Source organism: Sphingopyxis sp. H115, from assembly GCF_001468465.1.
In the GTDB taxonomy this organism is placed as follows: domain Bacteria; phylum Pseudomonadota; class Alphaproteobacteria; order Sphingomonadales; family Sphingomonadaceae; genus Sphingopyxis.
This window is the reverse complement of the sequence record NZ_LNSA01000019.1, coordinates 1-53538: the sequence shown is the minus strand read 5'-3', so window position 1 is coordinate 53538 and position 53538 is coordinate 1. Positions and strand designations below refer to the sequence as shown.

Sequence of the window (53538 nt, the reverse complement as noted above, 5' to 3'; positions counted from 1 at the left end):
CGGGCGCGGTCTATCCTGCCGCGGGTTTCGTGCGCGAGGCGCGGGCGTCGGGCGCGCGCACGCTCGAACTCAATATGGAGCCGAGCCAGGGTAGCCACTGGTTCGATGCAGCGCGCCACGGACCGGCGACGACGCTGGTACCGGCGTGGGTCGACGAGATTCTGGACAGCAACGGCGGATAGCGGCCGATTGCGGCCTGTCTTTCTCTCTTCCCGCAAGCGGGAGGGGAACCGGTTCACCCACCCCAAAGCGGGTTGCCGGCAGCAAGCCGGGACCATGATCGTGCCCGAATCATGACCCCGGCTTGGACGGACCCCGCAACTTGGGCCCGCCGGTCATTTGCGGATCGAGCTGACCCGGATTGGTTGGTCGCGCGTGGCGCTGGCGATCACGACGTCGGCCTGCGCCGAAGCAAGTGTCCGCGTGTCGCGGCGGCATTGTCGCACGTCATTCTTGCCTGCGAGGTCGAAATCGGGCGCGGTGCCGCACACTTCGACGACAGCGCGCCAGATGCGGCGGTCGAGCGCCTTTGTGCCGGCCTCGGTCCGAAGATCGAGGTCCTTGTGAGCCACGGCGACGCTCGGACTGGCGGGGGCAGTTCGCGCCGATGCGGGCTGGCCGATCGATACGGCAGCAAGGGCGGCGAGGATCAGAAGCTTTTGCATCTTGTTTCTCCATCGTCCGGCTGGGGAGGGGAGGAAGCCGGTGAAACAGAGATAAAAGTCCGGCTGGCGCAGCGCGAGCAACGATGTTGCGCGCTCATTCTGCAAAATTGCAGAATGAGCGTCCGGCCATTATGCCGCACAAGGCGTCATGTATGATTGGAACGACCTGAAGGCCTTTCTGGCCGTTGCCGAAACCGGCAGCACATTGTCGGCGGCGCAATCGATGCGCGTCAGCCAGACGACGGTCGCGCGGCGCATCGCCGCGCTCGAGGAGGCAACAGGGCTTAACCTGTTCGAACGCCGCCAGGCTGGCTATGCGCTGACCCCGGTGGGCGAGGCGATGCTGGCGAGCGCGCTCGCCGTGAAGGACGCCGCCGACCGCTTTGGCGAGGCGGCGGGCGCGCGCTCGCGCGATGCCGGCGGCACGGTCAGCCTGACGACGATGGAAATTTTTGCGGTCACCATCCTGCCGCCGATCCTGCGCGACCTGCGCGCCGCGCATCCCGGAATCCACATTCAGCTCGATACGTCGGACGAATCGCGCGACCTTGCGGCTGGCGCGGCGGACATCGCGATCCGCAGCAGCAAGCAGCCGAGCGGTGGCGGGCTTGTCGGGCGGCGCATCGCTGACAATCCGTGGACGGTTTATTGCAGCCGCGACTACGCCGACCTGCATGGCATCCCGCATGGCCGCGCGGAACTCGCCACGCATCCCTTCATCGGCGGCGGTGGCGGGGTCTGGGAACCTTATCGGGCGTGGCTGCGCCAGCACGGGCTCGAGGAGTCGGTGGTGATGCAATATGACACGGGGTCGGGGCTGCTCGCGGGGGTGCGCTCGGGCATGGGCCTCACCATCCTGCCTGGCTTCATCGCCGATCGCGAACCCGACCTGATCCGCTGTATTCCGCCCAAGACAGAGGATACGACCGGATTGTGGCTACTCACCCACGAACGGTTGCGCCATGTGCCGCGCGTGCGCCTCGTCCTTGATTTCCTCGCTTCCGAATTGACCAAGCTAGCGCGCGGTTAGGCGAGAGCATTTTCCACGGCGGCGTCAACATGCAGCGCGAGCGTGTCGAACAGCGGCACCGCGCTATCTGCTTCGCCGACCAGCAGCATGATTTCGGTGCAGCCGAGGACGATCGCCTCGGCGCCGCCCGCGATCAGTGCGGCGATGATCCGGCGATATTCGGCGCGCGACGCGTCGCGGATCACGCCCTGCACCAGCTCGTCATAGATGATGCTGTGGACAATCGCGCGATCGGCATCGCCGGGGATCATCGCCTCGATCCCCGCCGCCGCCATCCGCGCCGTATAGAAGGGCTTTTCCATCGTGAAGGCCGTGCCGAGCAGCCCGACGCGCGAGAAACCCGCCGCCCTGATCGCGGCGATGGTCGGGTCGGCGATGTGAAGCAGCGGCACCGGCGTCGCGGCCTCGACCGCCTCTGCGCAGAGGTGCATCGTGTTCGCGCAGATCAGCAACAGCTCGGCGCCGCCTGCGGTCAATGAACGGGCCGCGTCCGCCATCTGCGCGTCGAGTACGTCCCAGTCGCCGTTTGCCTGTAATTCGGCGATGGGCGCGAAATCGAGCGACAGCAGCAGGATGCGCGCCGAATGGAGCCCGCCGAGCCGCTTCCGCACGCCTTCGTTGAGCAGCCGGTAATATTGCGCGGAGCTTTCCCAGCTCAAACCGCCGATCAGGCCGATTGTTTTCATTGCATCCATCCGTTCCGAAAGCGCTGTCCTACATTATTGGCCCGGTCTAGCCTGCCCGGCGATGACACGCGACACAGCTTTCCTCCTGACCGCTGCAGAGGGCCTTCCGTGCTCTTCGATCCGCGCGACGGACTGCGATTTGCGAGTGAAGTTACGCAGTTTTCCGCCGTTTCGGAAAAGCGCTGTCTTTCCTTCTTCCGTCACCCCGGACTTGATCCGGGGTCCCGCTTATCCCGGCGCCTCGCATGGATCCCGGATCAAGTCCGGGATGACGGAGAGGAGGACGAAAATTTGCGAATCGCGAATGAAGTTACGCAGAAATCCGCCACTTCTCCCAAGCGCCTCAGCGCAGCTTGGCGCACCCCAGCGCCGCCGCGTCGATCGCGGTCGCGGCGCCGCGCAGCCGGTACGTATCGGCGATCGCGCCGCCCGTCGCGGTCCCGCTCTCGACGCTCATGCTCGGTGCCGACCGCATCGCGGCGACGATCGCCGCGTCCATGCGCGCGTCGCTCGCCCAGCCATGCGCGCCGTTGCCGGTCAGGATGAAGCGGCGGCTGCCGATCGTCAGGCGCAGGTCGCGGTCCGGCGCGCGCGCCTTCGACAGGCGGACATAGAATTGACCGCGGATACGCGACTTGGGCCAATAGCCGACGCTGGCATAGGCCTTCACTTGCGGCGTGCCGATCGTCGCGGACGGGGCGGCGAGGGCGTAGCAGCGCGGGGTCGCGGGATCGCGGAACGCGCCCCAGCCGTCAAAAATGCCGAGCGCGGTCGGGGCAGCCGCAAGCGTTGCGGCAGGCGCCGCCGCCAGCATGAGGAAAAGAGTGGCCCAGCGCCGCATCGCTCCTCGTTTGCGCGATTGGGGATGCTTTGCAAGCATGGCTTGCGCGATGCGGTGCGTGCGTTAAGGAAGGTGGACATTTTCAGGGGCCAGAATCGGGGCACGAATCGCCTCCGATGGTCTGTCCCTCAGGGACTTTTCCCGCGGCACATACTAGGGATGGCGGATACAGAATGAAAGCGACGATCGAACGCGCAGTGTTGTTGAAGAGCCTCGGCCACGTTCAGTCGGTGGTCGAACGGCGCAATACGATCCCGATCCTTTCCAACGTGCTGATCGAAGCCGATGCGTCGGGCCAGCTCAAATTGATGGCGACCGACCTCGACCTGCAGGTCGTCGAAACGATCGCGGCCAAGGTCGAAACGCCAGGCACGACGACGGTTTCGGCGCACACTTTGTTCGAAATCGCGCGCAAGCTGCCCGAAGGGTCGGAAGTCAGCCTTGCGGCCGCCGAAGGCAAGATGCAAGTCAAGGCCGGCCGCTCGAACTTCAACCTGCCGACGCTGCCGCGCGACGACTTCCCGGTGATCGCCGAAGGCGACCTGCCGACCAATTTCGAACTGCCCGTCGCCGAACTGATCCAGATCATCGACAAGACGCGCTTCGCCATCTCGACCGAGGAAACGCGCTACTACCTCAACGGCATCTTCCTGCATGTCGCCGAGGATGCCTCGGGCCCGGTGCTGAAAGCTGCGGCGACCGACGGCCATCGCCTTGCGCGCTACACCGTCACGCGCCCCGACGGCGCCGCGTCGATGCCCGACGTCATCGTGCCGCGCAAATGCGTCACCGAAATCCGCAAGCTGCTCGACGAGGCCGAAGGCAATGTCGAAATCAGCCTGTCGGCGAGCAAGGTCCGCTTCCAGCTCGGCAACGCGATCCTGACCTCGAAGCTGATCGACGGTACCTTCCCCGACTACAGCCGCGTCATTCCGACCGCGAACGACAAGCTGCTCAAGGTCGATCCGAAGAGCCTGTTCCAGGGCGTCGATCGCGTCTCGACCATCGCCAGCGAAAAGACGCGCGCGGTCAAGGTCGGTCTCGACAAGGACCGCATCACGCTGTCGGTGACCAGCCCCGAGAATGGCACCGCCGCCGAAGAACTCGCTGCCGGCTATGACAGCGATTCGATGGAGATCGGCTTCAACGCGCGCTATCTCAGCGACATCTTGGGGCAGGTCGACGGCGACAGCGTCGAACTGCACCTCGCCGACGCCAATGCGCCGACGCTGATCCGCGAAAGCGAAAAGAGCCCGGCGCTCTATGTGCTGATGCCGATGCGGGTCTGACGACCGCTACAGCGCCGAACGAAAAGGCCCTGCGATTGCAGGGCCTTTTCTTATCCGGCCTTCGCGACCCGCCAGATCACGCCGCCGGTGTCGTCGGCGACGAGCGCGCTGCCGTCCTTTGCAACCTTGACGTCGGCCGGGCGGCCGCGGGTCGTCTTGCCGTCCGCGGCAAGGAACTGGTCGAGCAGGGTGACGGGCAGGGCGTCGACGGGCTTGCCGTTCGCGCCGAACTTGACGAATACCACGCTGTATCCGGCCACAGGCTCGCGGTTCCATGACCCGTGCAGCGCGATCAGCGCGCCGTTCGCCCAGCGGTCGCCAAGGTCGAGCCCTTCCGTGAAGGTGAAGCCCAGCGGCGCGGTGTGGGCGCCGAGGCCATATTCGGGGCGCTTGACATATTGGCGTCGATCCTCGGCTTCGGGCTCGACGCGCGGGTCGATGTAGCCCCCCCAATAATACCAGGGCCAGCCGTAGAAATCGCCTTCGGTGACGTCGGTCAGATAGTCGGGGACAAGGTCGCTACCGAGCATGTCGCGTTCGTTGACGACGGTCCACAGCCGGTCGCTGCCGGGATAGAAGCCGAGGCCCACGGGGTTGCGGATGCCCGCGGCGAAGGTACGCATATATTTGTTCTCGGGCCGGACCTCGAGCACGCTGGCGCGGCGGAATTCGCGGTTCATGCCCTTTTCGCCGATATTGGAATCGGCGCCGACGCCGATATAGAGCCAGCCGTTCGGCGCGGCGGCAAGGCTCTTGGTCCAGTGCCGGTTGGTGCCCTTGGCGGGCAGGTCGACGATCTTGGCAGGCTTGCCGCTCATCTTCGTTTCGCCCGCGACATAGGGGAAGGCGAGCAGTGCGTCGGTGTTGGCGACGTAGAGCGTCGAGCCGACCAGCGCCATGCCATAGGGCGAGTTGAGACCCGTGATATAGGCCGTCCTGACCTCGGCCTTGCCATCGCCGTCGGCGTCGCGGAGCAGGGTGATCCGGTTCGCAGACGGGCGGCGGCCGGTGCCGCCCTTGCCCATCAGGCTGCTCATGATCTTGCCCTCGACTCCCGACGTGTCGCGCGGCGGGCTCTGTGATTCGGCAACGAGCACGTCGCCGTTCGGGAGCACCAATATGGTGCGCGGATGGTCGAGCCCTTCGGCGAAGCGCGCGACCGCCAGCCCCTGGGCGGCGCGCGGCGCCTGTCCGGCGGGCCAGCTTGTCGCCTCGGGCACGTTGATCGTCGGAAATGTCTCGGTCCGCTGCGACGCCATTACCGGCACCCGGCCGCTGAGTTCGGCGGTCGAAAAGCGCGCGACATCGGGCCGCGACATGACGTAAAATGTGATGCCGCCGGCGATCAGCAGCAGCAACAGGGCGAGGGCGGCATATTTCAGGATCTTGCGCATGACGACTGTCTACACGGGCACGGCGCGGCGTCAAAGGGGGTTGGGTGCGGCGGAACGGTTAACAGCCAGACCATCGCCATTAACCTTACCCGCTTGTTCATCACGGTTGGGAACGCGCCGGTGAGGCGGCGGCGCGTAGAAAAGGACACGCCCAACGGACCAGGAACCCGATGCACCTGCCAGCCCCATTTCTGACCGATCGCGCCGCGGTCGACGATGCCCGCGCGCTCATCGACCTTCATGGCGAAGAAGCGGGCTTTGCCGCTGCGGCACGTGCCGAACAATATCGCGTGCTCGGCAACCACATCCATTTCGCGCGCTGGCGCCAGATCGAGCGGCTGATCACTTATCTGTCGGTCGAGGATATCCTCGACACGGTGCATTAGCGTCTAAAGCCGCAGGCCCGCGGTTTCGGGCAAATCCGCCATGATGTTGAGATTCTGGACACAGGCGCCGCTCGCGCCCTTGCCCAGATTGTCGAGCCGCGCGACGAGGCGGAGCTGACGGCCGCTGGGGTCCGCGAAGACGGTCAGTTCCATCCGGTCCGTCGCCGCGTCCTTCTGGCTGAGAAGCAATTCGCCCTCATCGCCGCGCCGCACGCTGACCAGCGGCGACCCGCCGAAATGCGCAGCGAGCGCATCGAAGACCGCGTCGGCGGTCGGCGTATCGAAGCTGAGCGGCACCTCGACGAGCATCCCGCGATAGACGGGCACCACCGCCGGAGCGAATAGCGGCGGGTGGGCAAGGCCGGCGCCCCGCTGCATTTCGGGCACATGCTTGTGGTTCAGCGACAGGCCGTAGCTGCGAAAGCCGATGTCGGGCTCGGCTTCGAAGCGCGCGATCAGTTCCTTGCCGCCCCCAGAATAGCCCGACACCGCGTTGACGCTGAACCGCGTGTCCGCCGGGACGAGCCCTGCGGCGACCAGCGGCGCGACGAGCGCGAGGAAGCCGGTCGGATAGCAGCCCGGATTGCTGACACGCGTCGAGGCGGCAATTGCCTCGCGCTGCGCCATGCTCAGTTCGGGAAAGCCATAGGCCCAGTCTGGCGCAACGCGGTGGGCTGTCGATGCGTCGATCACCTTGGTGCGATCGTTGCGGATCATCGCGACTGCCTCGATCGCCGCGGCATCGGGCAGGCACAGGATGACGAAATCGGCGCCGTTCAGCGCTTCGGCGCGCCGCGCCGCATCCTTGCGTTCGGCATCCGGCAGGGCGATAAGTGCAAATTCGCTACGCCCGGCAAGCCGCTCGGCGATTTCGAGGCCCGTCGTCCCCGCCGCGCCGTCGATAAAAACCGTCTGTGTCATGATGTTATCGCAGTCTTTTATATCCGCTCACCGGCGGATCATGGTCCTTTGCGGCCGAACGGGCGATGACGTCGGCCAGCGGCTCAACCTTCACCGCCATCCATCGTCGGCTGGCATGGATGATATTCCGCTCGTCGGCCATGATGCCGACGTGGCCGGGAAAGAAGACGAGGTCGCCGCGCGCGAGGCTCGCTGGATCGACATCCTTGTCTGCGCCGAGCGCAGCGAATTGCAGGTCGCTGTCGCGCGGCAGCTGGACGCCGGCCGCACCCCAGGCAAGCTGGACGAGCCCCGAACAGTCGATGCCGGTCCTTGTCCGCCCGCCCCAAAGATAGGGCGCGTCGATCATCTGTTCGGCGACGCCGGCAGGGTCCGTGTCGGGCGTGCCAACCTCGGCCAGCGCCGCGAGCGGCAGATAGCCATGCGACGTTGCGAGCCATTCTCCCTCGGGCACGCCCATCACGAGCGCGCCCCGCGGCAGGACGGCCGGGCCGCCGCTCGCCGCGTCGGGTGCTCCGTGCAGAATTGCTTCGATTGCCGTGACGCGGTGGGTCGGCGCAATGGGTGCACCGAGTGCATCGGCCGCGAGATAGCCGACATAATGGTCGGCGAGGCAATATCCCCAAGCCCAGCCGCCCGTCAGGTCGAGCAGCGCAAAGCCTTCGCCGAACAGCAGTTCGCTCGTCAGGTCGGCGTCGATCGAGGGGGTGGCCCGCAGCGCCGCTGCCGGCAGCACGCCGCTGCGCATCATCGGCGCGGCATAATGCGGCGCGAAATGCGTCCCGGCGACGGCGATGTCGGCAAGGTCGGGACGGATCGCGACGACGCGCGGATCGAAAGCCTGCGACGTACCCGTTAGCCCGAAACGGTTGCGGCCCGCGCCGGCGGCACCGGGGCGCCCCATGCGTATGCGATTGGTCGCTGAACTCTCGCCGCTTTCTGCTGTCACTGGCTGTCCTGTTGAAACCACGGGCCCGCACGGTGCGGACAATCGCGCGCCATTAGACCAGCAGGGCCTGCTTGATCAAGAATGTTCGATTTTGCCGCGCCGGTCGTAGCGCGACTGGAGCATGGCCCAAGCGGCGCGCAGCCCCAGCGCCGCGCCACCCTTGGGGCGCCCAGGCTTCGCCGACGGGCGCCAGGCGAAGGTGTCGAGGTGCGCCCATGCGGTGCCTTCGGGGATAAAGCGTTTGAGGAACAGGGCGGCGGTGATCGATCCGGCAAAGGGCGAACTGCCGGCATTGCCGAGATCGGCGATGTCGGTTTCGAGCAGGTCGGCATAGCCGTCCCACAGCGGCATGCGCCACAGCGGGTCGTCGCGTTCGATCCCGCCCGCGAGCATGGCGTCGGCAAGCGCGTCGTCGTTGGCGAAGAGCGGCGGCAGGTCGGGGCCGAGCGCGACGCGTGCCGCACCGGTGAGCGTTGCGAAATCGACGATCAACTCGGGCTTTGCTTCGCCCGCCTTTGCCAGCGCATCGCCGAGCACCAGCCGGCCCTCGGCGTCGGTATTGCCGATCTCGACGGTCAAGCCCTTGCGGCTCTTGAGCACGTCGCCCGGGCGGAAGGCGTCGGCCGAGATGGCATTTTCGGCGGCGGCGACAAGGCAGTGCAGCCGTATCGGCAGGCCGCTCGCCATTATCAGTTCGGCAAGCGCCAGAACATGCGCGGCACCCCCCATGTCCTTCTTCATCAACCGCATTCCCGCCGCAGGCTTGATGTCGAGCCCGCCGCTGTCGAAGCTGATGCCCTTGCCGACCAGCGCGACGCGCGGGTGGTCGTCCTTGCCCCATGTGATTTCGATCAGGCGCGGGGCATGATGCTTGGCCGCGGCGCGGCCGACGGCATGGATCATCGGATAGCCCTGTTCGAGCGCTTCGCCCTTGGTGACCGTCAGTTTGCCGCCATGCGCCTTGGCAATGCGTTCGGCCGCCTTCTCGATCGCCGCGGGCCCCATGTCGGCGGCGGGCGTGTTGACGAGGTCGCGGACGAGCGCAACGGCGCGTACCTCGGCGACCATCGGCGCAATCGCGCCGACGTCGCCGGTCAACAGAACACGCGGGCCCTTGGTCGGCGGCTTCGATTTATAGGCGTCGAAGCGATATTGCGCGCTCATCCAGCCGAATAAGGCCTTGCCCGGCTGCCGGCCTTCGACGCGATAGCGGCCTTCGGGCAGGATTTGCCCCAGCTTCGCAAGGCACCAGGCCGACAGGCTCTCGACGTTAGCAACGGTCGTGACGACGGCCCATTTTTCGGGATCGTCGCCGGGCAAGATCGCATGGACGAATGTGTCGGGTTTGAAGCCGACGGCGGCAAGATGCGCGCGTTCGCGCGCACTTCGGCCGTTCAGCCACTCGTCATAGCTGTTTTTGTCGACCAGGTGGATCGCGTGGGCGTCCTGTCCCTTGTCGGGCTGGATCATGTCAGAATAGTCGATCATGGCCGTGGTGCTAGGCCGCCAGGGATATTTTGTCGATTCCTTGCGTTGTGCCGGCATGACGAACGAAAAGACCTGGCGAAACGCCATTGCGATCCTGGCCGCCACCATGCTGCTGGCGGGATGTTCCGAGGACAAGCCGACCACCCAGCAAAAGGTCGCCGCAGCATCGGTTCCCGGCGCGCCGCCCGACGGGCCGGCCGATATTGCCGCCAAAAACGCGCCGGCGTCGAAAGTGAACGAAACCAACGATCTGGTTGAGTTCGCCTACGCCTATCCGCGCGATGCGGCTGCCATCCCCGAGCTTGCGGCGTTCCTCGACAGCGACCGGGCGACGAAACGCGATGCGCTCGTCGCGGCGGCGAGGCGCGACAAGGCAGCGGCGGAAAAGGGCGGCTTTCCCTATCGTCGTCACAGCCATCTCCAGACGTGGCAGCGCGTTGCCAGCACCCCGCGCTTCCTCAGCCTTTCTGCCGAGATCGAAACCTATATGGGCGGCGCGCACGGCATGACGAATTTCGACACGCTGATCTGGGACCGCAACCATCGCAAGCAGCGCAAGCCGCTCGACCTGTTTGAGAGCGGCGAGGCGTTCGACGCCGCGATCCGCGATTCCTTCTGCGCGGGCGTCAAGCGCGCCAAGGCGGCCAAGGGCATCGTCGCCGACGAGGCGCCCGACAGCCCCTTCGCCAAATGCCCGCCCGCATCGGCTCAGACGGTGTGGCTGGGTTCGTCCGACGGCCGCTATATCGATCGCCTGACGATCGCGATCGCGCCCTATGAGGTCGGTCCGTTTGCCGAGGGCAGCTACAAGATCAACCTCCCGATCACCGGTGCGCTCGCCAAAGCCGTAAAGGACGAATTCGCGCGCGATTTCCTGCCCATCAATTGAATGGAGAATGGCCGTGGCGAAACAGCCCAAAGCCGGCAAGGTCGGCGAAAGCAGCAAGGAAAAGAAGGGCAAGCGCAGCGACGCGGAAAAGCTGCGCCGCGAGGTCGGCGACAGCAAGACGATTGCCGACCCGCCGCCCGACCGCGAAGCCGACTTGGCCCGCGCGCCCAAATGGCAACCGCGCTACCCCGGGTCGGGGCGGCTTGACGGAAAGGTGGCGATCGTCACCGGCGGCGACAGCGGGATCGGGCGGGCGGTATGTGCCTTATTCGCGCGCGAGGGCGCCGATGTTGCGATCGTCTACCTCGAGAACCGGGCCGATGCGGTCGCAACCGCCGCAATCGTCGAAGCCGAAGGGCGCCGCGCGATCGCGATCAAGGCCGATGTCGGAAAGCCCAAGGCGGGCGAAAGGATCGTCGCGCAGACGGTCGATAAGCTCGGCCGGCTCGATATCCTTGTCAACAATGCCGGCGAGCAGCATCCGGCAGCGGACATTCGCGATATCAGCCCCGACCAGCTGCAACAGACGTTCGCCACGAATATTTTCGGCATGTTCTATCTGGTGCAGGCGGCGCTGCCGCACCTCAAAAAAGGTTCGGCGATCGTCAATTGCACGAGCGTAACCATGTATCAGGGATCGAAAGGCCTGCTCGATTATAGCGCGACCAAGGGTGCGATTACCGCCTTTACCCGGTCGCTCAGCGAAAATCTGGTGGGACAGGGCATTCGTGTGAACGGCGTTGCGCCGGGGCCGATCTGGACCCCGCTCAATCCCCGTGGCGGCGCGCCGGCCGAAAAGGTGGCGACCTTCGGCGAAAGCACGCCGATGAAACGGCCAGGCGAACCAAACGAAGTCGCGCCCTGCTTCCTGTTCCTCGCTTGCGACGACAGCAGCTATATGTCGGGCCAGGTGCTGCATCCCAATGGTGGCACGATCGTTAACGGATAGCGGGGCGGCAAAGGAGAAATGCCATGCCAGCCAAATCGAAAGCCCAGCAGAAAGCCGCCGGCGCCGCATTGAGCGCCAAACGCGGCGATACACCCAAGTCGGAACTGAAAGGCGCGTCCAAAGAGATGGTCGACAGTATGACCAAGAAACAGCTGGAGGATTTCGCCAAGGGCTCGGCCAAGGGTAAACCCGAACACGTCGATCGATAACCGATACCGCCGGTTTTCAGGTCCTCGCCCCCGAGGCCGGGGGCGCAGCCGGCCTTGCGCAACCTAATCTAGCGTCCCCGCCGCTTCGCGCACGCGGTGGCTCTACTCCGCAGCTTCCAGCTCCGCGGGAGCGGCCGCCGCTTTTGGATTGGCGTTGCCAAATGTCAGCACGCCGTCGGCAATCGCACCGGTGCGCATGTCGATCCGGTCCTGCACATAATTCTGGCTGAGCCGCCAAGGCAGGGCGGCCGTGCTTTTCGGCATGATGTGCAGCGAGCGCTGGATATAGCCCGACGAGAAGTCGAAGACATTTTCCTCGACGAGGCTCGACGGATCGGCGAGCGCTGGCGTCGCGACAGTGGTGCCCGTGTCGCGCATATGATTGAGCACGCGGCAGACATATTCGGATACGATGTCGGCGCGGAGCGTCCAGCTTGCATTGAGATAACCGAACACGGCCGAAAAGTTCGGAACGTTCGAAAACATGCATGCCTTGTAATAGAAATGATCGTGCCAGTTGACCGGTACGCCATCGACACGGACCGGAATCTTGCCCGCGACCGCGAGCTTGAGCCCCGTCGCCGTGATGATGATGTCAGCATCGAGATGCTTGCCCGATTTGAGCTGGATGCCGGTCGCGTCGAATTTTTCGATATGATCGGTCACGACCGACGCCTTGTCGGCCTTCATCGCTTCGAAGAAATCGGCGTCGGGGACGAGGCACAGCCGCTGGTCCCACGGGTCGTAAGGCGGCGTGAACGCTTTCTCGTCATAGCGGTCGCCAAGCGCTGCCTTCAATTTCTTGGTCAGGAAATCCTTGACCTTTTGCGGCTGGGTTCGCGCGCGGCGGAAGCTGATGTCCTGCAACTTCACATTCTTGTAGCGGGTGATCTTGTAGGCGAGTTCCTCGGGCAGGATCTTGCGTAGGAAATTGGCAAATCCGTCCTTCGCCGGGCGGATGAAATACCACGTCGGCGTGCGCTGGAGCATGGTGACGTGCGCGGCTTCCTTCATCGAGGGAACGATCGTCACCGCGGTCGCGCCCGATCCGATCACCACGACCTTCTTGTCCTTGTAATCGAGATCTTTCGGCCAGAATTGCGGGTGGATGATCTGGCCCTTGAAATCCTCGCGGCCCGCGAACTGGGCATCGAAGGGTTCGTCATAGTCGTAATAGCCCGAGCCGAGATAAAGCCAGCGCGCCGTTGTCGTCGACGTCCGGCCCGTGCTGTCCTCTATCGTCACCGTCCAGCGCGCGGCGGCGCTGTCCCAGTCTGCCCCGACGACCTTGCTGTCGAAACGGATGCGCTCGCGGATATGGCGTTCGTCGACGATGCGGTTCAGATATTCGAGGATCGAGGGACCGTCGGCGATCGACTTTTCATGCTTCCAGGGTTCGAAGACGAAGCCCAATGTGTGCATGTCGCTGTCCGACCGGATTCCGGGATAACGAAACAGGTCCCAGGTACCGCCCAGCTGTTCGCGGCGTTCGACGAGGGAAAAGCTGCGATCGGGGCAGTTCATCTGGAGATGCACCGCCATGCCGATGCCCGAAATGCCGGCGCCGACGATCAGCACATCCTGATCGACTGGTGCAGCCTTCGCGTCCGCGGAGCGTTCCATCGTCGCCGTACTTGCCATTTCCTGTCTCCCGACCATGTTTTGGAGGCAGCTTACGCACCGCGTTGCATTTTGCAATCGAATTGACGTTTACGGAAACTGCGCCTAGCGAGCGCAACCCTGCCTTGTGACTGTCACAAAATCGTCATATAGGCGAAACCCTTTTGTAACCATCCGGCCGCTCAGCCGCCTTAAATCATGGAAAGGATTGAGCATATGCGACAGATCGCCGTCCTTCCCTATCGATTCGGGGGGCCGCAGCAGGACGGACCGACCGAAATCCTGCTTATTACCTCACGCGAGACGAAGCGCTGGGTGGTGCCCAAGGGCAATCCGCTGACCGGCATGACGCGCCACGCCGCCGCGGCGGTCGAGGCCGAGGAAGAGGCCGGCGTTATCGGCGCGGTGTGTCCGACGCCGATCGGCAGCTATGAATATCGCAAACGCCGCGCGAACGGCGCGTCGATAATGTATAATGTCGAGGTTTTTCCGCTCGCCGTGACCAACGAACTCGATGACTGGAAGGAAATGGACGAGCGCGACCGCAAATGGTTCGCGTTCGACGACGCCGCCTCGGCGGTCGACGAGCCCGATTTACAGGCATTGATCCGCTCCTTTGGCGACAGCGGCTTTCGCGCCGCGGCCCAGCCGCGCGGGGTGGTCGAAAATGTAGCAAACAAGACAGGGGTTGGCTGGATGTTCGCATGGTTTCAGCGTTTGCTGCCGCGACAGGGAAATTTCTTTGAATTGTTCGAAAGCCACGCCGCGACACTGGTCGCCGGGGCGAATGCCCTGTCGCGGATGCTGCAGGGTGGCGAGGGCATGGCCGACCATGTCCAGGAGATCATCGAGCGCGAGCATGACGCCGACGCAATCACGCGCGAGGTATTGCAGACCGTCCGCCGCACCTTCCTGACGCCGTTCGACCGCAGCGCGATCACCGACCTTATCGCCTCGATGGACGATGCGATCGACGAGATGCAGAAGACCGCGGGCGCCGTCGACCTCTACGACGTCACCGAGTTCGAGCCTGAAATGCGCGACATGGCCGGCATCATCGTCGATGCGGCGCGGCTGACTGCCGAGGCTCTCCCGCTGCTCCGCAATATTTCGGCCAATGGCCCGCGCCTCCACGAACTCACCGAGCGGCTCGTCCGGATGGAGGGCCATGCCGACGAAATCCATGCGGCGGGCCTCAAGCGCCTGTTCAAGGAGCATGGCGAAGCGAACCCGACGCGCTTCCTGATCGCGCGCGAACTCTTTCGCCACCTCGAACGCGTCACCGACAGTTTCGAGGATGTCGCGAACGAAATCGACGGCCTGGTCATCGACCACGCGTAAGCGGGGGCGTCCTCCATGCACGAACTCGCCTTTCCTCTTCTCGTCGGCCTTGTTATCCTGGCGCTGGCGTTCGACTTCCTGAACGGGCTGCACGATGCCGCGAACAGCATTGCAACGGTCGTCGCGACGCGGTTGCTGCGCCCGGTGCAGGCGGTGCTTTTCGCCGCCTTCTTCAACTTCGCCGCTTATTTCCTGTCGATCGTCTTCCCCGAACTGCACAAGGTTGCCGAAACGATCGGCAAGGGGATCATCGACAAGGATCTGGTGACCCCCGCGGTCGTGTTCGGCGCGCTTGTCGGCGCGATGTTCTGGAACGTCGTGACCTGGCTTAAAGGCATCCCCTCCTCGTCGAGCCACGCGCTCGTCGGCGGCATCGTCGGAGCGGGCGTCGCGCATGCCGGTTTCGAGGGGATCGAGTGGACCGGACTCAACAAGACGGTGATTGCGATCTTCCTGTCGCCGCTGCTCGGCATGCTGCTGGCCATGCTGGTGATGCTGGTCAGCAGTTGGGCGCTGCACCGCGCGACCGCCAAATTCGCGGAAAAGACGTTCCGCCACCTGCATCTTCTCTCGTCGGCCGCCTATTCGATCAGCCACGGGCTGAACGATGCGCAAAAGACGATGGGGATCATCACCGTGCTTCTCTATTCGACCGGCTATCTCGGCGGCGAATTCCACGTCCCGCATTGGGTCGCGTTCAGCTGTTACATTGCGATCGCGCTCGGCACGCTGTCGGGCGGGTGGAAGATCATCGAGACGATGGGCGGCCGGATTACCAAACTATCGCACCATCAGGGCTTCGCGGCGTCGACCGGCGGGTCGATCATGGTTTTCACCGCCAGCCTGCTCGGCATTCCGGTCTCGACGACGCACACGATCACCGGCAGCATCATCGGCGCGGGCGTCGCGCGCCGCGCGAGCGCGGTACGCTGGGGCGTCGCGGGCAATGTCGTCGCGGCATGGTTCATCACCATCCCCGCAAGCGCGATCGTCGCCGCGATCTTCTATGCGATCACACGCCTCTTCTGATCATTTCGACGGGCGGTAATCCACGCTCGCTCCGCCGACCATACGCACGGGCAGGTACAGGCCGTTGCCATAGGCCTTGATCGTGCCGATTTCGAACCCGTCGATGTCGGTGCGGATGACAAAGGCGCCTTCGCGCCGCTGGTCGACCGCGCGTTTGATCTTGCCCTGCAATTCGCCAAGGTCACGGGTGAAATTCTGGGTCAAGGCATTGGCGATCAGCGGTGCGAAGCCGGGGCTTTGACCCAGCGCCACCAGCAAATCGCCGCCCACACCATCAGTATCACCGTTGATGACCAGGTCGGTAAAGCGCACCTCGGCTGACCCAGCTGCGTTGACCGGCACCGCGGTCATCCAGATCCGGCCCCGCGTCGGTTCGCCGCTCCGACTGGCAAGCCGCATCGAGACATCGACGCCCAGCGCGACGCGGCCATCCGGCGCGCCATAGATTGTCGATGGTCCGAATTTGACCATCATCGACCCCAGTTCGGGCAGGTCGAACGGCCGCGCCGATCGTTTCAGCAGCGCGCGATCGACCACCGGTTGCAACTGCGCATAGTCGGCCAGCACCGGAACCCGCACGTCGAAATGCGGCGTCGGTTTTTCGCGAACCATGTTCGGCAATGGCGTGGGTGCGGGATCGGCAGGGCGGTCCGAAACAAAGGTCTCGGTAATCGCCTCCAGCCCCAGGTTGAGCCGCATCCGCTGGCCCTCCATCCGATACCCGCCATACAGAATGCGCTGGGGTGTCACGCGCACCCACACCGGCGGGTTTTCGCGATTAAGCTGGAGCGCGGTAAAGCTCTGCCGCCACACCTCCGACGCCTGTTTGCGGATGTTGACCCGCGCGATCTCTTGAGCAACCTCGCGCTCGACGTCGCGAACGACGGGTTTCAGCTTGGCATCGGCCTCGTCGGTAAAGGTGATACGCTTGCCCAGGAAATCGATCCCCGGCGCCTTGGTCCAGCCATAGCTGATCCGCGCCGAGCCGCGGGTGCGCCAGTCGGGGGTGACGTCGATCTTGACCCGGGCATGCGCCATCGCCGCGCCGGTCGCGGTCTCGCCCTTCAGCACCCCGCCGATGTCGCGCGCCGCGATCGTGGCGTTCAGCGGGACGTCAACGACAATCTCGTCGCCCTCGCCGCGCAGCCGCAGCGGACCGCGTGTGACGCGCCCGACGATGGTGCAGGGGATCGGCGGGGTGACCTTGACCTTCTTGCCAAACAGCTTGACCCGCTGCGGCGGCACGCACGCGCGTTCGCGCCGGTTGATCGTCCACAGCGTCCTTGGCACTGCGCGCTCCAGCGCCCGCTTTAATGCGGTGGTATCGGCATCGATCGGCACCGCGATCAGCGACTTTTGTGACGGCGACGGCGCCCGCTCGGTCGACCGGGGCGGTGCTTCGACCGCGACCTTGCGGTCGCATGCCGCCAGCAACGATGCCGCGACTATCGCAACGGCCAGTGATTTGATCGCTCGCATGTCTCGGCCCCCGATTGATGCCTTCGTGGTAACACCAATCGGTAAAGGTCGTTCCAACAAACTGGGGATTATCCGCGCACCGCTCCGAACAGATCGTGCTCGTCGGCATCCTCGATCGCGACATCGACGATATCGCCGGCCTTCATCGTCGCGGCGACGTCGCGGAGGTAGACATGGCCGTCGATCTCGGGCGCGTCGGCCTGTGACCGGCCCGTCGCGCCGATGCTGCCGTCCTCGTCGGCCTCGCCGACTTCGTCGATGATCACGGGCAGGGTGCGGCCGATCTTGGCTTCGAGTTTCGCGGCGCTGATCGCGGCGGTTTTCGCCATGATGCGCTGGAAGCGTTCTTCCTTGACCTCTTCGGGGACCGGATTGTCGAGCGCATTCGCCTGTGCGCCCGCGACGGGTTCGAAGCGGAAGGCGCCGACGCGGTCGAGCTGCGCTTCGTCGAGCCAGTCGAGGAGATACCGGAAATCCTCCTCGGTCTCGCCGGGGAAGCCGACGACGAAGCTCGAGCGGATCGAAATGTCGGGCGCGATCGCGCGCCAGTTCTTCAGCCGTTCGAGCACCTTCGCTTCGTTCGCGGGGCGCTTCATGCGCTTGAGGACCGCGGGGCTTGCATGCTGGAATGGGATATCGAGGTAGGGGGTCAGCAGACCCTCCGCCATCAGTGGGATCACCGCATCGACGTGCGGATAGGGATAGACATAGTGGAGGCGCACCCATGGCGCGCGGCCCTCGCTCGTGCGGAGCTGGCCGAGTTCGCGCGCGAGATCGGTCATGTGGGCGCGAACCTCGCGGCCGTGCCACTGACGCGGGTCGTGGCGGATGTCGACGCCGTACGCCGACGTATCCTGGCTGATGACGAGCAATTCCTTCGTGCCAGCAGCGACCAACTTTTCGGCCTCGCGCAGCACCGCATCGATGCGCCGCGAGACGAGTTTTCCGCGGAGATCGGGGATGATGCAGAAGGAGCAGCTATGGTTGCAGCCTTCGGATATCTTCAGGTAACTATAGTGCCGCGGCGTCAGTTTCAGCCCGCCCTCGGGCACCAGATCGATGAACGGTCCTTGGGTGGGCGGCGCGGCGTCGTGGACGGCGTCGACGACCTGTTCATACTGATGCGCGCCGGTGACCGCGAGGACGTTCGGGAAGCGCGCGCGGATCACCTCGGCCTCATTGCCCATGCAGCCCGTGACGATGACGCGGCCGTTTTCGGCCATCGCTTCGCCGATTGCCTCGAGGCTTTCTTCCTTCGCCGAATCGAGGAAGCCGCAGGTGTTGACGAGCACGACATCGGCGCCCGCATAATCGGGCGAGAGGCCATAGCCGTCGGCGCGCAGCTTGGTCAGAATCCGTTCGCTGTCGACGAGCGCCTTGGGGCAGCCGAGCGAAACCATGCCGACCTTCGGCTGGGTGGGGAGCGTTTTGACTGTCATGATTGGCGGCGCCCATAGTCGATTTTGCGGCGCTTGTCACGCGCGCCGCACGGGGGCATGGAGCAAGCGGTTCGGATGAAAGGGCAGAGTATATGGCAATCGGAGCGTTTGCGGCGATTTCGGCGGCGATGGCCGTCGCGGCGGGCGCGTTCGGCGCGCATGGCGCGTCGGGGCCGCAGGAGGCCGAATGGTTGCGCACCGGCGGGCTCTATCAGCTCGTCCACGCGGTCGCGGCGCTCGCGATCATGGCCTTCGCACGCGGTCCGGCGATCATGCTGCTCGCCGGCGCGGCGACCTTTTCGATCACCCTGTATGCGATGGCATTGGGTGCACCACGCTGGCTGGGCGCGGTGACGCCGATCGGCGGCGGCCTGCTGATCCTCGGCTGGCTTTGGGCGGGCTGGCTTTACTGGCGGATTTAACCGCCGGGAACGCTCGCTTCGCTATCTTCGCAGCGCACGACTTCGACGATCTGGTCGCCGGTCTCGAGTCGCTGAACCTCGGGCTCCCAGAATCCATAGGGTTTCCCAGCACGATAGACGCGCAGGCCGCGGCCGCCGCTCGATAGCTGATCGAGACCGCGGCCGATTTCGTCGATTTCGACCGGGCGTTCGCGCAGTTGGACGCGGCCGCCGATGCTGGCGAGGTCGGCCATATAATCGGCGACATGCGCGCCCTGCGCCGATCCCGCGAGCAGCAGGCCGGTGAAGCTGACCGGGTTGATGACATTGTTCGCGCCCGCCTGCCGCGCGAGTAGTTCGTTGTCCTGCGCGCGGATCACCACGCTGATCGGGACACGCGGGGCAAGGTGGCGGACGGTGAGCACGATCAGAATCGACGTGTCGTCGCGGCCCGCCGAGACGAGCACCGATTGTGCTTCATTGATCCGCACATCGACCAACGTGTCGTCGTTCGATGCATCGCCCTCGAGCACGTTGCAGCCTGCCGCTTCTGCGGCATTGATCCGGCCCGGCGACTGGTCGATCACGACGATGCATGAGGGGTCGGTCCCGCGCTTGATCAGTTCGTGCACCGCCTCGCCGCCGCTGACGCCATAGCCGAGGACGACGATATGGTTGGTGAGTTTGGACTGGATGCGGGCCATACGCCATTTTTCCCATGTGCGTTTGATGACGAAATTATAGGCAGTGCCCACGAAGATGAAGAGCACCGCGATGCGGATCGGCGTCACGATGACCGCTTCGATCAGTCGCGACCGGTCCGATATCGGGGCGATGTCGCCGAACCCGGTCGTCGTGACCGAGATCATCGTGAAATAGACGACATCGAGGAAGCTGATATGACCGTCATGATGGTCGATCAAGCCGTCGCGATCGATCCAGTGGACGAGTACGACCACCCCGATCAACAGGAAGGCGACGCCGAGCCGGGTGATCAGGTCAGCCCAGACCGGCCATTTGCTGGCACGTTTGAGCAGCTGAAACTGGTGCGGCAGCTTCAGCCTGTCGGACGGCTTGCGGCTCATCGGGGCGGCAACTGCTTCATCGGATCGACAGGTATGCGATTTTTGCGCAGCTGGAAATGGAGTTGCGACGTCTGGACCTGGCCCGTCGCACCGGCGCGGCCGATCACATCGCCCATCCGCACCGTCTGGCCGCGCTTCACGTCGATCCGTCCCGCATGACCATAGGCGCTGACCCAGCCGCTGCCATGGTTGATCAGGATCAGCCCGCCATACACGCCGATCTGGTCGCCCGCATAGGCGACGACACCGTTCGCCGTCGCGCGAATCGGGGTGCCGGCAGCTGCGGCGATATTGATCCCGTCGCTGACCTTGCCCGGCGCGATGGGGCCGAACCGCGCGAGGATCGGGCCGTGGAGCGGCCATTCGAAGCGTCCGGTGAAATAGGCGGGATTGGCTATCGCGGTGGTCACGGGCTTGCGCGGCGCGGCGGTCCCCGCGGCGGGCTTCCCGCTGGCGGCAAGCGCCGGCTGGCTGCCGGTCGCGATGTCGTCGATGTCGAGGCGGAAAGCCGCGGCGCGCGCGCCGACATCGACGGGGCCGCGCACCGGCCGCGCATCGGATGGCAGGCGCAGCCTCTGGCCGACACGCAAGATATAGGGTTCGCTGAGCGCGTTGACCGTGATGATCTCGCCCCAGTCGGCGGCATAGGCGGCGGCGATGCCGATGCCGGTCTCACCCGCCGCAACGCGATGATAGAGGCCGGCCGGAATGCGCAGTTCCTGCCCTGGACGCAGCATATACGGCGGGGCCAGGTCATTCTCGATCGCCAGTGCTTCGGACCCCGCGCCGGTCATTTCGCCGATCGCGCGCAGCGTGTCGCCGCGGCGGACGACATAGCTGCCCGCCGCCACTTGCACGGCGTTGGTCGTGACGGGTTTCAGGGTCCAGGTCGGTTTGGCGTCGCCGCCGACGACCTCGCCGCCGAAGATATCGTCGCGCACCGCCTCCTCGCGGCGCGGCGGCTCTTCGCGTGCGGGCCGCGAGGCCGGCGCCGGCGCGTCGACCGCGGGAATACAGCCGGCGAGCAAAAACGCCCCCGACAACAGCCAGATACGATGGTTGACGCCCCCCATGGCCGCTCTTTGCCAAAGCAGGGCGATGCTGGCTAGGCTTCTGTCCCGATATGGAACAGAAATTTCGATTTTTGGGCGCCGATCAGCCGCCGTAGGCGCCGCGCAGCGCCGCGAGCGACGCGTCGTGCGTCAGGTCGAGCTGGAGCGGGGTGACCGAAATATAGCGATCGTCGATCGCCTCCAGATCGCTGTCGTGCCCAAGGCTATGTTCGATGCCGTGCAGGCCGAACCAGTAATAGCGATAGCCGCGCGGGTCGGTGCCCTCGACGATCGAGCCGCGGCCATAATCGTGGAAACCCTGACGCGTGACGCGAATGCCCCGCACCTCGGCAGCCGGGAGGGCGGGGAAGTTGATGTTGATCAGCGTGCGCGGCGGCATGTCGTGATCCATCAGCGGACGCAGCACTTTGGCGCCCCACATTTCCGCCGCCTCGAACGGCACGCTGTCGCCCATGCCTTCCTTTGCATAAACCTGGCTGAGCGCGATCGAGCGGATCCCAGCAAGCGCGCCCTCGATCGCCGCCGATACGGTGCCCGAGTAAGTGATGTCGTCGCCAAGGTTCGCGCCGCGGTTGACGCCCGAGAGGATGAGGTCGGGCTTTTCGGGCATCAGCTTGCCAATCGCCATCATCACCGAATCGGTGGGGGTGCCGCTGCACGACCAGCGGCGTGGCCCATGTTCGCGGATGCGCACCGGGCGCGACAGGGTGAGCGAGTGGCCGGCGCCCGACTGTTCCTCGGCCGGGGCGCAAATCCAGATGTCGTCCGAAAGCTGGCGCGCGATCGCCTCCAGCACGGCCATGCCGGGGGCGTGATAACCGTCGTCGTTGGTGAGGAGGATGCGCACGTTTTGTTTCTCTCTTTCTTCGTCATCCCGGACTTGATCCGGGATCCGTTCGGCGCCGGCGTCGTGGACCCCGGATCAAGTCCGGGATGATGATGCCCTAGTTGGCCGGCGTCAGCCGGGTGACGCCGCCCATATACGGGAGCAATGCCTTTGGAATGTCGACGCTGCCGTCGGCCTGCTGATAGTTTTCGAGGATTGCCACCAGCGTCCGCCCGACGGCGAGGCCCGAGCCGTTGAGCGTATGGACGAACTCGTTGCCCTTGACCTCCTCGCGGCGGAAGCGCGTGTTCATACGGCGCGCCTGGAAGTCGCCGCAGTTCGAGCAGCTCGAAATCTCGCGGTAGCTGTTTTGGCCCGGCAACCAGACTTCGAGATCATAGGTCTTGCGCGCGGCAAAACCCATGTCGCCCGCGCACAGCAGCATCTTGCGGTATGGCAGCTCGAGCGCCTCGAGGATTTGCTCCGCCGCGCGCGTTTTGCGTTCGAGTTCGGCGTCGCTGTCTTCGGGGCGGGTGATCGAAACCAGCTCGACCTTCCAGAACTGGTGCTGGCGAATATAGCCGCGCGTGTCGCGGCCCGCTGACCCCGCTTCGGAGCGGAAGCAGGGGGTGAGCGCGGTCATGCGGATCGGCAGCTCGGTCTCGGGCAATATCTCTTCGCGCACCGCATTGGTCAGGCTCATTTCGGAGGTCGAGATGAGCCAGCGCCCGTCGGTGGTCTGGAACAGGTCCTCGCGGAATTTCGGAAGCTGCGTCGTCCCGAACGCCGCTTCGTCGCGGACCATCAGCGGGGTCGCGCATTCGGTGTAGCCCGCCTCATGGGTTTGCCGGTCGATCATGAGCTGGCCGATCGCGCGTTCGAGCCGCGCCATCTGGCCCTTCAGGAAGGCGAAGCGCGCACCCGACATCTTTGCCGCAGTCTCGAAATCGAGCCCGAGCGCAGGTGCGAAATCGGCATGTTCCTGCGGCGCGAAATCGAAGCTGCGCGGGGTGCCCCAGCGCGAAATTTCGACATTGCCCTCCTCATCCTCGCCATCGGGCACATCGTCGGCGGGGAGGTTGGGCAGCGCGGCGAGCCGGTCGTGCAGCGCGGCGAGCTGCACGCGCTCGGCCTCTTCCCGGGCGGGGAGCGATGTCTTGAGGTCGGCGACCTCGGCCTTCAGCGCCTCGGCCTTGTCCCTGTCGCCCGCGGCCATCGCCTGACCGATCAGCTTCGACGCTTCGTTGCGGCGCGCGAGCGCGGCCTGAATTTCGGTCTGCAAAGCGCGCAGCGAGGCGTCCATGGCGAGGATCTCGGCGGACAGGGGTTCGAGACCGCGGCGGACGAGGCCGGCGTCGAAGGCTTGCGGGTGATCCCGGATCAGGCGGATATCGTGCATGGCGGCGCTATGGCGTTGCCGTTCGCGCGGCGCAAGCCCGTTACGGGCGCGACGATGTCCAGGCTGTCGCCGATGCCGTCGGGCGCCCGGAATCAAAAAGGGCCGCCCCGTAGGACGGCCCCAGTTCGGTGGTCCGGGTCAGCCCCGAAAACCGCCAGTGGATTTCATCACGCCGCGTTGGCGTCGTCGTCGTTGCGGTTCGCCGCGCGGCGCCGCGCGACGAGCGCCGCCGCCGCGGCCCCGAACAGCAGCATCATCGGCGGTGCGGGAACCGGCGTCGGATCGCCCGACGAACCACCGTTGCTGCTGCCGCCCGAGCTGGACGAGGACGACGAAGACGAGGAGGAACTGCTGCTCGACGACGAGGAAGACGAGCTGCTCGTCGTGCCGAAGCTGCTGCTGCCCCCGGTCGCGCCCGACGAGGTCGCGCCGCTCGACGTACTGCTGCTCGACGAAGACGAGGAAGAAGAGGAGGACGAGCTCGAGCTGCCGCCCTTCGACGAACCGCCCCAGCCCGAACTGCCGTGCGACGAACCATGCGACGATCCGTGCGAGGAGCCATGCGACGAACCATGTGACGATCCGTGCGAGCTGCCGCCCTTCGACGAGCCGCCCGATGAGGACGAGCTCGACGAGGAAGAAGAGGAGGATGAGGACGAACTCGACGAAGAGCTGCTGCTCGAGGACGAGGTGCTGACGTTGCCCGACGACGTCGACACATTACCCGAAGAAGTCGAGACGTTGCCCGACGATGTCGAGACATTGCCCGACGAGGTGCTGACGCTGCCCGTCGAGGTTGAAACCCCGCCGGTCGAGGTGGAGACGCCGCCAGTCGAAGTCGAAACGCTGCCGGTCGAGGTCGAAACGCCCGACGACGTCGACACGCTGCCGGTCGATGTGGATACGCCCGATGATGTGCTGGTCGAGGTGCTGACACCGCCCGTCGTCGTCGAGGTGACGACGATGCTGCCGCTGCTGCCGCCGCCCGAGCTGCCGCCGAAGAAACCGCCGAAGAAGCCGCCGCCGAAACCGCCGCCGAAGCCGCCACCGATCACGGTGACGCCGCCGCCGCTGCCGCCGCCTTCAAAACCGCCGCGCTGCGGGAAGGGCGCATAAGGGATCGGCGGCAACGGGATCGTCTGCGTCACGACCTGCGTCTGCGGCGTCGCGGTCCGGATCACCTTTTTCGTCGTGACGACGCGGCGGACGCGCTTCACCGGCTTGCGGGCCGCATGGCGCTTGCGCACGACCTTCTTCTTGGCGACGCACGGCGAGCAGGACTGGACCTGCGCCCGCGCCTTCGGAACGTCGGCGATCTGCATCGCACCGCTACCGATGATTGCCCCCCCGCAGGTGCAGGCGCAAAGCTTGGCAAGGGCCATTCGGACAGACATAGGCTTCTCTTTCTTTCCCGTTGCAGGTGCGAAGCGTCCCTCGACCGACACCCAATTTCACCTTCGCTATAACCCAAAAGGCCAAAGCTTTGTGAACGCGGCAATCGCGTTAACCGCGTTTGCCTGTCCGACAGCGGGAAAAGGGCGCCGGAATCAATCAAAATCGCGGTATCTGTCCCAAAACAGAACGGAATCTGCAACGATTCTATGCAATTGGTTAATCTTCGGCCCTAAATCGAGGTTGGCTCGGGCCGACCGGCTGCTCAACTTGCGAGCGGGAATCACCGGCCGGAGGGCGCCGGTTCAGCCTTGCTTCACGCGGTCGATGCAATGCGCTGCTTCGGCGCTTGTATCGTGACCAGTGGCTGGTTATAGGCGCGCCACTCCCTGCACCGCTTGGCGGTCCGCGGGGTGACAGGAAAGGACGCGAGAGCCCCTCATGCCGACCAAGATTGCCGATGTTGGCGCAGACGCGCTTCGCGAAGCCAAATCCAATCTCGATTCGGATTATGTCCCCAGCGACGACGAAGAGTTCATGAACGAGCGGCAGCGAGATTATTTTCGCGGCCTGCTGCTCGCCTGGAAAAAATCGATCCTGTCCGAATCCGAATCGACGCTGGCGCATCTTCAGGACGGTCCGCTGCGCGAACCCGACCTTGCCGACCGCGCGTCGAGCGAGACCGACTGGGCGATCGAACTGCGCACCCGTGACCGCCAGCGCAAGCTGATTGCCAAGATCGATTCGGCGATCCGCCGTATCGACGAGGGCGAATATGGCTATTGCGCGGTGACCGGCGAACCGATCTCGCTGGCGCGCCTGCAGGCCCGTCCGATCGCGACGATGACGCTGGAGGCGCAGGAACGCCACGAGCGCAACGAACGGATTTCACGCGAAGATTGATCGCGCCGGGGACGGCGCCATTTACGATTCCGCAACGACCAGCGCCTAGATTCGCCGCCTGACATTCAACGCGGGGAACGGGTCGCAATGGAATCGCGCGTACCAACAACAGTCGACGAAGAAGTCGCCGCGCTGTCGCGCGGCGCCGACCGGGACAGCCTGTTCATGCAGGCCAGCCTGACCGTGCCCGGCAAGAGCGGGGGCGTCGTCGTGCGCGTGCGCAACCTGTCTGCTGGTGGCATGCTCGCCGAGGGCAAGGTCCGGATCGAACAGGGCGACACGGTCGAAGTCGAACTGCGCAACGTCGGTCCGGTTCCGGGGCGCGTCGTCTGGGCCGGCGAGGGCAAGTTCGGCATTGCGTTCGACCGGCCGGTCGATCCGCAGGCGGTCCGTCGTCAGGTGGTTTCGGAGTCCGATCTGCCGCCGCATCTGCGGCGCACCGGCCTCGAACGGGGGCCCTTTTACCGCCGACGCTGATGCGTCCTCGATGGGGCGGCATCAGCGGGCGGTCGTCGCGATCGTCAGGCGATCGCGAGCATCTCTTCCTTGATCTTCAGCTTTTGCTTTTTCATCTGGGCCAGCACGCCTGCGTCGGGGCAGGGGCGGCGTTCTTCATTCGCAATTTTCTCGTCGAGGTCCGCATGGCGGGACTTCAGGGCGGAAAGGTGCGACGTGCTCATATGCCATTCTCCTTTTTCGACTCGATTGGCAGGCCCGAGTAAATCACGAATCGGGCGGAATGTCGTGGCGATTCGGTCAGCCGGTCCCGGTTGCAGACCAGTGGTGAACATGGCAGAGACCGGAGCGTGAGCCCCGAGGAAATCGCCCAGCGCCTGGAACTGCTTCGCGTCGAGCATCGCGATCTCGACGCCGCGATCATTGCGCTCGGCGGCGGCGCTGTTCCCGACCAGTTGCAACTCGCACGCCTCAAGAAACGCAAACTGCGGTTGCGCGACGAAATCGCCTGGTGCGAAGATCAGCTGCTCCCCGACATCATTGCCTGATGCTCGTAACGCCCTGAATCAAAACGGGACGGACGAGGCATCATATTTCATGGTTACCGCCATTGCGAAGTCGCCCGGGGACATGGCATCCCTGCGGCCATGGTCGGTGGGCGAACGGACATGATGGCGATGGCACGGCCGGTGCAGCGTGCGCAGGTGGAAAATCTCTATGTCGAGGCGATGCTGCTTGCCGACGAAGCGCACGCGGCCTTTGCCGCGCAGCGCGATCTGGGACGCGCGAACGGCGATGCCCTTGCGCAGATCGGCCTTGTCTGCGAATCGTTGAAGACGACGACGCGCCTGATGCATGTCATCGCATGGCTGCTGCATCGCCGCGCGATGTTTGTCGGCGATCCCGGCGCCGGGCCAAACGACAGCGCGGCGCGTATCGGCGAACCCGTCGTCGCCGACTGGGCGGTTTGCACGGGCTTTGACCTGTCGGTTCGCCGCATCATTTCCGCCAGCGAACGTCTGTTCGAACGGGTCGCGGCGATCGAGGCGGGGTGGGAAGCGCCGCCCCCGAAGCCGCCCGTCCAGGCGCTGCTTGCGCAACTGGAAGCGCGGCTCTGAAGGCTTGGCCAACGCCCCAAAACTGCCGCCAGGCCGACGGCCAATCGTCAGGGCAATCGCATCTCCAGCGCGGCCGACAGGTCCGCCAGCGCCTGTTCGCCGCTCGTCACCTTGATCGCGTGCATGCCGAGCGCCGCGGCGGGTTTGCAGTTGATACCAAGGTCGTCGAGATAGATGCATTCGGCGGGCTCGACGCCTAGCTTTTCGCACATCATCAGGTAAATTCGCGGGTCGGGCTTGCGCACGCCCGCCTTGCTCGATTCGATGACATGGACGAAGCGCGCCATGATGTCGGCGACCTCGATAGCGGCTTTCGCGCTGCGCGTCATGCCCGCGCCCTGGATGCCCATCTTGCCGCCCGGGACATTGTTCGTGATGCACGCGATGGTGAAGCCGCGCTCTTTCAGCGTGTCGAGCGTCGCGACCATGTCGGGGCGCACGGCGCCCGCGATGACCGCGAGCACCGCTTCGCCTTCGAGTTCGTGGCCAAGTGCGCGCGCTTCTTCGGCGAACAGCGCATCGAACGCCGCGGCGTCGATCTCGGCGCGTTCGAAGCGCGCCCAGGCATTGTCGTCGGGGTTGACCGCGTTGACGCGGCGGACGAAATCGCGCGGCAGCCCGCGCTCCTCTTCGAGCCGGTTGAACGCCTCGAAGGGCGAGGCGGTGATGACGCCGCCGAAGTCGAAGATGACAGTGGTGTAGCGAGACATGGGGAGGCTAGAGCGCAGATTGACGTTAACGTCAACTCCGGCCGTCAGGGTTCGACGACGATACCCTTCCTGGGGTCGGCCTGTCCCGAAAGCATCTCGTGATACGCCGCCAGCGCCGCGTCGCCACCGCTGCGCTTGTCGATCGACGTCAGCTGCGGGGCGACGTCCATGAAGGCGAGCCAAGCCTCGGCAATCTTCTGCCCGAACGCTGTACCGCCCCAGTCGGCGATGCGTTTCTGGCTGCGGCCGGGTGCGAAAAAGCCCTGCCGATCGGGCCCGGGAAGCGTGGCCCCGCCGGCGTCGGCATCCCAGTGCGACTTGCCGACGATGATTGAGGCTTTGAGGTTATTCCCGAAATGGCTGTGGACGACGCGCGTGACCGCGCCATTGCCCGCCATGTCGACCAATGCCGACGGCGTGGCGGGGTTGAGCGTAAGGATGTCGTCGTAGGCTATGACGCGGTCGTAAATGCGCTGCGCATCGAGGTCGGCGACATTGGCCTTGCTGGTAAGGCCGACGGTCTCGGGGCGGTGTCCGGCACGCCGCGCGAGCGAGAAGCCGAGCCCGATTGCGGTCTTGCTCGACGCGCTCGCGATCAGGATCTGGCTCGCGCCATAATCGTCCTCATCCTCGAACTGGTCGGCGATCAGCCAGCCGGTGAGGAAGAGCGGGCGGAAGACGGGCCAATAATCATGGTCGGCTGCGCGGTATTCAGCCAGCGCTTCGATCCGCTGATAATGGTTGTAGATGGGGGGCAGGGTGGTGCGGCGCGGGGTGACGTCGGTGAAGCCGCCTGGTCCTGCCTTGCCGACGGTCAGCACCGCGTCTTCGGCCATGGGATAATAGCCATAATATCGATCGCCGACCGCGACGCCCTCGGCATTGCTTTCGGTCACCGTTGCGAAGCCCCAGACCGGGAGCCGGCCGGGTTCGCTCCGTTCGGCGAAGAAATCCCAATAGCCCTGGTCGTTGCCGAACAACCCGGCGGGCTTGCCGAACACCGCGTACGTGATGTTGTTCGCGGTCATCGCATAGCTGTCGAGGTGGGCGCGGACCTGCCCTGGCGCGAGTGGCATGTCGGTGTCGACGACCAATTCGGCTTGCGTGATATCGTCGCGATCGATGTCGATCGCCCAGCGTTGTACGCTCATTGTCCGGACCCCTCCGATTGGCTTGCCCGCGAATGCGGGATGGCCGATAGTCATACAGATGGCGCCGCCCCTGACAATCGCGGTCAAACTCATCCACGAACCGGCTGGTCCCGGGGACGGCGCGGGCTTCCTTGTCGACCGGCTGTGGCCGCGCGGCGTTTCGAAGGAAAAAGCTGCGATCGCGGCCTGGCTCAAGCCGCTGTCGCCGAGCGATGCCTTGCGCAAGCGCTTCCATGGCGAGACCGCGGCTTCGGACGAGGCGTGGGACGCGTTTCGCTTCGACTATTTTGCCGAACTCGATGCGGGCGGCGATGCGGTGAAGGCGGCGCTCTTCACGCTCGACGCGGCGGCGCGGGCGGACCCCGTGACCTTGCTCTATGCCGCGAAAAATGAGGTGCGCAACAATGCCACCGCGCTCCGCGAATGGCTGGAGCGGTGCTAACCCACTGTCGTTCCGAGCAGCGAGCCGATCGCGATCGTTGCGGCCATGGCAAAGGCGCCCCAGAAGGTGACGCGCACGATAGGACGCAGCATCGGTGCCTTGCCTGCCCGCGCGCCGAGCGCGCCGAGAATCGCGAGGAAGATAAGCGACGCGCCCGACACCGTGAAAGGCAGCGTGTCGCCTTGGTCGACCAGCACCGTCGCCAGCGGCAGCGCTGCGCCGGTTGCGAAGCTCGCCGCAGAAGCCGCCGCCGCCTGCACTGGCCGCGCCGCCATCGCATCGGTCATGCCCAGTTCGTCGCGTAAATGCGTGTCGAGCGCATTATGCGCGGTGAGCTGTTCCGCGACCTCTTCGGCGAGCGCGCGGGTCAGCCCGCGCTCCTGATAGATTTGCGTCAGTTCCTCGAGCTCGAATTCGGGATCGGCGGCGAGGTGGCGTTTCTCCAGTTCGACGTCGGCCCTTTCGGCATCGCCCTGCGAACTCACCGACACATATTCGCCAGCCGCCATCGACATCGCGCCTGCGACGAGCCCCGCGGTGCCGGTGACGAGGATCGACGATTGCGACGCGCCCGCCGCGGCGACCCCGGCGATCAGGCTCGCGGTCGATACGATCCCGTCGTTGGCGCCGAGGATCGCGGCGCGCAGCCAGCCAACTCGCGTAACGGCGTGAGTTTCCTCGTGCATCGCGACCTCAATATTGCAGTTGCAGCCCCGGCCGCGCCCAGCGCGTTTTGACCAGCCGCCCGGTACCCGACAGGGTGAGATAGGCGTCCTGCCGGTCGGGCCCGCCGAAGGCGATGTTGGTGGTGAAGATGTCGTCGGTCGCGACGAACTCGACCAGTTCGCCCTGCGGCGACACGACGCTGATCCCGCATTCGCCGATCGTCGCGACGCAGATATTGCCGTTCGCCTCCATCGCGAGGCTGTCGAAGAATTTATAGCCTGCGGGGCGATAGAGCGGGATGCCGGGGCCGCCCGGACCCGCCGCATCGTCGACCTTGCCGGGGGCGACGATGTTGAACTGGGTCAGGCGGCAGGTGTAGGTTTCAGCGGCATAGAGCTTCGTCCCGTCGGGGGAAATGCCGATGCCGTTGGGGTTGTAACTCGGGAAAATCACCTCCTCGATGAAGCTGCCGTCGGCCTTGGCGTAGAAAATGCCGACGATATCGTGGCAGCGCGCGGCATAATCGACCTTGCCGTGATCGGTGAACCAGAAGCCGCCATGCGCGTCGAACATGATGTCGTTGGGGCCGCGCAGCACGACGCCATGGTCGCCCGATTTGTAGAGGACCTCGACTCCGCCCGTCTCGATGTCGATGCGCTCGATCCGTCCGCCCGAGTAATCGTCGGCGATGCCATGGGGGGCGAGGTAGCCGTTCGATTCGACGTAGTTGAACCCGCCGTTGTTGCAGCAATAAAGCTTGCCGTCGGGTCCGATCGCCAACCCGTTGGGGCCGCCGCCGGGGGTCGCGATGACCTGCTTCTTCCCGCCGGGCCAGCAGCGCGTGATGCGCTTCGCCTCGATCTCGACGATAATGACGCTGCCGTCGTCCATCACGACCGGTGCCTCGGGAAAGCGCAATCCGTCGGCGATCAGTTCAAACTCGGCCATCTTCGTCTCCCTTGCGTGTCTGTTCTGGCTGTGCTTTGCGGCCATCATGCCCGTTCGCACGCTCTTCGCCACAAATTTCTACGAAGCCGACATCGGTTCCCCCGACCTGCTCGAAGAGCTGGAGGAGAGCTGCCGCCTGTTCGCCGAAGAGGATGGCGCGGGCAAGGCGTGGAGCCGCGAGCATGGCTATAAGGGCTATACGAGCTATGCGAGCCTCGGCGACCTGCCCGAACGCGACCCGGCCTTTTACGACCTGAAGAAGCTCCTCGACAAAGAGGTCAGGGCCTTTGCCAAGGCATGTCATTTCGATTTGGCGAAACCGCTCAAGCTCGACAGCCTGTGGGTCAATATCCTGAAACCCGGCGGCACTCACAGCGGCCACATCCACCCGCACAGCATCGTGTCGGGCACCTTCTATGTCGCCGTCCCGCCGGGATCGGGCGCGCTCAAGCTCGAAGACCCGCGCCTGCCGATGTTGATGGCGGCGCCCGGACGCACCGACGACGCGCCCGAGCATCAGCGCCCCTTTATCTACGCCGAACCCGCCGCCGGCCGGGTGTTCCTGTGGGAAAGCTGGCTGCGGCACGAGGTGATGCCGCATTCGGGCAAGGGCGAACGGATCAGCATCAGCTTTAACTATCGCTGAGCCGGTCCTATATGGGCGCGATCTGACCATCCCCCATTCCCGTTCGTGTCGAGCGAAGTCGAGACACCCATCGGCGTGGAGCAAGGTCGAGGGGCATCTCGACTTCGCTCGATGCGAACGGATCAGACAGGATTAAGCCATATGACCGCGACCTACGACGCCGACCTCCAGCTCTTCATCAACGGTGCCTGGCGGAGCGGCGAAGGGCGCGACGAGCGGCCGGTCTATAATCCCGCGACGGCCGGCACGATCGCCGAACTGCCGGTCGCGACCGCCGCCGATCTCGACGAAGCGCTCGCGGCCGCGACACGCGGCTGGCCGGTCTGGCGCGCGAAGACGCCCGACGAGCGCGCCGCGCTGATGCACAAGGCCGCGGGGATCATTCGCGAACGCGTCGATCATATCGCCACCCTCCTGACGCTCGAGCAGGGTAAGCCGATCGGCGAGGCGCGCGGCGAAGTACTCTCGGCGGCCGGTCTGCTCGACTATTTCGCCGAGCAGGGTAAACGCATCGAGGGCCGTGTCCTTCAGCGCCCGCTCGGCCAGCGCGCGATGGTCACCAAACATCCGGTCGGTCCCGTCGCGGGCTTCAGCCCGTGGAACTTCCCGGTCAATCTGATGGTCAAGAAAATCGCGCCCGCGCTCGCCGCGGGCTGCGTCGTGATCGCGAAGGCCCCGGAGGAAACGCCGGGCTGCACCAGCGCGGTGATGCGCTGCATCGCCGACGCCGGCATCCCCGGCGACGTTGTCCAGCTCGTCTACGGCGACCCCGACATGATCAGCCGGCACCTGCTCGCGAGCCCGGTGATCCGCAAGGTCAGCTTCACCGGCTCGACCGCGGTCGGCAAACATCTGATGAAGCTTGCCGCCGACGGGGTGAAGCGGATCACGATGGAACTCGGCGGCCACGCGCCGGTGCTGATCTTCGACGATTGCGATCTCGAAACGACGCTCGACAGGGTCGTGTGGCAGAAGTTCCGCAATGCGGGACAGGTCTGCATCTCGCCGACGCGCTTCTATGTCCAGCAGGGTATCTACGACGCGTTCGTCAAGGGCTTTGCCGAGCGCACGGCGAAGGTGAAGATTGGCAGCGGCCTCGACCCCGACACGCAAATGGGCCCGCTTGCCAATGCGCGGCGCATCCCCGGCTTGGAGGCGCTGGTCGCCGATGCCAAGGCCAAGGGCGCGCGTGTGATCGCGGGCGGCGAGGCGACCGGCAACGGCTATTTCTTCCAGCCGACCGCGATCGCCGACGTGCCGCTGGAGGCCGATGCGATGAACAACGAACCCTTTGGCCCGATGGCGCTGATCCGCCCGTTCGGCACCGAGGAAGAGGCGCTCGAACAGGCGAACCGCTTGCCCTACGGCCTCGCGGCCTTTGCTTTCACCGAGAATGGGCGGCGCATCAACCGCATCGTCGACAGCATCGAAAGCGGCATGGTCGGGGTGAACAGCTTCGTCATCTCGGCGCTCGACGCGCCGTTCGGCGGGATCAAGGAATCGGGCTTCGGCAGCGAAAGCGGGCCAGAGGGCCTCGACGGCTATCTCGTCACCAAGGCGGTACATATCTATTGACGGTTCGTTGCCCCCGCCTTCGCGGGGGCGACGCTTAATCCCGCTCCAGCGCCACGAAATCGCGCGCCATCGGCGCGAGATGCGCGCCGCCATCGACGAAGATCGTCTGTCCTGTCACCGCTTCGGCGCGGGCGAGATACACGACCGCATCGGCGATTTCCGCGGGCATCGGTAGCGCGCCCAGCGGCATCCGTGCCGCCAGCCGCTCGACCTGCGCCGCCGAATAATCGTCGGTCGCCATCGTCAGTCCGGGCGCGACGGCATTGATGCGCGCGCGGTTCCCGAATGCGACGGCCAGCGTCGCCGTCGCTTGCCACAAAGCCGATTTCGACAGGCTGTAGGCGAGTTGGTCGGGAACGGGATTGCGCACGCGCTGGTCGACGATGTTGACGATCGCGGGGCGACCGCCTCCGCTTGCGGCGACAAGCGCTTTTGCCAGCATCACCGGTGCGGACAGATTGACCTGCATCATTTCGGCCAGCGCGGTGGCGGACAGATCCTGCCATTCGCCCTCGGCGAACAGCGCGGCATTGTTGACGAGCAGGTCGGGCACGCGGCCGAATTTTTCGATCACCGCCGGGATCAGACCGTCGACCGCCGCCGGATCGGCAAGGTTGGCGGCAAAGCGATGGCTCAGCGCACCGGTCTCGGCCAGTGCCTCGGCCAGCACCGGATCGGCTTCGCCCGGGCTGCGCTTGTGGATCGCCAGCGCATAGCCTTCGCGCGCGAGCCGCGCGGAAATAGCGGCGCCGACGCGGTGGAGCCCGCCCGTGACGAGAGCGAGCTTTTGCGTCATTTGCGCGCCCGCCGCATGGTGATGCCGATCTCTTCGCCTTCTTCGGCGATCGCGAGCTTGACGATTTTGACCTCGACCTCCTCGACCTTCTCGTCCTGCAGGAACAGCGTGTCGATGATATGATCGGCGACGCTTTCGATCAGCACGAAATGGACGTTCTTGGGAATGCCCTCTGTCGCCGCGAATTTGAGGTGCATGTAGTTTTTCGAGCGGCTGAGCGGCGTCGTCGGCTCGTAATGATCGGCCATCGCCAGCTTCGCCCGCACCGAGATGCGCAGCGGCTGCGGCAAATGCGTTTCTTCGGAGTAGATGCCGGTCAATACGTCGACGGTCAGCCCGGTCACTTCCAGCCACAATATATCGGTCACAAGAAAATCCTGTCGAACGGGCGCGACATTCGGCTTTGCAACGCCGACGCCGGACCCTAAAGCGCCGCCGCATTAGCGAAAGGGTATGCGTTGGTCGAGTTACTTCCATTGTCCGATATCGAGCCGCAGGCGGTCGAGGCGCTCCTCGACGCTGCTTTCGGACCGGATCGCTTTGGACGAACCGCCTATCGCATCCGCGAAGGCATGGATGCGGTCCCGGCTTTGAGTTTCGCGGCGGTCGAGGATGGCGCGCTGATCGGCACGATCCAGTGCTGGCCCGTCGCGCATCGCGGCGTCGACGGCACCGCGACGCCGCTCGTCATGGTCGGTCCGGTCGCGGTCAGCCCCGACGTCCAGCGCGGCGGCCACGGTCGTTTGCTGATGGCGCATATGCTGGAGGCCGCCGAGCATGAGGCCGACGGTGCGCTGATGATGATCGGCGACCCCGAATATTATGGTCGTTTCTTCGGCTTTGCCGCCGATGCGACGGAGGCGTGGGACTTGCCCGGCCTGTATGAGAAGCGCCGCCTGCTCGCGCGGGCGGTCAACGGGCACGTCCTGCCGACGGGCGCGGGAAGGATCGGGCCGCGCTGAGCGGGCTTGGGGTTGCGCGCTCCGCCCTTCCGCCTATGTCGGATGGATGGTCAGCCCTGCACCCTCGCTTCCAAAGGACTTCGCCCAGCTTTCGCTGACCGAGGCGGCCGAACTGCTCGCAGCGCGCAAGCTGCCGCCGGTCGAAAGCTGGCACCCCGAACGCAGCGGCGACAGCGCGATGGAGATTCACGCCGACGGCAGCTGGTATCACGAGGGCGGGCGAATCAACCGCCCCGCGATGGTCAGACTCTTTTCGACGATCCTGCGGCGCGAACCCGACGGCAGCCACGTCCTTGTCACCCCGGCCGAGAAGCTGGCGATCACCGTCGAGGACACCCCCTTCCGCGCGGTCGAGATGAAGAGCGAGGGCGAGGGTGAGGCGCGCAGGCTCGTCTTCCGGCTCGATACCGACGATCTTGTGATTGCGGGCGCGGACCACCCGCTGAGTTTCGGTGACGATCCCGACGACCCCGACCCGCGCCTCCACGTCCGCGGTGCAATCGCCAACGGGCTGGAGGCGCGCATCGACCGCGCGCTCTATTACGATATCGCCGAACTGGCGCTGGCGGAGGGCGGCGATCCGCCCGCCATCTGGTCGAACGGCGCCTGCTTTCCCTTGGTGGGCGCCGCCTGATGCTTTCCGAAAAATTGCGCGCCGCGCTCGAGAATCTGCTTCCCGGAGTCGGCGAAGACGAGGCCTATCTCGGCACGCCGACGCTACGCGATGCCGCAGTGCTGATCGCCTTTACCGACCGCCCAGACCCCGGCGTGATCCTGACCCAGCGCCCGCAATGGCTGCGTAGCCACGCGGGGCAGGTCGCCTTTCCTGGTGGCAAGATCGATCCCGGCGACCGCGATGCGATCGATGCGGCGCTGCGCGAGGCGGAAGAGGAAATCGGCCTTAGCCGCCGCGACGTGATGATCGCGGGCGCGACCGAAGCCTACCAGTCGGGCAGCGGCTATCGGATCACCCCGGTGCTCGGCGTCATCCCCCCCGACCTGGCATTCGATCCCAATCCCGACGAGGTCGAAGACTGGTTCGAGGTGCCGCTCGACATCCTGTTCGATCCCGACAATTATGCGCGCCAGCATGCGAATTTTCAGGGGCACGACCGCCATTATTACGACATGGACTGGCAGGGACGGCGGATCTGGGGCGTGACGGCGGGGATCATCATCAATCTGGCACGGCGTTTGCCCGCCGGATGGCACCGGTGACGACGCTGCCCGATGCCGCATGGCGCGACCGCGCCGGGCTGCGCCGGATCGTCGCGGCGCTGAGCGCCGATGGCGGCGCCGTGCGGCTGGTGGGCGGCGCGGTGCGCGACACATTGCTTGGCCTGCCGGTCGCCGATGTCGACCTTGCGACTCCCTTGTTGCCGGGGGAGGTGACGCGGCGGTTGGCAGCGGCGGATATCAAGGTCATCCCGACGGGGATTGCGCACGGCACCGTCACCGCGATCGCGAGCGGCGACCATCATGAAATCACGACGCTGCGCCGCGATGTCGAAACCGACGGGCGCCGGGCCACGGTCGCCTTTGCCGACGACTGGCGCGACGATGCGGCGCGGCGCGACTTCACGATCAACGCGCTTTATGCCGACCCGGACAGCGGCGCGATCGACGACTGGTTCGGCGGGATCGACGACTTGCGGGACGGATGCGTGCGCTTTATCGGCGACGCCGCGACGCGGATCGCGGAGGATCATTTGCGTATCCTGCGCTTTTACCGCTTTGCTGCGCGTTTCGGTCGCGGCCCGCTGGAGCCCGCCAGCCACGCCGCGGTGATCGCGGCACGCCAGTCGCTCAAAAGCCTGTCGCGCGAACGCATCGCCGACGAATTGCTCAAGCTATTGTCGCTGCCCGACCCGCGCGTCATCGTCGGCCAGATGGCGGCGGACGGTATTTTCGACGTGCTGCTGCCCGAACGGGATTCCGCTTTTGCCGCGGGTTTCGATCGCCTGCTCTCCAATGAGGCGGCCGCGGGCGCCGTGCCGGGACCGCTGCGCCGCCTGTCGGTGCTGCTTCCCGCCGACGCTGCGGTCGCCGAGCAGGTGGCGAGCCGGCTGCGGCTGTCGACGCGGCAGCGCAAGCATCTGGCCGCGATCGCCGGGCATCGCGGCGATGTTGCCCGCCCCGCGCGGCAGCTTGCGCACGCCATCGGGATCGACGCGGCGCGCGACGTCCACCTGATTGCCGGGCGGGCAGACGCGGTGCAGGCGCTGGAAGGCTGGGAGGTGCCGTTGCTGCCGGTGAAGGGGGGCGACATTGTCGCGCGCGGGGTTGCCGCCGGCCCCGACGTGGCGCGTATATTGAAAGCGGTCGAAGCCCAATGGGTGGCGGAGGATTTCCCCGATGCGATGCGCGTCGCCGAGCTGGTCGATCAGAATATCGGGCGCACCAACGACTGACGCCAGTAGTCGAGCGCGGCCTTGCTATCCATCGGCCGCGCAAACAGGAACCCCTGTCCGAAGTCGCAGCCGAGCGCCGACAGCAATCGCGCCTGATCGGTGGTTTCGACGCCCTCGGCGGTCGTCTTCATGCCGAGCACCTCGGCGAGGCTCTGGATCGTGCGAACGATCGCCACCTTGTCGCGGTCGTCGACCATATGTTCGACGAAACTGCGATCGATCTTGAGCACGTCGATCGGCAGGCGCTGCAAATAGGCGAGGTTCGAATAGCCGGTGCCGAAATCGTCCATCGCGACGCGGGCGTGCAGCGCCTTGAGCTGGCTGAGCACCGATAGCGCAAGGTCGGGATCGCCGATGATCGCGCTTTCGGTGAGTTCTATCATCAGCCGTTCGCCGCCGATGCGGTGTTTTTCGAGCGCGTCGCGCACGACGCCAGCGACATCGTCGCGCACCAGCTGGATCGCCGAAACATTGACCGAGAAATAGGCGTTGACGATCTCGCCGCCATTCTGGCCGTCCCATTCGGCGAGTGTCGCCGCCGCTTTGCCAATCGCCCATTGGCCGAGCGGGACGATCAGCCCCGAATCCTCGGCGATCGGGATGAATTCGGAGGGCGAGACCGCATGGCCGCTGCTGTTGTCCCAGCGCGCGAGCGCCTCAAATCCCGCGACGCGCCCGCTCGACATCTCGATCAGCGGCTGGAAGGCAAGGTGGAGTCGGTCTTCCTCGATCGCGTTGCGCAGTTCTGTTTCGAGCCCGAAGCGGTTGTCGGACAGCATGGCGGCTTCGGGTTCGTAGATTTCGATGCGATCGGTCTGCTTCGCGCGTTTCAGCGCAATCTGGGCATGCCGGATCTGATCGGCGACATCGGTGTCAGCTGCGGGTTGAATCGCACAGCCGAGCGCGCAGTCGACGCTGACTTTCAGCTCGCCGATGCGGAATGGGTGGTCGAAGCAGCCGCGAATGCGCCGCGCCATTTCGCGCACATCGGCGCGGCCGCCGGTCACCCGCGACGAAATGGCGAATTCGTCGCCGCCGGTGCGCGCCAATATGTCGCCGCTGCGCAGGCTCGATTTCAGCCGGCGGGCAACGGTGATGATCAGCTCGTCGCCCGCCATCGGGCCGATATGTTCGTTGATACGCGAAAAGCGTGCAAGGTCGAGCAGCAGGATCGCATGATCGGCGGCGGTGCCCTCGGCCAGCGTACGCTGTTCGACCAGTTCCTCGAACCCGGCACGATTGGGGAGACCGGTCAGGCTGTCCGACACGAGTTCGCGGCGCAGGTTGCGCTCAGTCATCATTTCCTGCGTGCGATCGATCAATGTCAGCAGGAACAGCCCTTCGTCACCCGCTTCGGTGGGCAGCGGGCCGATCGACCCGCGCAGGTCGCGCGCCGCCGGACCTTCGCCCAGCTGGCACGAAAATTCCTGTGCTTGGTCGGATCGTTTCGCGGCGCGTTCGATCGCGCGGAGCATTTCGATCGGCGCATCGACGCCGGCGGGAGACAATTTCAGCCGGTCGAAGGCGGTATTGCTGGCATGAAGGCGGAAATTGCCGCGCCCGAGCGGACGGACAAGCGCCGCCGGGACCGGCAGCGCATCGATCCATCCGACAAACAGCGAGGGCCGGTCTTCACCGGTTCGATCAATAGGCATAACAGCGGGTTTTAAGCGACCTTTCCCCATTGGTCCTTGCGTAGTTGCCGGGGAGTAAAGAAGCTATTTACGGCAACCACAAAATAAGGTCAGTCGAAGCGGTTGTTGCGCGGAAAGCCGGTTGGCGGCATCCGGCCGGCCGCGCCGCGTGCGACGCGCCATGGTGCCAGATCGGTTTCGGTCCGCGTGCGGCCGCTATCGCCGCCCATCGCCCAGCTCAGACCCTCGGCAAAGACAAAGCTGATCGCGTCGGCCAGGCCGCCGTCGCGATAGCGTTGCAGCATCACACCCTGGCCGCGCGCCATCACCGGCACCTCGGCAAGCGGGAAAACGACGAGTTTCCGGTTCTCGCCCACCGCAGCGACGCTGTCGTCGCCCGCAGCGATCGGGCGGACGACCGCCAGGACAGCCTTGGGCTTGAGGTTGACGACGGCCCGCCCCTTGCGTGTTTCGGCGACGACTTCGGACATTTGTGCGACGAAGCCATGGCCGCTCGTCGAGGCGAGCAATAGGCGGCCTTCGGCGCTTGCCGGGATGAGCGCGACGATGCGCGCGTCGGGGTCGATATCGACCATCAGGCGCAGCGGCTCGCCAAAGCCGCGCCCGCCGGGCAATTTGTCGGCACCAACGGTAAAGAAGCGCCCGTCGCTCGCGGCGACCAGCAGCTTGTCGGTCGTCTGCGCGTGCGCGGCGAACAGCAGCTCGTCGCCTTCCTTGAACTTAAATTCGCCCCACTGGTCCGCCGCGACATGGCCGCGCTGGGCGCGGATCCAGCCGCGCTTCGACAGGATCACCGTCACCGGTTCCTTCTCGATCATCGCGTCGAGCGGGATCTCGCGGGTCGGTGCGGCTTCGGCGATCGTCGTGCGGCGCGCGCCGAGCAATGTTTCGAGGCCATAGACGTCGCGCAGCTTTTCGAGATCCTTGCGTAGCCGTGTCTTCTGCCGTGCGGGGCTTTCGACCAGCTTTGCCAGTTCCTCGCGCTCGGCGGTCAGGTCCGCCTGTTCGCGTTTCAGCTCCATTTCCTCGAGCTTGCGCAAGCTGCGGAGGCGCATGTTGAGGATTGCCTCGGCCTGCCGGTCGGTCAGGATGAACTCTTGGATCATCACCGGCTTGGGCTCGTCCTCGGTGCGGATGATCTCGATGATCCGGTCGAGGTTGAGGAAGGCGATGATATAGCCCGCGACCAGCTCCAGCCGGTCGTCGATCTTCGCAATCCGGTGCTGCGCGCGGCGGACGAGCACGACGATCTGGTGCTGGAGCCATTCGGTGAGCAGCTGTTTCAGCCCCATCACCTTCGGCGTGCGCGTCGCATCGAGCACATTGAGGTTGAGCGCGAAGCGGCTTTCGAGGTCGGTCAGCCGGAACAGGCTGTCCTTCAGTACCTCGGGATCGACGTTGCGGCTCTTGGGTTCGAGGACGATGCGCAGATCCTCGGCGCTTTCGTCGCGCACATCCTCGAGGATCGGAAGCTTCTTGTCGGCGATCAGCTGCGCGATCTGTTCGATCAACTTGCCCTTGGCGACGCCATAGGGAATTTCGCTGATCACGAGTTGCCAGGTACCGCCGGTCAGCTTCTCGATGCCGCTGTCTTCCCAGCTGCCGTCGGCAGTCTTGCCGGTCGAGAAGCGCGCGCGGACGCGAAAACCGCCGCGCCCGGTTTCATAGGCGTGGGCGATCGTCTCGGCGCTGTCGACGACGATGCCGCCGGTGGGGAAGTCGGGGCCCTTCACATGCTCGAGCAACTCGCCCAGCTCGGCATTCGGATTTTCGATCAGCAGCAACGCAGCGCCGATCACCTCGGCGGCATTGTGCGGCGGGATGTTCGTTGCCATGCCGACCGCGATCCCGCTCGCCCCATTGGCGAGCAGGTTCGGGAACAGCCCCGGCATGATCTCGGGCTCTTCATCCTCGCCATTATAGGTCGGCCGGAAATCGACCGTGCCCTCGTCGAGCCCCTGCATCAGGTCGATCGCGACGCGCGTCAGCCGCGCCTCGGTATAGCGATAGGCGGCGGCATTATCGCCGTCGATATTGCCGAAATTGCCCTGGCCGTCGACGAGCGGGTAGCGCAGCGAGAAATCCTGCGCGAGGCGGACCATCGCGTCGTAAACCGCTGTGTCGCCGTGCGGGTGGAACTTGCCGATGACGTCGCCGACGACGCGCGCCGATTTTTTATAGCCCTGCGATGGGTCGAGCCGCATCGCACGCATCGCCCAGAGCAGGCGGCGATGCACCGGTTTCAACCCGTCGCGCAGGTCGGGCAGCGAGCGTGCGGTGATCGTCGACAGCGCATAGACGAGATAGCGTTCGGACAGCGCGCTGTCGAACGGGGTATCGATCATGCCGGGGGCGGGTTCTGGATTGTCGGGATCGTCGGTGGTGCTGGCCATTGTCCGCAGCCGATAGCAAGGCCGATGCGCCAAGGCAAAGGCTTGCGTCGACGCTCAGCGACATTAGCTTGGTCTTTCCACTGAGGGAGGGTCGGCATTTTGAGCGAAACCACTGGCGCCATTCGTAAAAGCATCTGGTCGCGCGCGAAAGAAATGGCGCAGCAGGCGCCGCCCGAACGCAATCGCTACGTCGATTTCCTGCGCGCATTGTCGATCCTCGCTGTCGTTGTCGGCCATTGGCTGGTCGCCGCACCCTATATGAAGGACGGCGCGGTCGAGGGCGGACACCTGCTCGGAATCCTGCCGTGGACGCAGTGGCTGACCTGGGGATTCCAGGTCATGCCGCTCTTTTTCCTCGTCGGCGGTTTCTCGAACGGGATGTCGTGGGCGGCGACGCGGCGCAAGGGCGGCAGTTACGAAAGCTGGTACAGCGGGCGGCTGCAACGGCTGATCAACCCGGTGCTGCCGCTGTTCCTGATCTGGACACTCGTCGCGATGTTCGGGACGCTGGCGGGGATCGAGCGCGGAGTGGTCGCGATGGCGGCGCAACTCGCGCTGATCCCGGTGTGGTTCCTGTCGGTCTATCTGATGGTCGCGGCGGTCGTGCCGTTGACGTGGCGCGCGTGGCAGCGCTGGGGTTTCGGTTCCTTCTGGGCGCTCGTCGCGGGGGCGGTGGCGATCGACGTCGCGGCGCTGCGCTTCGACGTTCCGCATGTCAATTTTCTCAACTTCGCCTTTGTTTGGCTCGCGATCCACCAGCTCGGCTTCGCGTGGAGCGAGGGGCGGCTGACGCCGGGCAGGGGGCTGTTGTGGGGCATCGGCGGGCTGGTCGCGCTGGCGTTGCTCGTCGGGTTCGGGCCCTATCCGGTCGCGATGATCGGGGTGCCGGGATCGGACCTCAGCAATTCGATGCCGCCGACGCTCGCGCTGCTCGCGCTCGGCATCGCGCAGGCGGGCTTCGCGCTCGCGCTCGAACCCGCGGGGCGGCGGATGCTGGGCAATATCCGCATCTGGACGAGCGTTGTGCTCGTCAACGGGATGATCATGACGATCTACCTCTGGCACCTCACCGCCTTCGTGCTCGTGATGATCGCGGCGTGGCTGCTCGGCGGGGTGGGCCTCGACGTCGCGCCGGGCAGCGCGGCCTGGTGGCTTGCACGGCCGGTCTGGTTTGCGCTCTATATTGCGACGCTTTTGCCGCTGATCATGGCGTTCGCGCGCTATGAGCGCGCGAGCAAGGATAGCGGCGAGGTGCCGCATTGGCGGTTGATCGCCGGGCTGCTGCTGATCTGCACGGGGCTCGGCGCCACCGCGGCGATCAGCATAGCGAGCCCGCTCGGGGTGACCGGCGTGCGCCTGTGGCTGGTCGCGCTGCCGTTCGTCGGCGCGGCGATCGCGCAGTTCGGGCCGGTGCACCGGCTGGCGCAATCGCGGAAGTGATGGGCGGCTTTGGGATAGGAAGCGGACGTTGCGACCCCAACCTCTTCGTCATCCCGGACTTGATCCGGGATCCATCGCGCCGCCGAAGTCATGGACCCCGGATCAAGTCCGGGGTGACGATGAAATGAAGGCCGGTATTCGGCCGGAAGCAGTTTACCGACTCTTCCAAAAATCGAAAACCGCCTGCTGCTGTTCCCTGATAAACCGCGCCGCCGCCGCACCCTCCCACGGCCCGTCATAGCCGAGCAGCAGCGCCGTGCCGCTGACCCACCAGCCCTGCCCCGGTAGCCGATCGCTCTCGCGCACCACCAGCACTGCCATGTCGGGCTCGCCGTCTACCGCGCAAAGGCGATCCACCTCCTCGAGCGTACGGCAGACCGCGCGCATCTTCGGTCGGGTGAAACGGAAGCCCAAATCGCCGAGCAGCTCCGAATAGCTGACGCTGCGCCCTTCGCGCGCCGCCGCGGTCAGGATCGCGCGGATGCGTTGCGCGTCGCCGAGCGCCGACACATCGGCCGGGATTTCGTCGCCGCCTAAGCCCCGATCTAGCGCGCCTTTGGCGGCCAAGGGATGAATCCAGAGGTTCGCACAACATAGGCGGCATAATCGGGCCGCGTCTTGTGTAGTCCCTTTTCGAGCAGGGCCTTGCCCGACCATTTTGTGAGCGTGAAGGTCAGGAAAACCGGCCCGATCAGGCTCGCGAGCGCCGGCCCCGAGCCAAGGTCGAGGACGATGAGCCAGATGCCCCACCAGGTCAGCGCGTCGCCGAAATAATTGGGGTGGCGCGTGTAGCGCCACAGGCCGGTGTCGAGCACCCGGCCCTTGTTCGCCGGATCCTTGCGAAACGCATCGAGCTGCGCATCGCCGATACTTTCGAACGCGATGCCGATCAGGGCGGCGGCAGCGCCGATCCAGCCTATCATGCCAATGCTTTCCATCGGCGCGCTCGCGCTTGCCCAGATACCGATCTGCGCGGGCAGGCAGGTGAGAAACAGCAGCGGCGCCTGGGTCAGGAACACGGTGAGCAGCGCGGTCTTTGCCCAGCCCCATTTCCGTCTTTCCATCGTGTGCGCGAGGATCTTGCGGTAGCGTGGATCCTCGCCATGGCGCGCCCAGCGGACGGCCAGGTGGATCGCAAGCCTCAGCCCCCACAAGGTCGTGAGGCCCAGCAGCAGCTTCGCATGCGCCGCATCGAACCCCGCCTGCCACGCCGCGCCCCATGCGAGCAGCACCATGCCAAAGGCCCAGAAGGCATCGATGAACGATACGTCGCGGAGGGCGAGCGCGATACCCCACAGGATCAGGATGATGCCGATCAATCCGGCAAAATTGGCTGCAAGCAGCAAAAGGACGTCACTCATGCGCGCATATCCTGTTCCTCGTCGACCCCGACTATATCATCGATCGACTGCACCGCGCGCTCGGGAAATTTGGGGATGCAACCCTTATAGATTTCCAGCACCTTCAGCATGTCGGCGCGAAAGTCGCCGGTCGGCCAGATGAGTGGGCCGAGGCCGCCCGTCTTGCGCCCGTAATCCATGATACCGACCACCATCGGCACCTTTGCAGCCATCGCGATCTGATAGAAGCCGGTCCGCCATTTCTTCGCCTTGCCGCGCGTCCCTTCGGGCGCGACGGTCAGAACGAACTCGGCGCGCCGCGCGAACTCGTCGACCATCTGCTGCACGACATTGGTGCCGCCGCGCCGGTCGACGGGGATGCCGCCCATCTGTTTCATGAACCCCGCCAGCGGCCAGCGGAACAGCGATAATTTCCCCATGAAATGAGGCTCTAGCCCGAGGTCGCCGGCGAGTCCCAGGAAATTGACGAAGTCCCAATTGCTCGTGTGCGGCGCGGCGATCAGCACGAACCGCCGCGGTTCGGGCACGACGCCTTCGGCCTTCCATCCCCGCATCCGGTAGAGCAGAAGCAAAATCCGGCGCACGCCGCGCGCCACCAACCCCGGCGGGTTGTCATCGATCTTGGTCACTTTGGCTCCTCTCCCCCTCGCCCGGATTGCGCCAAAGCCCACCGCTGCGCAAGGGGGCGTGCATCGCGGCTTGTCGCAGCGCCGTCTTTCTGCTCCCTAGCGACAACGAAACGGGGGAAATATCGATGATGAAATTTTCGGCGCTGCTGACGTCCGCCCTGCTGCTCGCGGCGCCCGCGGTCGCCGCCGAGGCGCAGCCGCGGCCCGACCAGCTCGCCTTTCGCGAAATTTACAAGGAACTGGTCGAAACGAACACGACGCTTTCGTCGGGCAGTTGCACGCTGGCCGCCGAACGCATGGCGGCGCGGCTGAAGGCGGCGGGCATCCCGGACAGCCAGCTCACCCTGTTCACGACCCCCGAAAATCCGAAGGAAGGCGGTCTCGTCGCCATCTATCCGGGCACCAGCAAGACCGCCAAACCGCTCCTGCTCATCGCGCATATCGACGTCGTCGAGGCGAAGCGGGCCGACTGGGAACGCGACCCGTTCGTGATGGTCGAGGAGAATGGCTATTTCTATGGCCGCGGCACCGCCGACGACAAGGCGCAGGCGGCGGTGTGGGTCGACACGCTGATCCGCTTCCAGCAGGCGGGCTACAAGCCCAAACGCGCCGTGAAAATGGCATTGACCTGCGGCGAGGAAACCAACGGCGCGTTCAACGGGGTCGAATGGCTCACCGCGAACAAGCGCGAGTTGATCGACGCCGAATTTGCCTTGAACGAGGGCGGCGGCGGCGACAGCGACGGCAAGGGCAAGGTGCTGGGCCAGTCGGTGCAGGTCGGCGAAAAGACCTTCGCCAACTTCCGCCTCGAAACGCGCAATCCTGGCGGCCACAGCTCGGCGCCGGTGCCCGACAACGCCATTTACGAACTTGCGCGCGCGATCACCAAGATCGAGGAGCATGAATTCCCCGTCGAGATGACCGACACGACGCGGCGCTTCTTTGCCGAAGCGGGTGCGGCGCGCGGCGACGAAACGGGCGCGGCGATGGTCGCGCTGGCGAAGAACTCCGCCGACAAGGCGGCGGAGGCGACCGTCAACAAGGATCCCTTTCTCCACAGCAATCTGCGCACCACCTGCGTTGCCACCCTGCTCGACGGCGGCCATGCGCCGAACGCGCTGCCACAGCGCGCCGGCGCGAACATCAACTGCCGGATCTTTCCGGGACACAGCATCGAGTCGATCAAGGACGAGCTGGCGAAGGCCATCGGCGATCCCGGCGTGACGATCACCCAGCTGCCGCCGAAGCGCCCCGCGCCGCCCGCACCGCCGCTCGACCCGAAAATCATCGGCCCGATGCAGACACTCGTCGACAAATACTGGCCGGGGCTGAAGGTCATCCCGTCGATGGCGAACGGCTATACCGACGCCACTTTCCTCGGCGCGGTCGGCATCCCGACCTATGGCGTCCCCGGCATGTGGGGCGACCCCGACGGCAATGGCGCGCACGGCCTCAACGAACGCATGGAAGTGCGCTCGGTCTATGTCGGGCGCGACTATATGTTCGACCTGGTGAAAGCCTACGCCGACAAGCCTTGACGGGATATGGCCTCAGCCCACGAATGCGCGTTCGATCACGAAGTCGCCCGGCGATGCGTTCGATCCTTCCTTGAAGCCCAGTTCTTCGAAACGCGCCTGCAAGTCGCGGATCATCGCCATGCTGCCGCACATCATGATGCGGTCGTTTTCGGGGTCGAACGCGGTCGGCCCGGTCAGCGGGTGGCCGAAGAGCGACCCATCGTCGATCAGCGCGTCGATGCGCCCCGTTGTGCGGAAGGGCTCGCGCGTCACCGTCGGCAGATAATGGAATTGCAGCAGCGCCTGATCCTGCACGAGCGGATCGCCCGCCAGCTGGCTTTCCAGCTCATCGCGGAAGGCGAGGTCGCTAACCTGCCGTACGCAATGGACGATGACGATCTGGTTGAACCGCTCATAGATGTCCGGGTCGCGCGCCAAGCTGAGGAAGGGCGCGAGTCCGGTGCCGGTCGAGAGCATGAACAGCCGCTTGCCCGGCAGCAGCGCGTCGGCGACGAGCGTCCCTGTCGGCTTGCGCCCCAGATAGACGGGGTCGCCCGGCTGGATCAGCTGGAGCCGCGAGGTCAGCGGGCCGTCCGGCACCTTGATCGACAGGAATTCCAGCTCGTCGGCATAGGCGGGGCTGGCGATCGAATAGGCGCGGAGCAGCGGGCGCCCCTCGCCCGGCAGGCCGATCATCACGAACTCGCCCGAACGGAAACGGAAGCTTGGTGGGCGCGTGATCGTGAAGCTGAACAGATGCGCGTTCCAGTGGCGCACCGAACGCACCTCTTCGACCGTCAGCGAGGCGGAGGGGGCGAGCTTGGCGGCTTCGGCAATACGGTCACTCATCATTTTGGACTTTCTTGATATGTCGTGGCGCCGGCCGCGAGGGCCGGCATGTCGAATCCCGCCGCAACCAGCCGGCGGGACGCCGCCGCCATCGCCTTCGCGATCTGGCCGACGCTGCCTTCCTCGGCCAGCAAGGCCAGCGTCGCACGGGCATTTGCGGCGCTCTCAAGCGAAAAGTCGCGCCAGAGTCCAAGCAGAATTGCTTCATCCTCTGAAATCTGGAGGCATGGCATCGGCGCAAGCGCCAGCGTTTCGACCGCATCGCCGGCGAGCAGCGCCATCGCGATATGGAAATCGGGAAGCGCCCCCGGCGCCTCTACCGCAGTGAAGCCCCGATAGAGCATCTGCGGCGGACATTGGCCGCGGGCGACCGCCGAAACCCACGCGCGCATCGCCCAGAGCAGGAAGCGCCCGCCATTGCAGAGGCTTTCCACCGGCCGGTCGACAAAGGCGTACATCGATCCCCTTTCCATCGCGCGCATGATGCGGCACAAGTGGGCTTATATGTTATTGCGAGTCATTTGCAATTTAGAATTTTGTTTTTGCGTTTTGGCGAAACGGCCGCTTGGACCGATTGCAGGCATCCATATCGGCTGTAAGCCGACGTCATGTGGCAACTTATCGTTCTCGTTCTAGCCTCGGGTCCACTCGCCCCCGACGATGCTTTAAACATCAACGGCGAACAGTTCGGCCCGCCAACGACGCTGACGTGCACTTGGTTCTCGAATTTTGAGAACAGCCAGTTTGAGCAGTGCCGCAGCGAGGCCGGCGAGACGCTTCTTTCGGATGAGCGAGCATCCGTCGAATGCTCAGCAGAGACGTGCGAAGCATTGGACGCCGGGGCTCGGCGGGTTGCTCAATGGTGGAAACCTGATCCGCCCTGGGGAACTTTCTCGGTGAAATTGGTCGGGCGAATAAGCCTTCAACCGCATCAAGGGCGCCATCTCGGCGACGGAACGCGTATCGTGACTGTCGAGAAAATTCTGAGCGTGAGCAAGGCGGAATAGTCTGGCCCGGCAGGTTCCGCTCCCACCCCTTATCGGACATTCGCCGCCGATCCGGTGCGAACGGCAGGAAACGACCGATTGCGGACACTGGTTCTTCGTCATCCCGGACTTGATCCGGGATCCATCGCAGCGTCGAAGTCGTGGACCCCGGATCAAGTCCGGGGTGACGAGGGGGCGGAACGAACGGCCGCTTCCTACCCCTAAGCGGAAATTAGCCTACTTCTTCAGCCCGATCTCGCGCAGCCGTTCCTGCAGATAGTCGTCGGCGGTGATCGGCGTCGGGTAGAGGTTGGGATGTGCAGCGTCGATGCAGCTTTCGAGCGTTTCGATCGGATAGTCGGAACGGAAATGCAGGAAGAAGGGCATCGAGTAACGCGCGACGCTGGCGCGGCCTTCGTCGGGGTTGCGGACGCGGTGCGTCGTCGATGGCAATTTGTTATTGGTCAGCCGCTGGAGCATGTCGCCGACATTGACCGCCATCGCGCCCGGCGGCGGCGAGACGGGGAGCCAGCTGCCGTCCTTGTCGAGGATTTCGAGCCCGGCTTCCTCGGCGCCGAGAAGCAGGGTGATCGTGTTGATATCCTCATGCGCTTCGGCACGGATGCCCTTGGCGGGGGCTTCGACCGGCGGATAGTGGAGCAGGCGCATCACGCTGTTGCCGTCCTTCACCGTGTCGTCGAAGAAATCGGGCGCAAGACCCAGGTAGCGTGCGATACCCGACAGCAGGCGGCCGCCGACGCGGTCGAATTCGGCGAAGAGCTTGTCATAGGCGGTGCGGAAGCCCTCGACTTCTTTCGGCCAGACATTGTTGGGCTGCTGCGCGGCGAGACGATGGCCGGGGGGCAGGTCGCGGCCGACGTGCCAGAATTCCTTGAGGTCGACTTCCTTGGCGCCCTTCGCGATTTCGGTCCCGAACGGCGTATAGCCGCGCGCGCCGCCGCCGCCGACGATATGATAGGCGCGCTTGACCTCTTCGGGCAGCGCAAAAAATTCCTTCGCCTTGGCCCAGGCTTCGTCGATCAGGCCGGGGTCGATGCCATGGTCGGTGATCATCGCGAAGCCGAAACGTTCGAACGACGCCCCGAAGTCCTTCGCGAACTGGTCGGCGGGAAGCGACATGGAAATGACGGGTACGGCAGCGGTCATGAAAGATAGGTCCATCTGATAGGGGCAGCGCCGTCGGGGCGCATCATGAATCGCGATTTAGGCGCTGCGGCGCGCGGGTTAAAGGGAAAAAGGCGGTTTCGCCGCGCGCGCGGCTCGGCTAAGCCCGCGACCATGGCAAAGCAATATTGGCTGATGAAATCCGAACCCGACGCCTATGCATGGGACCAGCTCGTGCGTGAAGGCAAGGGCATGTGGGACGGCGTGCGCAACCACACTGCGAAGCTCAACATGATGGCGATGAAGAAGGGCGACGAAGCGCTCTTCTATCACAGTAATATCGGCAAGGAATGCGTCGGCATCATGGAGATCGTCGAAGAGCATTCGCCCGATCCGACTGCCGAAAAGGGGTCGCCCTGGGTGATCGTTCGCGTCGCGCCGGTGCGCGCGCTCGCCCATCCGGTGACGCTCGCGGCGATCAAGGCCGACCCGAAGCTGGCCGACATGGACCTGATCCGCCAGTCGCGGCTGTCGGTCGGGCGCGTTACGCCCGCCGAGTGGAAGCATATATTGAAAAAGTCGGAAAAACCCGCCGGCTGAAGGCGCGCGCTTATTTGGCCAGTTTTGTCTTGAGATGGTCGGCGACCGAGGCGTGCAGCGGATTGACGAACTCGCAGCCGTAATTGTTGCCGTCTTGGCGGCGCACGACGGCCTCGACCGGTTGCAGCCCGGGCAGGTTCACCCAGATATGCTTGCCGATCGCCTGGCGCGAAAAGGTGAACATGCGAAAGCCGTTCGCCGACAGGTCGAAGAGTTCGGCGTCGAAGGGATTGGAGCCGGCTTCGCGAAAGCGGGCACGCCCATCGACCGACGCGCGCTCGTCGCGGCGCGCCGAGGTAGGCGCTTTCATGGTTTCGAGGGTGCGATTTCCCAACATGCTTCTGGTCCCGGCAATGCTCTTGATTCGCCCGTTCTTACGCCGCCGTTGGTTACCCCAAAGTGAAGGAATATGGTGAATTTCTCCTATAGCGGCGGCTGTTCGCCGACCGCCATCAGATGGCTGGGAAAGGGGGCGACAAGCTGGGCCGCATCGCGCCATTCGGCGGTCAGCCAGCGCTCATGATCCTCGGCATGCAGGATCAGCGGCATCACGCCGGGACCGAGCCGATCGAGCAGGCCATTCGGATCGGTCGTCAGCATTGCGAAGCCCGGCCAATCCTCATTCTGGCGCTGGATGCCTGCGAAGGCGAAGATAGCCCGGCCCGAAACCGATGCCCAGCGCTGGCGCCGTGCGCCCGCAGGCCCCGACCACAGGGCAAAGCTTGTCGCCGGAATCAGGCAGCGAAGCTCGGGATGGCGCAGCGTGCCGATCCAGAAGGGGCTCGCGAGGTTACGGACGGTGGCGACGGGCTCGGTGCCCTGCGGCGGGGGCGGAACGCCCCACAGTTTCGGGCGGAGGTAACGGCGCGGGCCGCTGCGGCTGTCGGGGGCGATTACCGGCGCAGGGCGGCCGGGCGTGACATAATCGCCCGTCCACGGATCGTTGCCCGCATCGACGCCGAAAGTCGCGGCGATCGCGCGCGCCGGGGCATCGAGACGATAGAGGTTCATGCAGCCTGATCGCCGCGCGGCATGCGGCTGTCAATCGACGCGGCGCGCCGGTTTCACTTGTCCCAGGGAGACTTGTCGGAGGTCGGTTTGGTTTCGCTGAAGCCGCCACGTTCGGCGGCACGGTCGGCGGCGACCATCACCCCCGCGCCCATCATGCTGCACCCGACAAAGCCGAGGATCGTCAGGCATCCGAGCCCCATCAGGATCGATTTCACCACATCGGCCATCGTGCCGCTCCGTTGTTGTTCCGGTGGCGTGGATAGCGGCCGTGGGTAAAAATCGCGTTTACTGGTCGGGCTTTACGCGGCCGCGGCCCGCCTTGATGCTGCTGCGCGCTTTCTTGCTGTCGACGCGTTTGGCCTTGGCGGCCTTGCTCGGCCGGGTCTTGATGCGCTTTTCGGGACGGACGAGCGCGGCGTCGACCAGTTCGTTCAGCCGCGCGCGCGCGTCGGCGCGGTTCGCTTCCTGGGTGCGGAAGCTGCGCGCCAGGATGATCAGTTCGCCCGCCGCGGTCATCCTGCTTCCCGCCAGCGTCTTGAGCCGGCGATAGGCGTCGGGCGCGAGACCCAGCGCGAACACATCGACGCGCAGCTGGCACGCGGTTGCGACCTTGTTGACATTCTGGCCGCCCGGACCCGACCCGGCGAGGAATTTCTCGCTGATCGCGTGTTCGGGGATATCAGCCACGCGTGGGCTCCGCTCCCTCCGGCGCGGCAAAACCCAGCGCGACGAAGCGGTCGGGGAAGGGCGCCTCGGCGATTATTGGCGGCTTGACGTCACGTTTTACGACTAGCCGTTCGGCGTGGAGCAGGGTGCGGCTTTTCGTTCCGCCCCGTCCGTAAACCGGATCGCCGGCGAGCGGAAAGCCGAGCCCTTCGAGCGCATGGACGCGCAGCTGGTGCGTGCGGCCGGTTTCGGGGCGAAAGCGGAGCAACGCGCGGCCATCGACGATGGAGAGCTTTTCCCAGTGCGAGACGGAGGGTTTGCCTTTTGGATCGCCGACCATGCGCCAGCCCGTCTCGGCGGTCGATGTCTTGGCGAGCGGCAGGTCGATCGTGCCGCTGTCGCCGTCGGGCACGCCGTCGACGATCGCGAGATATTGTTTCTCGACTTCGCGGCTTTCGAAGGCGCGAGTGAAACGCCCGTGCGCCTTGGGATTGCGCGCGAGGAGCAGGCAGCCCGATGTGTCGCGGTCGAGCCGGTGGACCGCAAGCGGCCAGCGCTTGAAACCGAACCGCAGGCTGTCGAGGTGGTTTTCGAGGCTGAGGCTGCCGTCGCGCGGCGCATCAACGGGAAGCCCCGCGGGCTTGTCGATGACGAGCGCTTCGCCGTCGAGGAAAAGGACATGATCTGAAAGGAGCATGGCGCGCTATAGGCGGGCCGGCGTTCAGCCGAAAGCGTAAACGTCGAACGTCGCGGAATCGGGGGTCGGCGATGCTCCGGCGGCTTTGGCGTGGTGAGCCGACGTTCCTCCCCACCCTCGTCATTCCCGCGAAAGCGGGAACCCAGTGGCTACGCTGGCTCGCTGGGTTCCCGCTTTCGCGGGAATGACGAAGAAAGGGAATGGCAACTAACGGTCGCTAACCGATATTGCGCTACGCGCTCAGCGGCGGTGAGCCCCTGCAACCAGCCCGGCGGGGAGGGTCCACGCCGGGCTGGGGCCATGCGCCGTCACCCGCGAGCCATACGAAAGGAAAAGGCTCGCGAGACGGCGCATCGGTTCAGGCAGCCTGCTTCAGTTCGCCGATCGCGGCGGTCGCGCGGTTGAGCGCTTCGCCGTCCATCATCTGCTGGTCGGCCGCGATGATCGTGACGTCGGTGATGCCGACGAAACCGAGAACGTGGCGGAGGTAGCCGGTTGCGAAATCATAGTCGCTGCCGACCGGGACACCGCCCGAGGCGACGACCAGATAGGCCTTCTTGCCCTTCAACAGGCCTTCGGGGCCGGCTTCGGTATAGCGGAAGGTGCGGCGGGCGCGGGCGATCAGGTCGATCCAGGCCTTCAGCGACGCGGGGATCGCGAAATTATAGACGGGGACGCCGATGACGATCGTGTCGGCGGCTTCGAGTTCGGCGATCAGCTCGTCCGAGCCGGCGAGCAGCGCCTTCTGATCGTCGCTGCGATCGGCTTCATCGGTGAAATTGGCACCGACCCAGCCTTCGGTGAGCAGTGCGGGCGGGGTGAGCGCGAGGTCGCGGTGTACGACCTTGGCGCCATAGCCCTGTTCGAGCAGGTGGTTCACGAGATGGCCCGCCAGCTGGCGCGTGGTCGAACCATCGTTGCGGGCACTGGCATCGATACGAAGAATATTGGTCATGGCATTACTCCTTGGCGTTGATGAGAGGGGAGGGAGGGGGTGCCGCGAGCCACCCATTTTCAGGGAGGCTCGCGGCACCCCCTCCCTCCC

At 65.2% G+C, this 53538-nt stretch carries 61 protein-coding genes (1 of these 61 only partly in view); 26 read left to right on the top strand and 35 right to left on the bottom strand.

The window, feature by feature from the left end; genetic code table 11:
- A protein-coding gene (locus ATE71_RS14010) for an NAD-dependent deacylase (protein ID WP_058804025.1) crosses the window boundary here: on the top strand, window positions 1-182 show its 3' end. It extends 532 nt beyond the left edge of the window; the window shows 182 of its 714 coding nt (coding positions 533-714); its start codon lies beyond the left edge, outside the window; the stop codon is at window positions 180-182.
- 153 nt (window positions 183-335) lie between these two features.
- Here ATE71_RS14010 and ATE71_RS14005 read toward each other — a convergent pair whose 3' ends face one another.
- On the bottom strand, window positions 336-665 hold the full coding sequence (locus ATE71_RS14005; RefSeq protein WP_058803983.1) for a UrcA family protein: 330 nt from the start codon (window positions 663-665) through the stop codon (window positions 336-338).
- Between the two features lie 148 nt (window positions 666-813).
- Here ATE71_RS14005 and ATE71_RS14000 point away from each other — a divergent pair, with 148 nt between their 5' ends.
- Complete coding sequence (locus ATE71_RS14000) at window positions 814-1695, top strand: LysR family transcriptional regulator (RefSeq protein ID WP_058803982.1); 882 nt, start codon at window positions 814-816, stop codon at window positions 1693-1695.
- Here the strand turns inward: ATE71_RS14000 and ATE71_RS13995 are convergent.
- A complete protein-coding gene (locus ATE71_RS13995) occupies window positions 1692-2381 on the bottom strand; it encodes an aspartate/glutamate racemase family protein (protein WP_058804024.1) in 690 nt (229 codons plus the stop codon). The genes ATE71_RS14000 and ATE71_RS13995 overlap by 4 nt on opposite strands.
- A gap of 343 nt (window positions 2382-2724) precedes the next feature.
- Window positions 2725-3222, bottom strand: a complete 498-nt coding sequence (locus ATE71_RS13990) for a hypothetical protein (protein ID WP_058803981.1) — start codon at window positions 3220-3222, stop codon at window positions 2725-2727.
- 173 nt (window positions 3223-3395) lie between these two features.
- On the opposite strand from ATE71_RS13990, the gene dnaN reads away from it, so the two are divergent.
- Entirely contained in the window at window positions 3396-4511 is a 1116-nt protein-coding gene (gene dnaN / locus ATE71_RS13985) for a DNA polymerase III subunit beta (RefSeq protein ID WP_058803980.1), read from the top strand.
- 50 nt (window positions 4512-4561) lie between these two features.
- Here dnaN and ATE71_RS13980 read toward each other — a convergent pair whose 3' ends face one another.
- On the bottom strand, window positions 4562-5905 hold the full coding sequence (locus ATE71_RS13980; protein WP_058803979.1) for a PQQ-dependent sugar dehydrogenase: 1344 nt from the start codon (window positions 5903-5905) through the stop codon (window positions 4562-4564).
- Between the two features lie 170 nt (window positions 5906-6075).
- Here ATE71_RS13980 and ATE71_RS13975 point away from each other — a divergent pair, with 170 nt between their 5' ends.
- Window positions 6076-6291, top strand: coding sequence for a hypothetical protein (locus ATE71_RS13975; protein WP_058803978.1), 216 nt, complete (start codon window positions 6076-6078; stop codon window positions 6289-6291).
- 3 nt (window positions 6292-6294) lie between these two features.
- Here ATE71_RS13975 and argC read toward each other — a convergent pair whose 3' ends face one another.
- The 3 genes from argC to ATE71_RS13960 all read right to left on the bottom strand — a co-directional run bounded on the left by argC (window position 6295) and on the right by ATE71_RS13960 (window position 9649).
- Window positions 6295-7212: an N-acetyl-gamma-glutamyl-phosphate reductase gene (gene argC / locus ATE71_RS13970; protein ID WP_058803977.1), complete on the bottom strand. Its 918-nt coding sequence runs from the start codon at window positions 7210-7212 to the stop codon at window positions 6295-6297.
- Between the two features lie 4 nt (window positions 7213-7216).
- Window positions 7217-8161 (bottom strand): C40 family peptidase, encoded by a 945-nt coding sequence (locus ATE71_RS13965; RefSeq protein WP_235588025.1) that lies wholly within the window; start codon window positions 8159-8161, stop codon window positions 7217-7219.
- Between the two features lie 75 nt (window positions 8162-8236).
- Window positions 8237-9649 (bottom strand): leucyl aminopeptidase family protein, encoded by a 1413-nt coding sequence (locus tag ATE71_RS13960; protein ID WP_058803975.1) that lies wholly within the window; start codon window positions 9647-9649, stop codon window positions 8237-8239.
- Between the two features lie 55 nt (window positions 9650-9704).
- On the opposite strand from ATE71_RS13960, the gene ATE71_RS13955 reads away from it, so the two are divergent.
- The 3 genes from ATE71_RS13955 to ATE71_RS13945 all read left to right on the top strand — a co-directional run bounded on the left by ATE71_RS13955 (window position 9705) and on the right by ATE71_RS13945 (window position 11696).
- Window positions 9705-10538 (top strand): DUF4163 domain-containing protein, encoded by an 834-nt coding sequence (locus tag ATE71_RS13955; RefSeq protein ID WP_058804023.1) that lies wholly within the window; start codon window positions 9705-9707, stop codon window positions 10536-10538.
- 121 nt (window positions 10539-10659) lie between these two features.
- A complete protein-coding gene (locus ATE71_RS13950; RefSeq protein ID WP_235588030.1) occupies window positions 10660-11487 on the top strand; it encodes an SDR family oxidoreductase in 828 nt (275 codons plus the stop codon).
- 23 nt (window positions 11488-11510) lie between these two features.
- On the top strand, window positions 11511-11696 hold the full coding sequence (locus ATE71_RS13945; RefSeq protein ID WP_058803974.1) for a DUF3008 family protein: 186 nt from the start codon (window positions 11511-11513) through the stop codon (window positions 11694-11696).
- Between the two features lie 102 nt (window positions 11697-11798).
- Here the strand turns inward: ATE71_RS13945 and ATE71_RS13940 are convergent, their stop codons facing one another.
- Window positions 11799-13337, bottom strand: coding sequence for a flavin-containing monooxygenase (locus tag ATE71_RS13940; RefSeq protein WP_235588024.1), 1539 nt, complete (start codon window positions 13335-13337; stop codon window positions 11799-11801).
- A gap of 195 nt (window positions 13338-13532) precedes the next feature.
- On the opposite strand from ATE71_RS13940, the gene ATE71_RS13935 reads away from it, so the two are divergent.
- Window positions 13533-14657 (top strand): DUF47 family protein, encoded by a 1125-nt coding sequence (locus ATE71_RS13935; protein ID WP_201022957.1) that lies wholly within the window; start codon window positions 13533-13535, stop codon window positions 14655-14657.
- Between the two features lie 15 nt (window positions 14658-14672).
- On the top strand, window positions 14673-15686 hold the full coding sequence (locus tag ATE71_RS13930) for an inorganic phosphate transporter (RefSeq protein ID WP_058803972.1): 1014 nt from the start codon (window positions 14673-14675) through the stop codon (window positions 15684-15686).
- Here the strand turns inward: ATE71_RS13930 and ATE71_RS13925 are convergent, their stop codons facing one another.
- Window positions 15687-17165, bottom strand: coding sequence for a DUF4403 family protein (locus tag ATE71_RS13925; RefSeq protein WP_058803971.1), 1479 nt, complete (start codon window positions 17163-17165; stop codon window positions 15687-15689).
- Between the two features lie 68 nt (window positions 17166-17233).
- The gene (rimO, locus tag ATE71_RS13920; protein ID WP_058803970.1) at window positions 17234-18604 is read right to left on the bottom strand and encodes a 30S ribosomal protein S12 methylthiotransferase RimO; all 1371 of its coding nucleotides are present in this window, start codon (window positions 18602-18604) and stop codon (window positions 17234-17236) included.
- Between the two features lie 92 nt (window positions 18605-18696).
- Between rimO and ATE71_RS13915 the strand changes: the two genes are divergently transcribed.
- On the top strand, window positions 18697-19026 hold the full coding sequence (locus tag ATE71_RS13915; RefSeq protein WP_058803969.1) for a DUF423 domain-containing protein: 330 nt from the start codon (window positions 18697-18699) through the stop codon (window positions 19024-19026).
- Here the strand turns inward: ATE71_RS13915 and ATE71_RS13910 are convergent.
- From ATE71_RS13910 to serS, 4 genes are all read right to left on the bottom strand, one after another.
- The gene (locus ATE71_RS13910) at window positions 19023-20090 is read right to left on the bottom strand and encodes a potassium channel family protein (RefSeq protein WP_058803968.1); all 1068 of its coding nucleotides are present in this window, start codon (window positions 20088-20090) and stop codon (window positions 19023-19025) included. The genes ATE71_RS13915 and ATE71_RS13910 overlap by 4 nt on opposite strands.
- Window positions 20087-21163, bottom strand: a complete 1077-nt coding sequence (locus tag ATE71_RS13905; protein WP_058803967.1) for a M23 family metallopeptidase — start codon at window positions 21161-21163, stop codon at window positions 20087-20089. The genes ATE71_RS13910 and ATE71_RS13905 overlap by 4 nt, the downstream gene beginning before the upstream one ends.
- Before the next feature lie 82 nt (window positions 21164-21245).
- The gene (surE, locus tag ATE71_RS13900) at window positions 21246-22010 is read right to left on the bottom strand and encodes a 5'/3'-nucleotidase SurE (RefSeq protein WP_058803966.1); all 765 of its coding nucleotides are present in this window, start codon (window positions 22008-22010) and stop codon (window positions 21246-21248) included.
- Window positions 22011-22107: 97 nt separating this feature from the next.
- Complete coding sequence (gene serS / locus ATE71_RS13895) at window positions 22108-23388, bottom strand: serine--tRNA ligase (protein WP_058803965.1); 1281 nt, start codon at window positions 23386-23388, stop codon at window positions 22108-22110.
- Window positions 23389-23565: 177 nt separating this feature from the next.
- Here serS and ATE71_RS22735 point away from each other — a divergent pair, with 177 nt between their 5' ends.
- The 3 genes from ATE71_RS22735 (at window position 23566) to ATE71_RS13875 (ending at window position 26160) form a co-directional block, all read left to right on the top strand.
- Window positions 23566-24504, top strand: a complete 939-nt coding sequence (locus tag ATE71_RS22735) for a hypothetical protein (RefSeq protein ID WP_201022956.1) — start codon at window positions 23566-23568, stop codon at window positions 24502-24504.
- A gap of 717 nt (window positions 24505-25221) precedes the next feature.
- Window positions 25222-25683 (top strand): RNA polymerase-binding protein DksA, encoded by a 462-nt coding sequence (dksA, locus tag ATE71_RS13880; RefSeq protein ID WP_058803964.1) that lies wholly within the window; start codon window positions 25222-25224, stop codon window positions 25681-25683.
- An 87-nt stretch (window positions 25684-25770) separates the two neighbouring features.
- Window positions 25771-26160, top strand: a complete 390-nt coding sequence (locus tag ATE71_RS13875) for a PilZ domain-containing protein (RefSeq protein ID WP_058803963.1) — start codon at window positions 25771-25773, stop codon at window positions 26158-26160.
- Window positions 26161-26204: 44 nt separating this feature from the next.
- Here the strand turns inward: ATE71_RS13875 and ATE71_RS21770 are convergent, their stop codons facing one another.
- Complete coding sequence (locus ATE71_RS21770) at window positions 26205-26363, bottom strand: YdcH family protein (protein ID WP_082665215.1); 159 nt, start codon at window positions 26361-26363, stop codon at window positions 26205-26207.
- A 126-nt stretch (window positions 26364-26489) separates the two neighbouring features.
- Between ATE71_RS21770 and ATE71_RS13870 the strand changes: the two genes are divergently transcribed.
- Entirely contained in the window at window positions 26490-26687 is a 198-nt protein-coding gene (locus ATE71_RS13870) for a YdcH family protein (RefSeq protein ID WP_058803962.1), read from the top strand.
- Window positions 26688-26807: 120 nt separating this feature from the next.
- Entirely contained in the window at window positions 26808-27257 is a 450-nt protein-coding gene (locus tag ATE71_RS13865; RefSeq protein ID WP_235588023.1) for a DUF1465 family protein, read from the top strand.
- A gap of 47 nt (window positions 27258-27304) precedes the next feature.
- Here the strand turns inward: ATE71_RS13865 and ATE71_RS13860 are convergent, their stop codons facing one another.
- Both ATE71_RS13860 and ATE71_RS13855 read right to left on the bottom strand, forming a co-directional pair.
- Complete coding sequence (locus tag ATE71_RS13860) at window positions 27305-27967, bottom strand: HAD-IA family hydrolase (RefSeq protein WP_058803961.1); 663 nt, start codon at window positions 27965-27967, stop codon at window positions 27305-27307.
- 44 nt (window positions 27968-28011) lie between these two features.
- The gene (locus ATE71_RS13855; protein ID WP_058803960.1) at window positions 28012-29118 is read right to left on the bottom strand and encodes a DUF2855 family protein; all 1107 of its coding nucleotides are present in this window, start codon (window positions 29116-29118) and stop codon (window positions 28012-28014) included.
- A 58-nt stretch (window positions 29119-29176) separates the two neighbouring features.
- On the opposite strand from ATE71_RS13855, the gene ATE71_RS13850 reads away from it, so the two are divergent.
- Complete coding sequence (locus ATE71_RS13850; RefSeq protein WP_058803959.1) at window positions 29177-29560, top strand: DUF488 domain-containing protein; 384 nt, start codon at window positions 29177-29179, stop codon at window positions 29558-29560.
- On the opposite strand, the gene ATE71_RS13845 is transcribed toward ATE71_RS13850, so the two are convergent.
- Both ATE71_RS13845 and ATE71_RS13840 read right to left on the bottom strand, forming a co-directional pair.
- Window positions 29557-30246: a VIT family protein gene (locus ATE71_RS13845; protein ID WP_058803958.1), complete on the bottom strand. Its 690-nt coding sequence runs from the start codon at window positions 30244-30246 to the stop codon at window positions 29557-29559. The genes ATE71_RS13850 and ATE71_RS13845 overlap by 4 nt on opposite strands.
- 7 nt (window positions 30247-30253) lie before the next feature.
- Entirely contained in the window at window positions 30254-31174 is a 921-nt protein-coding gene (locus ATE71_RS13840; protein WP_058804019.1) for an SMP-30/gluconolactonase/LRE family protein, read from the bottom strand.
- A gap of 46 nt (window positions 31175-31220) precedes the next feature.
- On the opposite strand from ATE71_RS13840, the gene ATE71_RS13835 reads away from it, so the two are divergent.
- Entirely contained in the window at window positions 31221-31820 is a 600-nt protein-coding gene (locus ATE71_RS13835; protein WP_058803957.1) for a TIGR02466 family protein, read from the top strand.
- Between the two features lie 141 nt (window positions 31821-31961).
- Complete coding sequence (locus ATE71_RS13830) at window positions 31962-33395, top strand: NAD-dependent succinate-semialdehyde dehydrogenase (protein ID WP_058803956.1); 1434 nt, start codon at window positions 31962-31964, stop codon at window positions 33393-33395.
- Window positions 33396-33429: 34 nt separating this feature from the next.
- Here the strand turns inward: ATE71_RS13830 and ATE71_RS13825 are convergent, their stop codons facing one another.
- Both ATE71_RS13825 and ATE71_RS13820 read right to left on the bottom strand, forming a co-directional pair.
- Window positions 33430-34191 carry an SDR family oxidoreductase gene (locus tag ATE71_RS13825; protein WP_058803955.1) on the bottom strand — a complete coding sequence of 254 codons (762 nt, stop codon included), beginning with the start codon at window positions 34189-34191 and terminating at the stop codon, window positions 33430-33432.
- Window positions 34188-34559 (bottom strand): dihydroneopterin aldolase, encoded by a 372-nt coding sequence (locus tag ATE71_RS13820; RefSeq protein ID WP_058803954.1) that lies wholly within the window; start codon window positions 34557-34559, stop codon window positions 34188-34190. Before ATE71_RS13820 ends, ATE71_RS13825 begins: the two co-directional genes overlap by 4 nt.
- A gap of 90 nt (window positions 34560-34649) precedes the next feature.
- Here ATE71_RS13820 and ATE71_RS13815 point away from each other — a divergent pair, with 90 nt between their 5' ends.
- Genes ATE71_RS13815 through ATE71_RS13800 form a run of 4 tightly spaced genes read left to right on the top strand, consistent with a single transcriptional unit; the run spans window position 34650 to window position 37564 of the window.
- The gene (locus ATE71_RS13815; RefSeq protein ID WP_058803953.1) at window positions 34650-35153 is read left to right on the top strand and encodes a GNAT family N-acetyltransferase; all 504 of its coding nucleotides are present in this window, start codon (window positions 34650-34652) and stop codon (window positions 35151-35153) included.
- A 46-nt stretch (window positions 35154-35199) separates the two neighbouring features.
- On the top strand, window positions 35200-35787 hold the full coding sequence (locus tag ATE71_RS13810; protein ID WP_058803952.1) for a DUF1285 domain-containing protein: 588 nt from the start codon (window positions 35200-35202) through the stop codon (window positions 35785-35787).
- Window positions 35787-36371, top strand: coding sequence for a CoA pyrophosphatase (locus ATE71_RS13805; RefSeq protein WP_152998789.1), 585 nt, complete (start codon window positions 35787-35789; stop codon window positions 36369-36371). The genes ATE71_RS13810 and ATE71_RS13805 overlap by 1 nt, the downstream gene beginning before the upstream one ends.
- Window positions 36359-37564 (top strand): CCA tRNA nucleotidyltransferase, encoded by a 1206-nt coding sequence (locus tag ATE71_RS13800; protein WP_058803950.1) that lies wholly within the window; start codon window positions 36359-36361, stop codon window positions 37562-37564. Before ATE71_RS13805 ends, ATE71_RS13800 begins: the two co-directional genes overlap by 13 nt.
- Here ATE71_RS13800 and ATE71_RS13795 read toward each other — a convergent pair.
- Complete coding sequence (locus ATE71_RS13795; RefSeq protein ID WP_235588021.1) at window positions 37537-39219, bottom strand: putative bifunctional diguanylate cyclase/phosphodiesterase; 1683 nt, start codon at window positions 39217-39219, stop codon at window positions 37537-37539. The two genes, ATE71_RS13800 and ATE71_RS13795, sit on opposite strands and share 28 nt — an antisense overlap.
- A gap of 89 nt (window positions 39220-39308) precedes the next feature.
- On the bottom strand, window positions 39309-41612 hold the full coding sequence (gene parC, locus ATE71_RS13790) for a DNA topoisomerase IV subunit A (RefSeq protein WP_058803948.1): 2304 nt from the start codon (window positions 41610-41612) through the stop codon (window positions 39309-39311).
- A 99-nt stretch (window positions 41613-41711) separates the two neighbouring features.
- Here parC and ATE71_RS13785 point away from each other — a divergent pair, with 99 nt between their 5' ends.
- A complete protein-coding gene (locus ATE71_RS13785) occupies window positions 41712-43052 on the top strand; it encodes an acyltransferase family protein (RefSeq protein ID WP_058803947.1) in 1341 nt (446 codons plus the stop codon).
- A gap of 153 nt (window positions 43053-43205) precedes the next feature.
- Here the strand turns inward: ATE71_RS13785 and ATE71_RS13780 are convergent, their stop codons facing one another.
- The 3 genes from ATE71_RS13780 to ATE71_RS13770 are packed head-to-tail and all read right to left on the bottom strand — an operon-like array spanning window position 43206 to window position 45042.
- Window positions 43206-43619: a hypothetical protein gene (locus tag ATE71_RS13780; protein ID WP_058803946.1), complete on the bottom strand. Its 414-nt coding sequence runs from the start codon at window positions 43617-43619 to the stop codon at window positions 43206-43208.
- On the bottom strand, window positions 43598-44413 hold the full coding sequence (locus ATE71_RS13775; RefSeq protein WP_058803945.1) for a DUF1295 domain-containing protein: 816 nt from the start codon (window positions 44411-44413) through the stop codon (window positions 43598-43600). The genes ATE71_RS13780 and ATE71_RS13775 overlap by 22 nt, the downstream gene beginning before the upstream one ends.
- A complete protein-coding gene (locus tag ATE71_RS13770) occupies window positions 44410-45042 on the bottom strand; it encodes a lysophospholipid acyltransferase family protein (protein WP_152998788.1) in 633 nt (210 codons plus the stop codon). The genes ATE71_RS13775 and ATE71_RS13770 overlap by 4 nt, the downstream gene beginning before the upstream one ends.
- Window positions 45043-45167: 125 nt before the next feature.
- Between ATE71_RS13770 and ATE71_RS13765 the strand changes: the two genes are divergently transcribed.
- On the top strand, window positions 45168-46580 hold the full coding sequence (locus ATE71_RS13765; protein ID WP_058803944.1) for a M20/M25/M40 family metallo-hydrolase: 1413 nt from the start codon (window positions 45168-45170) through the stop codon (window positions 46578-46580).
- A gap of 12 nt (window positions 46581-46592) precedes the next feature.
- Here the strand turns inward: ATE71_RS13765 and ATE71_RS13760 are convergent, their stop codons facing one another.
- Both ATE71_RS13760 and ATE71_RS13755 read right to left on the bottom strand, forming a co-directional pair.
- Window positions 46593-47408 (bottom strand): ferredoxin--NADP reductase, encoded by an 816-nt coding sequence (locus ATE71_RS13760; RefSeq protein WP_058803943.1) that lies wholly within the window; start codon window positions 47406-47408, stop codon window positions 46593-46595.
- Entirely contained in the window at window positions 47408-47890 is a 483-nt protein-coding gene (locus ATE71_RS13755) for a hypothetical protein (protein ID WP_152998787.1), read from the bottom strand. The genes ATE71_RS13760 and ATE71_RS13755 overlap by 1 nt, the downstream gene beginning before the upstream one ends.
- A 126-nt stretch (window positions 47891-48016) precedes the next feature.
- On the opposite strand from ATE71_RS13755, the gene ATE71_RS13750 reads away from it, so the two are divergent.
- Window positions 48017-48415: a hypothetical protein gene (locus ATE71_RS13750; RefSeq protein WP_058803941.1), complete on the top strand. Its 399-nt coding sequence runs from the start codon at window positions 48017-48019 to the stop codon at window positions 48413-48415.
- A gap of 216 nt (window positions 48416-48631) precedes the next feature.
- On the opposite strand, the gene ATE71_RS13745 is transcribed toward ATE71_RS13750, so the two are convergent.
- Window positions 48632-49561: an isopenicillin N synthase family dioxygenase gene (locus tag ATE71_RS13745; RefSeq protein WP_058804017.1), complete on the bottom strand. Its 930-nt coding sequence runs from the start codon at window positions 49559-49561 to the stop codon at window positions 48632-48634.
- A 132-nt stretch (window positions 49562-49693) separates the two neighbouring features.
- Here ATE71_RS13745 and ATE71_RS13740 point away from each other — a divergent pair, with 132 nt between their 5' ends.
- On the top strand, window positions 49694-50119 hold the full coding sequence (locus ATE71_RS13740) for an EVE domain-containing protein (RefSeq protein WP_058803940.1): 426 nt from the start codon (window positions 49694-49696) through the stop codon (window positions 50117-50119).
- A 10-nt stretch (window positions 50120-50129) separates the two neighbouring features.
- On the opposite strand, the gene ATE71_RS13735 is transcribed toward ATE71_RS13740, so the two are convergent.
- The 6 genes from ATE71_RS13735 to ATE71_RS13715 all read right to left on the bottom strand — a co-directional run bounded on the left by ATE71_RS13735 (window position 50130) and on the right by ATE71_RS13715 (window position 53448).
- The gene (locus ATE71_RS13735; RefSeq protein WP_058803939.1) at window positions 50130-50456 is read right to left on the bottom strand and encodes a PilZ domain-containing protein; all 327 of its coding nucleotides are present in this window, start codon (window positions 50454-50456) and stop codon (window positions 50130-50132) included.
- A gap of 86 nt (window positions 50457-50542) precedes the next feature.
- Window positions 50543-51130, bottom strand: a complete 588-nt coding sequence (locus ATE71_RS13730; RefSeq protein WP_058803938.1) for an SOS response-associated peptidase family protein — start codon at window positions 51128-51130, stop codon at window positions 50543-50545.
- A 53-nt stretch (window positions 51131-51183) separates the two neighbouring features.
- A complete protein-coding gene (locus ATE71_RS22540; RefSeq protein WP_160328040.1) occupies window positions 51184-51357 on the bottom strand; it encodes a hypothetical protein in 174 nt (57 codons plus the stop codon).
- A gap of 58 nt (window positions 51358-51415) precedes the next feature.
- Window positions 51416-51817 (bottom strand): alternative ribosome rescue aminoacyl-tRNA hydrolase ArfB, encoded by a 402-nt coding sequence (gene arfB / locus ATE71_RS13725; RefSeq protein WP_058803937.1) that lies wholly within the window; start codon window positions 51815-51817, stop codon window positions 51416-51418.
- Window positions 51810-52493, bottom strand: coding sequence for an RluA family pseudouridine synthase (locus tag ATE71_RS13720; protein WP_058803936.1), 684 nt, complete (start codon window positions 52491-52493; stop codon window positions 51810-51812). Before ATE71_RS13720 ends, arfB begins: the two co-directional genes overlap by 8 nt.
- A 358-nt stretch (window positions 52494-52851) precedes the next feature.
- Window positions 52852-53448 carry an FMN-dependent NADH-azoreductase gene (locus ATE71_RS13715; protein ID WP_058803935.1) on the bottom strand — a complete coding sequence of 199 codons (597 nt, stop codon included), beginning with the start codon at window positions 53446-53448 and terminating at the stop codon, window positions 52852-52854.
- Window positions 53449-53538 lie beyond the last annotated feature (90 nt).

What these genes read in the sequence shown, in the direction of transcription:
- ATE71_RS14005 (WP_058803983.1), bottom strand. Translation starts at nt 665, where the DNA reads ATGCAAAAGCTTCTGATCCTCGCCGCCCTTGCTGCCGTATCGATCGGC.
- ATE71_RS14000 (WP_058803982.1), top strand. Translation starts at nt 814, where the DNA reads ATGTATGATTGGAACGACCTGAAGGCCTTTCTGGCCGTTGCCGAAACC.
- ATE71_RS13995 (WP_058804024.1), bottom strand. Translation starts at nt 2,381, where the DNA reads ATGAAAACAATCGGCCTGATCGGCGGTTTGAGCTGGGAAAGCTCCGCG.
- ATE71_RS13990 (WP_058803981.1), bottom strand. Translation starts at nt 3,222, where the DNA reads ATGCGGCGCTGGGCCACTCTTTTCCTCATGCTGGCGGCGGCGCCTGCC.
- dnaN (WP_058803980.1), top strand. Translation starts at nt 3,396, where the DNA reads ATGAAAGCGACGATCGAACGCGCAGTGTTGTTGAAGAGCCTCGGCCAC.
- ATE71_RS13980 (WP_058803979.1), bottom strand. Translation starts at nt 5,905, where the DNA reads ATGCGCAAGATCCTGAAATATGCCGCCCTCGCCCTGTTGCTGCTGCTG.
- ATE71_RS13975 (WP_058803978.1), top strand. Translation starts at nt 6,076, where the DNA reads ATGCACCTGCCAGCCCCATTTCTGACCGATCGCGCCGCGGTCGACGAT.
- argC (WP_058803977.1), bottom strand. Translation starts at nt 7,212, where the DNA reads ATGACACAGACGGTTTTTATCGACGGCGCGGCGGGGACGACGGGCCTC.
- ATE71_RS13960 (WP_058803975.1), bottom strand. Translation starts at nt 9,649, where the DNA reads ATGATCGACTATTCTGACATGATCCAGCCCGACAAGGGACAGGACGCC.
- ATE71_RS13955 (WP_058804023.1), top strand. Translation starts at nt 9,705, where the DNA reads ATGACGAACGAAAAGACCTGGCGAAACGCCATTGCGATCCTGGCCGCC.
- ATE71_RS13945 (WP_058803974.1), top strand. Translation starts at nt 11,511, where the DNA reads ATGCCAGCCAAATCGAAAGCCCAGCAGAAAGCCGCCGGCGCCGCATTG.
- ATE71_RS13940 (WP_235588024.1), bottom strand. Translation starts at nt 13,337, where the DNA reads ATGGCAAGTACGGCGACGATGGAACGCTCCGCGGACGCGAAGGCTGCA.
- ATE71_RS13935 (WP_201022957.1), top strand. Translation starts at nt 13,533, where the DNA reads ATGCGACAGATCGCCGTCCTTCCCTATCGATTCGGGGGGCCGCAGCAG.
- ATE71_RS13930 (WP_058803972.1), top strand. Translation starts at nt 14,673, where the DNA reads ATGCACGAACTCGCCTTTCCTCTTCTCGTCGGCCTTGTTATCCTGGCG.
- ATE71_RS13925 (WP_058803971.1), bottom strand. Translation starts at nt 17,165, where the DNA reads ATGCGAGCGATCAAATCACTGGCCGTTGCGATAGTCGCGGCATCGTTG.
- rimO (WP_058803970.1), bottom strand. Translation starts at nt 18,604, where the DNA reads ATGACAGTCAAAACGCTCCCCACCCAGCCGAAGGTCGGCATGGTTTCG.
- ATE71_RS13915 (WP_058803969.1), top strand. Translation starts at nt 18,697, where the DNA reads ATGGCAATCGGAGCGTTTGCGGCGATTTCGGCGGCGATGGCCGTCGCG.
- ATE71_RS13910 (WP_058803968.1), bottom strand. Translation starts at nt 20,090, where the DNA reads ATGAGCCGCAAGCCGTCCGACAGGCTGAAGCTGCCGCACCAGTTTCAG.
- ATE71_RS13905 (WP_058803967.1), bottom strand. Translation starts at nt 21,163, where the DNA reads ATGGGGGGCGTCAACCATCGTATCTGGCTGTTGTCGGGGGCGTTTTTG.
- serS (WP_058803965.1), bottom strand. Translation starts at nt 23,388, where the DNA reads ATGCACGATATCCGCCTGATCCGGGATCACCCGCAAGCCTTCGACGCC.
- dksA (WP_058803964.1), top strand. Translation starts at nt 25,222, where the DNA reads ATGCCGACCAAGATTGCCGATGTTGGCGCAGACGCGCTTCGCGAAGCC.
- ATE71_RS13875 (WP_058803963.1), top strand. Translation starts at nt 25,771, where the DNA reads ATGGAATCGCGCGTACCAACAACAGTCGACGAAGAAGTCGCCGCGCTG.
- ATE71_RS21770 (WP_082665215.1), bottom strand. Translation starts at nt 26,363, where the DNA reads ATGAGCACGTCGCACCTTTCCGCCCTGAAGTCCCGCCATGCGGACCTC.
- ATE71_RS13865 (WP_235588023.1), top strand. Translation starts at nt 26,808, where the DNA reads ATGATGGCGATGGCACGGCCGGTGCAGCGTGCGCAGGTGGAAAATCTC.
- ATE71_RS13860 (WP_058803961.1), bottom strand. Translation starts at nt 27,967, where the DNA reads ATGTCTCGCTACACCACTGTCATCTTCGACTTCGGCGGCGTCATCACC.
- ATE71_RS13855 (WP_058803960.1), bottom strand. Translation starts at nt 29,118, where the DNA reads ATGAGCGTACAACGCTGGGCGATCGACATCGATCGCGACGATATCACG.
- ATE71_RS13850 (WP_058803959.1), top strand. Translation starts at nt 29,177, where the DNA reads ATGGCGCCGCCCCTGACAATCGCGGTCAAACTCATCCACGAACCGGCT.
- ATE71_RS13845 (WP_058803958.1), bottom strand. Translation starts at nt 30,246, where the DNA reads ATGCACGAGGAAACTCACGCCGTTACGCGAGTTGGCTGGCTGCGCGCC.
- ATE71_RS13840 (WP_058804019.1), bottom strand. Translation starts at nt 31,174, where the DNA reads ATGGCCGAGTTTGAACTGATCGCCGACGGATTGCGCTTTCCCGAGGCA.
- ATE71_RS13835 (WP_058803957.1), top strand. Translation starts at nt 31,221, where the DNA reads ATGCCCGTTCGCACGCTCTTCGCCACAAATTTCTACGAAGCCGACATC.
- ATE71_RS13830 (WP_058803956.1), top strand. Translation starts at nt 31,962, where the DNA reads ATGACCGCGACCTACGACGCCGACCTCCAGCTCTTCATCAACGGTGCC.
- ATE71_RS13825 (WP_058803955.1), bottom strand. Translation starts at nt 34,191, where the DNA reads ATGACGCAAAAGCTCGCTCTCGTCACGGGCGGGCTCCACCGCGTCGGC.
- ATE71_RS13810 (WP_058803952.1), top strand. Translation starts at nt 35,200, where the DNA reads ATGGTCAGCCCTGCACCCTCGCTTCCAAAGGACTTCGCCCAGCTTTCG.
- ATE71_RS13805 (WP_152998789.1), top strand. Translation starts at nt 35,787, where the DNA reads ATGCTTTCCGAAAAATTGCGCGCCGCGCTCGAGAATCTGCTTCCCGGA.
- ATE71_RS13800 (WP_058803950.1), top strand. Translation starts at nt 36,359, where the DNA reads ATGGCACCGGTGACGACGCTGCCCGATGCCGCATGGCGCGACCGCGCC.
- ATE71_RS13795 (WP_235588021.1), bottom strand. Translation starts at nt 39,219, where the DNA reads ATGCCTATTGATCGAACCGGTGAAGACCGGCCCTCGCTGTTTGTCGGA.
- parC (WP_058803948.1), bottom strand. Translation starts at nt 41,612, where the DNA reads ATGGCCAGCACCACCGACGATCCCGACAATCCAGAACCCGCCCCCGGC.
- ATE71_RS13775 (WP_058803945.1), bottom strand. Translation starts at nt 44,413, where the DNA reads ATGAGTGACGTCCTTTTGCTGCTTGCAGCCAATTTTGCCGGATTGATC.
- ATE71_RS13765 (WP_058803944.1), top strand. Translation starts at nt 45,168, where the DNA reads ATGATGAAATTTTCGGCGCTGCTGACGTCCGCCCTGCTGCTCGCGGCG.
- ATE71_RS13760 (WP_058803943.1), bottom strand. Translation starts at nt 47,408, where the DNA reads ATGAGTGACCGTATTGCCGAAGCCGCCAAGCTCGCCCCCTCCGCCTCG.
- ATE71_RS13755 (WP_152998787.1), bottom strand. Translation starts at nt 47,890, where the DNA reads ATGCGCGCGATGGAAAGGGGATCGATGTACGCCTTTGTCGACCGGCCG.
- ATE71_RS13750 (WP_058803941.1), top strand. Translation starts at nt 48,017, where the DNA reads ATGTGGCAACTTATCGTTCTCGTTCTAGCCTCGGGTCCACTCGCCCCC.
- ATE71_RS13745 (WP_058804017.1), bottom strand. Translation starts at nt 49,561, where the DNA reads ATGACCGCTGCCGTACCCGTCATTTCCATGTCGCTTCCCGCCGACCAG.
- ATE71_RS13740 (WP_058803940.1), top strand. Translation starts at nt 49,694, where the DNA reads ATGGCAAAGCAATATTGGCTGATGAAATCCGAACCCGACGCCTATGCA.
- ATE71_RS13735 (WP_058803939.1), bottom strand. Translation starts at nt 50,456, where the DNA reads ATGTTGGGAAATCGCACCCTCGAAACCATGAAAGCGCCTACCTCGGCG.
- ATE71_RS13730 (WP_058803938.1), bottom strand. Translation starts at nt 51,130, where the DNA reads ATGAACCTCTATCGTCTCGATGCCCCGGCGCGCGCGATCGCCGCGACT.
- ATE71_RS22540 (WP_160328040.1), bottom strand. Translation starts at nt 51,357, where the DNA reads ATGGCCGATGTGGTGAAATCGATCCTGATGGGGCTCGGATGCCTGACG.
- ATE71_RS13720 (WP_058803936.1), bottom strand. Translation starts at nt 52,493, where the DNA reads ATGCTCCTTTCAGATCATGTCCTTTTCCTCGACGGCGAAGCGCTCGTC.
- ATE71_RS13715 (WP_058803935.1), bottom strand. Translation starts at nt 53,448, where the DNA reads ATGACCAATATTCTTCGTATCGATGCCAGTGCCCGCAACGATGGTTCG.